This window comes from Achromobacter sp. ACM02, from assembly GCF_014851605.1.
Lineage (GTDB): Bacteria > Pseudomonadota > Gammaproteobacteria > Burkholderiales > Burkholderiaceae_B > Achromobacter > Achromobacter aegrifaciens.
Window position 1 is genome coordinate 227,758 of the sequence record NZ_JACUZY010000006.1, and the last position, 57,146, is coordinate 284,903.

A 57,146-nucleotide genomic window follows, 5' to 3' on the forward strand; every position below is an offset into this window, starting at 1 on the left:
ATGATCAGCAGCAGGATGTCGGGCGCGCCCTGCCACAGGCGCCAGGGCAGCAGCGACACCAGCCACGCCACCAGCACCGTGGCCCAGACGAACAAGCCGTGCGCCGGGCCGGAGAGCCGGTCGGGCTGCACGTTGCTGGGGGTGCCGAGGCGGCGCGCGGCCTGCCCCGAGGATTGATTAGTCCGATCCACCGGAATCGACCTCCTGACGGTTGGACTCGGCGCGCTCCACATCGACCTGCAAGACCAGGAAGTGGCGGTAGCGTTCGGGATGGGCCAGCGGTTCGCATACGGCGCGCGCGAAGCCGGAGGCGGTGTCGCGTTCGACCGAGGTCACCTTGGCCACGGGCAGGCCTGCCGGGAACAGCCCGCCGACGCCGCTGGTGACGATGGTATCGCCTTCCTTGATGTCGGCGTTGGCGGCAAGGTAACGAACTTCCATCTTGCCGGGCGAGTTGCCGCCGAACGCAATCAGGCGCAGGCCGTTGCGCAGCAGCTGCACGGGGATGGAGACCTGTTCGTCGGTGACCAGCGCCGCCTCGGCGGTCATGGGCGTGACGCGCACGATCTGCCCGACCACGCCGCCTTCGTCGATCACCGGCATGCCCGGGGCCAGCCCCGCCTTGCTGCCCTTGTTGAACACCAGGCGCTGCGTGAATGCGTTGGTGGGTTCATACATGACCTCGACCACCACCGCGGATTGCGCCACGGTATCGGTCACCCCGAGCAGCCGGCGCAACTGCGAGTTCTCGGCAGCCAGCTGGGCGCCATGCGTGGTCACCTGGGCCAGCTCGATGCGCTGGCGCTGCAAGGCTTCGTTTTCGCTACGGATGAGATTGGCCGCGTTGACCCATTCGTTCACTTGCTGGACGAGGTCTCGCGGCGCCATGACGGCGCGTTGGAAGGGATACAGCGCGACGGACATTGCGCGGCGCGCCGGTTCCAGCATGCGCCATTGCGAATCCATGACGATCAGGGCCAACGCAAGGACGACCAGAACGACCAGCCGCACCTCCGCAGGTGGGCCGCGCCTGAATAGGGGAGGAGTCCCTTGTCGTTGCATGAATATCAGCCCGGACGCCCGCGTCCGTCGCTCCGGCAGCGGCCGGAGCCGTGAAAAAGCGGGGCTCCGGGCTGGCGGGCAAAATTAGTCGTTGATGAAGATGGCGCCCAGTTTCTCAAGGTGTTCCAGCGCCTCGCCGCAACCGCGCACGACGCAGGTCAGCGGATCGTCCGCGACCACGACGGGCAGGCCGGTCTCTTCCTGCAGCAGGCGGTCCAGGTCGCGCAGCAGCGCGCCGCCGCCGGTCAGGGCGATGCCCTTGTCGGTGATGTCGGCGCCCAGTTCGGGCGGGGTCTGTTCCAGCGCGATCTTCACGGCCGAGACGATCTGGTTCAGCGGGTCGGTCAGCGATTCCAGGATCTCGTTGGACGAGACCGTGAAGCTGCGCGGCACGCCTTCGGCCAGGTTGCGGCCCTTGACCTCGATCTCGCGGACTTCGGATCCCGGGAACGCCGAGCCGATTTCCTTCTTGATCAGTTCGGCGGTGGGTTCGCCGATCAGCATGCCGTAGTTGCGGCGGATGTAGTTGACGATGGCTTCGTCGAACTTGTCGCCGCCCACGCGCACGGAACCCTTGTAGACCATGCCGCCCAGCGAGATGACCGCCACTTCCGTGGTGCCGCCGCCGATGTCGACCACCATGGAGCCGCTGGCGTCGGACACGGCCAGGCCGGCGCCGATGGCCGCGGCCATGGGTTCTTCGATCAGGAAGACGTGGGACGCGCCCGCGCCCAGGGCCGATTCACGGATGGCGCGGCGTTCGACCTGGGTGGAGCCGCAGGGCACGCAAACGATGATGCGCGGGCTGGGCGCCAGCATGTTGCGGGGGTGCACCATGCGGATGAACTGCTTGAGCATCTGCTCGGTGACCGTGAAGTCGGCAATGACGCCGTCCTTCATGGGCCGGATGGCTTCTATATTGCCGGGAACGCGGCCAAGCATCTGCTTGGCTTCATGGCCGACGGCTTGAATGATCTTCTTGCCGTGGGGACCGCCTTCATGACGGATTGCGACCACGGACGGTTCATCGAGCACGATGCCCTTGCCGCGGACGTAGATCAGCGTGTTGGCGGTACCGAGGTCGATCGCCATATCGCTGGAAAAATAACTGCGCAGGAATCCGAACATGGGAGCTCAGCTAAATTCTGGGGGGAATGAGGTACATGCCGCGGGGCGTAGGGCCCGTAAAACAACGGGTCCGCCTGTCATCACGGCGATTAAACCGTGAATCATAACTTATAATTTCCCCGGAAATAGCGCATAAATGCAGGCTATTCAAGCTTTGTAACGGGTTCGGCGTATGCATACTGCCCTGTCCCGCCCCTCGGCCTTCGCTTATCGATTTGCAATCCCCCATGGCGCTCAATGACACAGATGTGGCCCGCATTGCCCGGCTGGCCAGAATCGAACTGACCCCCGGCCAGCGCACCGTCGCGCAGGCCGAACTCAACGGCATCCTCCACCTGATCGAACGGCTCCAGTCCGTCGATACCCAGGGGGTCGAACCCCTGGCTCACCCGCTGTCCGCCCATGAGGACATCGTGCTGCGCCTGCGTGAAGATGTCGTGACCGAACCCAGCTCGGAGGCCCGCCGCGAGGAGCTGCTGGCCAACGCCCCCGACGCCCAGGAAGGCCTGTTCCTGGTTCCCAAGGTCCTGGATTAAGTCATGACGAAACCCGCTCTGCACACCCAATTCAAGGGGATCGCCGCCCTGCGCGCGGCCCTTGCGCAACGCCAGATCAGCGCCGTCGAGCTCGCCCAAAGCGGCCTGGCGGCCGCCGAAGCGGCCAGCGGCCTGAATTGCTTTTTACATATTGACGCCGAATTGACGCTGGCCCAGGCCCGCGCCGCCGACGCCGCGCTGGCGTCCGGCTCGGCCGGCCCGCTGGCGGGCATCCCGATCGCCCACAAGGACGCCTTCGTCACCCGCGGCTGGCGCACCACCGCCGGCAGCAAGATGCTCGAAGGCTACGTCAGCCCGTTCGACGCCACTGTCGTCGAACGCCTGGGCGAAGCGGGCGCCGTGTCGCTCGGCAAGCTGAACTGCGACGAATTCGCCATGGGTTCCGGCAACGAGAACTCCGCCTACGGCGCGGTCAAGAACCCCTGGGACCACGCCGCCGTGCCCGGCGGCTCCTCGGGCGGCTCGGCCGCCGCCGTGGCCGCCCGCCTGGTGGCGGCCGCCACCGGCACCGACACCGGCGGCTCGGTGCGCCAGCCCGCCGCCCTGTGCGGCGTCAGCGGCATCAAGCCCACCTACGGCACCGTATCCCGCTTTGGCATGGTGGCCTTCGGCTCCAGCCTGGACCAGGCCGGCCCGCTGGCCGAAAGCGCCCGGGACCTGCTCGAACTGCTGGACGTCATCAGCGGCTTCGATCCGCGCGACGCCACCAGCCTGGAAAAATGCGACGCCGCCGCCAACGCGCCCGGCCGCGTCCGGCGCGACTTCGAGGCGGCCCAGGGCCGTTTCGACGCCGCCGGCAGCCAGCCGTTGAAAGGCCTGCGCATCGGCGTGCCCGCCGAGTACTTCGGCGCCGGCCTGGCGCCCGACGTGGCCGCCGCGGTCGAGGCCGCGCTGGTCCAGTTCGAAGCCCTGGGCGCCGTGCGCGTGCCGGTGTCGCTGCCGCGCACCGAACTCGCCATTCCCGCCTACTACGTCATCGCCCCCGCCGAAGCGTCCAGCAACCTCGCGCGCTACGACGGCGTGCGCTACGGCCACCGCGCCGCCCAGTACGGCGACCTGAACGAAATGATCAGCCGCTCGCGCGCCGAAGGCTTCGGCGACGAGGTCAAGCGCCGCATCCTGATCGGCACCTACGTGCTGTCCCACGGCTACTACGACGCCTACTACCTGCAGGCGCAGCGCCTGCGCCGCATGATCGCGCAAGACTTCCAGCGCGCCTACGCCGACCAGTGCGACGTGATCATGGGCCCGGTGACGCCCACGGTGGCCAAGAACATCGGCGACAACCGCGACGATCCCACGGCCGACTGGCTGGCCGACGTCTACACGCTGGGCGTGAGCCTGGCCGGCCTGCCTGCGATGTCGATCCCCTGCGGCTTCGGTGGCGCTGGCAACCAGCGCCCGGTGGGCCTCCAGATCATCGGCAACTATTTCGACGAAGGCCGCCTGCTGGCCATCGCCGACCGCTACCAACAAGTGACGGACTGGCACACGCGTGCCCCGGTCCAGCAAGGCTGAGAACATGAACTGGGAAATCGTCATCGGCCTGGAAACGCACACCCAGCTTTCCACGGACTCCAAGATTTTTTCGGGTAGCAGCACCGAATTCGGCGCCGCGCCCAACACCCACGCCAACGTGGTCGACCTGGCGCTGCCGGGCAGCCTGCCGGTCATGAACCGCGGCGCCGCCGAACGCGCCATCCGCTTCGGTCTGGCCGTGGGCGCCACCATCGCGCCGCGCTCGGTGTTCGCGCGCAAGAACTACTTCTACCCCGACCTGCCCAAGGGCTACCAGATCAGCCAATACGAGCTGCCGGTGGTGGTGGGCGGCTCGCTGTCCTTCTTCGTCGGCGAGGAAGAGAAAACCGTCAATCTGACGCGCGCCCACCTGGAAGAAGACGCGGGCAAGTCCCTGCACGACGACTTCAGCCTGGCCAACGGCGCCCCCGGCAGCGGCATCGACCTGAACCGCGCCGGCACGCCGCTCCTGGAAATCGTGACGGAACCCGAAATGCGCTCGGCCGCCGAGGCCGTGGCCTACGCCCGCGCCCTGCACAGCCTGGTCGTGTGGCTGGGCATTTGCGACGGCAACATGCAGGAAGGTTCGTTCCGCTGCGACGCCAACGTGTCCGTGCGTCCCGTGGGCCAGAAGGAATTCGGCACCCGCACCGAGATCAAGAACGTCAACTCGTTCCGCTTCCTGGAACGCGCCATCGTCTATGAAGCGCGGCGCCAGATCGAGCTGATCGAGGATGGCGGCACGGTGGTCCAGGAAACCCGTCTGTACGATGCCGACCGCGACGAAACGCGCAGCATGCGCAGCAAGGAAGACGCGCACGACTACCGCTACTTCCCCGACCCCGACCTGCCCACGCTGGTGATCTCCAGCGCCTGGGTCGACGAGGTCCGCGCCGCCATGCCCGAACTGCCGGCCGCCCAGCGCGCCCGTTTCGAATCCGAGTACGGCCTGCCCGCCTACGACGCCGCCCAGCTGACCGTCAGCCGCGACCTGGCCGCCTACTTCCAGGCGGTGGCGAACGCGCTGCCGGCCGGCCAGGCCAAGCTGGCCGCCAACTGGGTCATGGGCGAAGTCTCCGCCGCCCTGAACAAGGACGAAAAGAGCATCGCCGACTCTCCGGTCCAGGCGCCGGCGCTGGCCGCCCTGATCGGCCGCATCATCGACGGCACCATCTCCAACAAGATCGCCCGCGAAGTCTTCGGCGCCATGTGGGCCGGCGAGAACGGCGGTCAGCCTGACGCCATCATCGAGGCGCGCGGGCTCAAGCAGATCAGCGACACCGGCGCCATCGGCGCCATGATCGACGAGGTGCTGGCCGCCAACCCGGCCATCGTGGAAGAGTACCGGGCCGGCAAGCAGAAGGCGTTCAATTCGCTGGTGGGCCAGATCATGAAGGCCGCCCGCGGCAAGGCGAATCCGCAGCAGGTGAATGATCTGTTGAAGCAGAAGCTGGATAGCTGACCGCGCAGGACGCCCCGGCAACGGGCGCATTCCTGACGTATCAGACGAAACGAAGGGCCGCGGCATATTGCCGTGGCCCTTCGTTTATCCAAGAATGATCTGGTCGACTTTTGCCCGGAGGCTTGGACATGAACTACCTGGAAATCAGCACCAGCGAACTACTGCACAGCTTTTCCGACCACCTGCAGGCGGTCCGCGAAGGCCAGCATTTCATCATTTCACTGGACGGCGTGTTCTGCGCCAGGTTGACCCCGGTCCTACCCAGCACGTCGCTGGATGCCCATGATGCGCTTGAGGCAATGAAAAGCTTCAAGCCAGCACCGGCCGTCCCCCACGAAGTCATCCGTTCCTGGGTCGAAGAGGGCCGGGAATGAATCCGATCCACTTGATACCGGACGCCTCGCTTGCGCTGGCGTGGCTGGTCGACCGCGCGGACGCCCACGAAGCGCTGATGGCCCGGCATCTGCTGGAAACGGCCCACGAATCTGAAAACACGGTGCCCCTCATCTGGCACACGGAAGTCGAGAACGGCATGTTGCGCGCCGAACGTAGCCAACGGGCGTCGGCGGGTCAGCTGTTCTCGTTCAGACAGCTACTCGAACGCCTGCCCATACTTCCGGATCCGGCCGCCCCATCTTCCAGCGTGGCCCGCAGCTATCTGCTGGCTCGAACGCACGGCTTGACCGTCTACGATGCCAGCTATCTCGAACTGGCCCAAAGAACCAACGGCTATCTGGCCACCTTTGATCGCAAGCTGGCGGATGCCGCCCGGGCGAGCGGTGTTGCCGTCTTTGGCCAACCCCACGGCGTCGCCGAGCCAGCGGCAAGCTACGGTTAAAAAAAGGGCAGCACCTGGCCGCCCCTTTCTACTCGCCAAGGACGAGGTTTACTTCACCCCGTACTTCGTCCGATAAGCCAACACCGCCTCACGGTGTTCGGCGAACGACGCATCATCCTGCAGCAAGGCCAGAATGTCCGCCAGCGACGCAATCGACACCACCGGCATGCCGTAAGTCTTGGCCACGTCCTGCACGGCAGAATGCGCCGACAGCGCGTCGTCCGGACCCGCGCGTTCCATGCGGTCCATGGCGATCAGCACGGCGGCAGGCTCGGCGCCGGCCGCGCGGATGATCTCGACCGATTCGCGCACCGAGGTGCCCGCGGTGATCACGTCGTCAATGATGACGACCTTGCCCTTGAGCGGCGCGCCGACCAGGGTGCCGCCCTCGCCGTGGTCCTTGGCTTCCTTGCGGTTGTACGCGAAAGGCACGTCGCCGCCCTTCATGTCCGGGTGGCCGGCCAGCGCCACGGCGGTTGCCGTGGACAGCGGGATGCCCTTGTAGGCCGGACCGAACAGCATGTCGAATTCCACGCCCGAATCCAGCAGCGCCTGGGCGTAGAACTGCGCCAGCTTGCCGACCGAGCGTCCGCTATTGAACAGGCCCGCATTGAAGAAATAGGGACTGATCCGACCCGATTTGACCTTGAAGCTGCCGAAACGCAGCACGCCCTCGTTCAGGGCGAAGCGGACGAAATCCAGGGCGGTGGCGGAAGATTGGGCGGCGGGCATGCGTAAAGGTCCGGTAGATGGCAAACGCCAGCATTTTATCCGCTGTCGGGGCTATTCCCGGGCGGCGGCGCGGAGTCGGTTAAATTGCTGCCATTGCCCCGGCCCTGGCGGCCGCTCAACAGGAGTTTCGCTTTGCTGCGCATCACGTCGATCAATCTCAACGGTATCCGGTCCGCCTTCCGCAAGGGCCTGCAACCCTGGATGGAAAAGCACGCCGCCGACGTGCTGTGCCTTCAGGAAATCAAGATATCCGACGAAGACCTGACCGACGACCTGCGCCACCCGCCCGGCTATACCGGCCACTTCCACCATGCCGTGAAGAAGGGCTATAGCGGCGTGGGCATCTATCTGCGCGACGCGGCCGAGCGGGTGAACGCCGGCCTGGAATGCGAGGAATTCGATCCCGAAGGCCGCATCATCCGCGCTGACTGGAAGAACCTGTCGGTCATCAGCGCCTACCTGCCCTCGGGCTCCAGCGGCGACGAGCGCCAGCAGGCCAAGTACCGCTTCCTGGACCGCTTCGGCCCCTGGATCGACGCCCTGATGCACGAACACAAGACCACCGGCCGCGAGTTCATCATCTGCGGCGACTGGAACATCGCGCACAAGGAAATCGACCTGAAGAACTGGAAGGGCAACATGAAGAACTCGGGCTTCCTGCCCGAAGAGCGCGCCTGGCTGACCGACGTGTTCGACAAGCGCGGCTTCGTCGACGTGTTCCGCACCATCGATGACCGCCCGGACCAATACACCTGGTGGAGCAACCGCGGTCAGGCCTGGGCCAAGAACGTGGGGTGGCGCATCGACTACCAGATCGCCACGCCGGGCATCGCCGCCCGCGCCCGCAATGTGGCCATCTACAAGGACGAGCGTTTCTCGGACCACGCTCCCCTGACGATCGACTACGACGCCACGCTCTGACCCGCCGCTTCCCCTAGCGTTGCGGCGGCTTCCCGGCGCAACCATTCCAGAAACGCTGCCGCCCGCGGATCTTCTGAACAAGACCGCGGCGACAGCAGTACATAGGCCGAACCGTCACGGGCAAAGCCGCAAGGCGCCTGCAGCCGGCGGTCGCGCAAGGCGTCGCACGCCATCAGCGCCGAACCTATCGCCACCCCCAAACCGGCGGCGGCGGCCTGCAAACTCAGATAGAAATGCTCGTAGGCCGGTCCGGTCCGGCGCGGGGGTTTCATACCCGCTGCCCGCGACCATTGCCGCCAGGCTAGCGGACGCGTCGCGCTGCTGAGCGCTGGCGCCCCGCCCCAATCCGCTTCAGCCGGATCCGCGCCCGCGGCGCCGACCAATCCCGGCCGGCACACCGGTCCCGTCCACTCCTCGCAAACATGCTCGGCATACAGGGCCGGGTCCCCATCGAAGTCATTGCGGCGCAGGGCTACGTCCACACCCTGGGCGCCGAAATCGACCGGTCCGCCCGCAGCGTACAGATGCACCTGCACGCCGGGATGGGCGTGCTGGAAGTCCGGCAGCCGCGGGATCAACCACATCATGGCGATGGTGGGCTCGCAGGACAGCACCAGCGGCGCGTCCGCCGCCGGCTGGCGCAGCTTGGCCAGGCCAGTTGTCAGCTGCTCGAACAGCGCGCTCGTCACCTCGAACAGCTGCCTGCCGGCATCGGTCAGGAAAACAGCCCGATTGCGGCGCTCGAACAGCGCCACGCCCAGCGCATCCTCGAGCAGCCGGATCTGCCGGCTGACGGCGCCATGCGTCACGTGCAACGCTTCGGCCGCCTTGCCGAAAGCCTGATGACGGGCCGCGGCATCGAACACCCGCAACGTATTGAGCGGTGGCAGTTTCATGGCTAAAGGTGATTTTTTCTCACGGATAAGCGGCATTAGAAATCGTTTTTCCGGCGCGCGCCAGCGTCCCACAATGCCGGCTCCCTTTCCCAACCTGCCGCCCTATTGCCATGACCGAACTGATCGCCGTCGCCCTCATCACCATTCTTGCCGTCATCAGCCCCGGGCCGGACTTCGCCATGGTCACGCGCAACAGTTATCTGTTCGGCCGCCGCACCGGCCTGATCTGCGCGCTGGGCATCGCGCTGGGCGTGCAGGTGCACGTGTTCTATACGATGTTCGGTGTCAGCCTGCTGGCGCATTACGCGCAGCCCGTGCTGCAGGGCATCAAACTCGCGGGCGCCTGCTACCTGGTCTACATGGGCTGGAAGACTTTCTTCAACCGCACCCAGGTCAGCCGCGACTTGTCGGCCCGCCCGCCGATCTCGGACTGGCAGGCGCTATACAGCGGCTTTCTGACCAACGCGCTCAATCCCAAGACCACGCTGTTCGTGGTCAGCACCTATACCCAGGTCGTGTCGCCCGGCACGCCGCTGTCGTGGCAGTTCGGCTACGGCCTGTTCATGTCGCTGGCGCACTGGATCTGGTTCGGCGTGGTGGCGTGGTCGGTGTCCTCGCCTTTCCTGCGGCGGCTGCTGCTGGATCATCAGCTTGCGGCCGATCGGGTGGTGGGAGCGGTCTTGATGGCCTTGGGCGCGGGGCTGGCTGCCGCGCAGTTGTAATCCTGCCCCCGGGGAATGATTTCGCTCAAATAAATAACGGGGACGCATTAAGCAGGCAACGACCTTCGTGCCAGCCCAAACATGCCTCAGACCAGCGTTCCTTCCCTCTGCGGAAGTCGCAAGGGCGCAATACTTCTTGGGTTAAATAAACGGGGACATATTTATTTCCCTAGGGAATTCAAGCATTTCTGCCCAAATCTCCCTCATGAACACGTCATCCACCCGAATCCAGCCATCAATACGTCCCCATTAAAATAAAAGAAAAAGTGCTTTGATATCAAGGTGATGGCACTATTTTTCGGCTTTGCGCAGGGCAACATTTTGCCCCTACAATTCCCGCACCATACAGGTGCAGCCGTGCACCAAAAAGAATTTTCGCGCCCCAATCCGGCGCAGTCCGCACCTATTCGAAGCACCCCCAAGGAGATCATGTTGAAAGTGCAGAGTCTGGACGACTTCCTGCGTGGCGTCGCCGCGCGCGACCCGCAGCAGCCTGAGTTCATGCAAGCCGTCCAGGAGGTGATGCTGAGTCTCTGGCCTTTCATCGAGAAGCACCCCCACTACGCCGAGCATGCTGTACTCGAGCGTCTGGTGGAACCGGAACGCGTGATCCAGTTCCGCGTGTGCTGGACCGATGACCGCGGCCAGGCCCAGGTCAACCGCGCTTTCCGCATCCAGCACAGCTCGGCCATCGGCCCCTTCAAGGGCGGCATGCGCTTTCACCCCTCGGTGAACCTGTCCATCCTGAAGTTCCTGGCCTTCGAGCAGACCCTGAAGAACTCGCTCACCACGCTGCCCATGGGCGGCGGCAAGGGCGGCTCCGACTTCGATCCCAAGGGCAAGTCCGACGCCGAAGTCATGCGCTTCTGCCAGGCTCTGATGATCGAGCTGTACCGCCACCTGGGTCCGGATACCGACGTGCCGGCCGGCGACATCGGCGTGGGCGCGCGCGAAGTCGGCTTCATGGCCGGCATGATGAAAAAGCTGTCCAACTCGACCGCCAGCGTGTTCACCGGCAAGGGCCTGACCTTCGGCGGCAGCCTGATCCGCCCCGAAGCCACCGGCTACGGCACCGTGTACTTCGCTGAAGAAATGCTCAAGCGCGTGGGCAAGTCCTTCGACGGCCTGCGCGTGTCCGTGTCGGGCTCGGGCAACGTCGCCCAGTACGCAATCGAAAAAGCCATGGCGCTCGGCGCCAAGGTGGTGACCGTTTCCGACTCCAACGGCACCGTGGTGGACGAAGCCGGCTTCACGCACGAGAAGCTGGTGGCGCTGATGCACATCAAGAACGACTTGCGCGGCCGCCTGGACACCTATGCCCGCCAATTCGGCCTGACCTATGAGTCCGGCAAGCGTCCGTGGCACGTGCCGGTGGACGTGGCCCTGCCCTGCGCCACCCAGAACGAACTGGAATTGGCCGATGCGCAAACGCTGATCAAGAACGGCGTGCTGTGCGTCGCCGAAGGCGCCAACATGCCGGCCACGCTGGAAGCCGCCAAGGCCTTCATCGCCGCCCGCGTGCTGTACGCCCCGGGCAAGGCCAGCAACGCCGGCGGCGTGGCCGTGTCCGGCCTGGAAATGGCCCAGAATTCGGCCCGCCTGTCCTGGACGCGCGAGGAAGTCGACGCGCGCCTGCACGCCATCATGCGCGACATCCACGAGAACTGCGTGCGCCACGGCCATAGCGAGCGCGAATACGTGAACTACCTGGATGGCGCCAACATTGCCGGCTTCGTGAAGGTGGCTGACGCGATGCGTCAGCAAGGCTTGTATTAATCCCCCCCCCGAAGCGCTGCGCGCTTCCCCCCCAGGGGGGCGCCGCTGCGGACCGGCAGAGCCCGGCTCCGCGCGGCCCCGATTGGGGGAGACCGGCTTGATGCGGGCGGGTCTGCCTCTAGTCTGACGACGGACCTGCCCCAATAGCGAGGATCTGCCTGAGCCGGCCCCTGGGCCGGCTTAGTCTTTCATGCGACTACACCCGCGCCGTCAGGCGCGTGCAGCGCCTGGCGCTTAATGCTTCATCGTGCCGTGGTTCATGCTGCCGTGGTTCATGCCGGGGTTGTGCGAGGCCGGCTTGACCTTGAATTGCACGGCGACTTCGCCGGCTTTTTCGAACTTCAGCGTGGCCGGGACCGTGCCGCCTTCGGCGAACGGGGCCTTCAGCTTGATGAACATGACGTGGTAGCCGCCCGGGCTGAGCTTGACCTCGGTGTCCGCCGGCAACGCGATGCCGCCTTCCACCTGACGCATCTTCGAGACGCCGTTCTCGGTTTGCACCGTGTGCAGTTCGACGCGTTCCGCCGCGTCGGACGACACCGACAGCAGGCGGTCAGCAGCCTTGGCGTCGTTATCGATGTCCATATACCCCGCGCCATTGGACTGGCCAGGCGCCGACGCACGCACCCAGAGGTCGTCGACCTCGATCTGGCCAACCTTGTAGTCCTTCGCCCAGGCCGAGCCGGCCGTGCACAGGCCCAATGCGGCAATGACAGCGAACTTGCGGATGTTCATGGGTTGTTCTCCTAGTGGGTTAACGCCGCCTGACCAGGCTGCGGGCAGCTGACAGGACCGAATCCGTCAGGGCTTCCATCGCTTCGGAGTTTACCCGCCAATGCTGCCAATACAGCGGTACATCCTCCCAGGCGCGGCCTCGAAGCAGCATCAGCTGACCTGCATCAAGGTGTTCCTGCACCAAGGGCAGCGGATTCATGGTCCAGCCCAGGCCGCCCAGCGTGGCCTGCACGAACGCGCGTGTCGACGGCACCCACCAGACCGGCGGCTGCCAGGGTGCGGGATCGGCGATCTTGTGCGCGAAGCGCGCCTGCAGCGCGTCCTTGCGGTTGAACACCAGCACCGGCGCCTGCGCCAGCGTCTGGGCGTTGACGCCCTGCGAAAAGTAGCGCTTGTGGAATTCCGGCGTGCAGGTGGCCACGTAGCGCATGCTGCCCAGCGCATGGATGCGGCAGCCCTGGACCGGCTCGGCCAGGGCGGTCACCGCGCCCAGCACCGAACCGTTGCGCAGCAGCGCCGCGGTGTGGTCCTGGTCTTCGGACTGCATGTCCAGCGTGGCGCGGGTGCGCGCGGAGAACTGCACCGCCGCGTCGACGAACCAGGTCTCCAGGCTGTCATGATTGACCGCGACGGGGATGCTGGCATACGGCACATCGTCGTCCGCCACGCCCAGGCGGTCGAGCGCGTCATGCTCCAGCAACGCCGTCTGCTCGGCCAGCCGCACCAGCACCTGCCCGTCCGCCGTGGCTACCGCCGGCACGGTGCGCTGGACCAGCAGGCGGCCCATGCGGTCCTCCAGCGCCTTGATCCGTTGCGACACCGCGGATGGCGTGACGCTCAGCGACAGCGCCGCCCGCTCGAAACTGCCTTCCCGCACCACCGCGGCCAGGGCGCGCAGGTTGCCGTGATCGATTTTCATGAGATTAGATTTACTTAAGATAGTGAAGGAAAATTAGCTTTATTTCATATTCACCGCAAGCGAAAATGCCTTATTACCGGAGCGCCGATAGCGCCCCGCGTTGTCATCCAAACGCCGCCACAGGCGTAGCAGCACAGGTGCAGGTCATGTTCGCCACGTTGTCATCCCCCCTCTTCTTCACTGCCTGGGCCAGCGGTACAGCCACCGGGCTGGGCCTCTTCGCGGTCGTGGGCGCGCAAAGCGCGTTCATCCTGCGACAGGGACTGATGCGCGCCCACCTCTTGAGCGTGGTCGCCATCTGCGCGCTGATAGACGCCGTCTTCATCTTCGCCAGCGTGTCCGGCCTGCAGGCGCTCACCGCCTGGTTCCCCTGGCTGACAACCGCCGTGCTGTGGTTCGGCGTGGCCTTCCTGTCCTGGTACGCATTGCAATCGGCGCGCCGCGCCTGGACCGCCACCGGCGGCCTGGCCGCCGCCCGCGACGTGGTGCCATCGCGCCGCGCCGCCATGCTGGGCGCGCTGGGCTTTTCGTTGCTGAATCCGCACTTCTGGCTCGACATGGTGGTGGTCGGCTCGCTGGCGCACGGCTTCGAGGAAGCGCGCATGGCATTCGCCGCCGGCGCCTTCACCGCCAGCCTGCTGTGGCTCGCCGTGCTCGGCATAGGCTCCCGCCTGTTCGCCCCGTTCTTCGCCAGCGCGTCGGCCTGGCGCGTGCTGGACGGCATCATCGCCGTGGTCATGGCCGCGCTGGCGGTCAGCCTGGCGCTGAAGGGCGTGTAGACGCGTTTAAGCTACGTTTCCAGCAGTTCCCCCGATCGGCCGCCCGGACCTCCCGGCGGCCGGTTTTCCTGCTTGCCGCACCCGCCGCGTCCGGAGTCCCACATGTACAGCTCCACCTTCATCTTCGCCACCAAGCAGTTCGACGATGATTTTCACCGCCTGGATCAAGCCATCGCCGCTGCCGCGCGCGCCATTCCGGGCTATCTGGGCGAAGAGAGCTGGGCAGACACCGCGCGCGGCCTGATCTCCAACGTCTACTACTGGGAATCGCTGGAAGCGTTGGAACAACTCATCCGCCACCCTGCGCACCAGCAGGCCAAGGCCGCACAAGCGCGCTGGCTGGACGGCTATCGCGTGGAAATCTCCCAGGTGCTCCGGCGCTACGGCGCAGGGCTGGCGCCGCCGTCCTTATAATCGCCCGGTAGCCAATCTTTCGTCGGGCGCAACACCGGCCCGCCAGACGATCATGCGCGGTCCCAGCCCTTCCAAAGATGTGCGCCTGCCCCCCCTGGCAGCCATCCAGGCCTTCGAGGCAGCCGCCCGCCTGGGCTCCTTCGAACGCGCCAGCGAGGAACTCTTCGTCACTGCCAGCGCCATCGGCAAGCGCATCGCAGCGCTCGAGGCCATGCTGGACGTCACACTCTTCATCCGCAGCAGCCGCGGCGCCACGCTGAGCTCGGCCGGACGCGAGTACCTGGACCAGGTCCGCACCGCGCTGGACCTGCTGTCCGACGCCTCCCTGCACAAGCGCGGCGAACCCAAGCTCGAACCGCTGCGCGTCGTCTCCACCCCCACGTTCGCCCGCCAGGTGCTGATCCCCGCCCTGCCCGGCTTCACCGCCGCGCATCCCGAGGTGGAGCTGGAAATCATGCTGTCCATCCCCTACCTGGACATCATGCCGCCCAATGCCGACGTCTGGGTGCGCTTCGGCAGCGGAAAATATCCCGGCCTGAACGCGCACCAGTTGACGGCGGATCCGGTGTTCGCGGTCTGCGCGCCCGAATACCGCGACCGGCACGGCCCCTTCGAGCGGCCCGCCGACCTGGCCCGGGCGCAACTGCTGCGCTGCCCGATGGAACCGTGGCGGCCCTGGCTGGCCGCCGCCGGGCTGGACTGGCCCGAGCCCGCGCGCGGCGTGTGGCTGGTGGACCTGGGCATCATGTTGGCAGCCGCGCGCGCCGGCCAGGGCCTGGCGCTCACGCGGCGCGCGCTGGCGGCGGAATGGCTGGACGAGGGCAAGCTGGTGCGCGTCCTGGACATCGAAATTCCCGGCGAATGCCAGTATTACCTGTGCACCGAAACCTCGCGCCCGCCGGGCAGAGCGGTCCAAGCGTTTTCCCTATGGCTGGATGACGTGTGCAAACAGGTTTCTCAATGGCCGCAAGGCCTGCGGGCCGGTAAGGAATAAATTTCCAGGCCGGGGCGGAATGAAATTCCGCGCAGCCCGCCGCCGCGCTGGCTAGGATGCCGCCAATGCAATGTCCCGCCCATGCCCGCCACGGCACGCCGCCTTCCATTCCCTTCCCCACAGCAGGCAGCGCCATGGCGCATGACAGGAACCCTCGTGCGTCCGTACTAGGTATTTACGCGGAAAAACCCCGCCGGGTCAGTTTCGCGTAAGTGATTAGGCAGACAGTCACGACACGCCACACAGGAGAGCGCCGCAGCAACGATTTTCGCCGTCTGGCGCCGGCACACGGTTTTCCACGCAGTTCTACCAATTACAACGGAGACATCAATGGATTTTCGTTTGAAGCTGCTAGCAGGAACCCTTGCACTTGTCGCAACGGCCGCGTCCCACGCCGCCGACCCCATCAAGATCGGCGTGGCCGGCCCCTACACCGGCGGCTCGTCCTCCATGGGCGTAAGCATGCGCGACGGCGTGCGCCTGGCCATTGAAGAAATCAACAAGAACGGCGGCGTCATGGGACGCCAGCTGGTCGCCGTCGAACGCGACGACGAAGCCAAGAACGAGCGCGGCGTACAGATCGCCCAAGAGCTGATCAACAAGGAACAGGTCGCCGCCACCGTCGGCTACATCAACACGGGCGTGGCCCTGGCCTCCCAGCGCTTCTACCAGGACGCCAAGATCCCCGTGTTCAACAACGTGGCCACGGGCAGCGTGATCACGCACCAGTTCAAGGCGCCGGAATACCCGAACAACTACGTGTTCCGCAACGCGGCGCATGACAGCATCCAGGCCCCGATGATCGTCGAAGAGGCGGTGACCCGCCGCGGCTTCAAGAAGGTCGCGATCCTGGCCGACTCCACCAACTACGGCCAGCTCGGCCGCGAGGACCTGGAAAAGGCCCTGGACGCCAAGGGCATCAAGCCCGTGGCCGTGGAGAAGTTCAACATCAAGGACGTCGACATGACGGCTCAGCTGCTGAAGGCCAAGGCCGCCGGCGCCGAAGCCGTGCTGACCTACGGCATCGGCCCCGAACTGGCCCAGGTCGCCAACGGCATGACCAAGCTGGGCTGGAAGGTGCCGATCATCGGCAGCTGGACCCTGTCCATGGCCAACTACATCGACAACTCCGGCGCCAACGGCGAAGGCGCGCGCATGCCGCAGACCTTCATCCAGGACCCGGACACGCCCAAGCGCAAGGCCTTCATCGACGCCTACCTGGCCAAGTTCAAGCCCAAGAACAACCGCATCGATTCCCCGGTGTCGGCCGCCCAGGGCTATGACTCCATCTATCTGCTGGCCGCGGCCTTCAAGCAGGCCAACTCCACCGACGGCCCGAAGGTCCGCGAGGCCCTCGAAAACCTGCAGACGCCCGTCGAGGGCGTGGTCATGACCTACAACAAGCCCTTCAGCGCAGACAACCACGACGCGATCACCGTCAAGGAAGTGGTCATCGGCGAGGTCAAGGGCGGCCGCGTCGTCAAGGCCAACTAAGGTCCCGCAGCGCATCCCGGCGGCGGCTGCCCGGCCGCCGCCAGCCGCGCCCTGTCGCCCAGGGCGCGGGCTTGCCGCCGCCTGAAAACCGCGTTCTGCCCAAGGGGGTTGGGACGGAACCACAGCGCTACACGACACACACCATGATTCTTCTACAGCTCATCTATAGCGGTATCGCGCTGGGCATGATCTATGCCGTCATCGCGTTCGGATACCAGCTCACGTTCGCCACGTCGGGCACCCTGAACTTCGGCCAGGGCGAAGCCCTGATGCTGGGCGCGCTGGTCGGCCTGACACTGGTCGGCCTGGGCGTGAACTACTGGGTGATGATACCCATCGTCTGCATCTTCGGATTCGCGCAAGGCGCGCTGGTCGAGCGCGTGGGCGTCAGGCCCGCCATCAAGACCCGCTCGGAGTTCGGCTGGATCATGGCCACCATCGCGCTGGGCATCATCTTCAAGAACGTCGCCGAGAACATCTGGGGCCGCGACGACCTGCGCTTCCCCTCGCCGCTGCCGGAAGCGCCCATCCAGGTGCTGGGCGCCAACGTGCTGCCCATGGAGCTGCTGGTGGTGTTCGGCGCCCTGGCGATGATGCTGCTGGTGGAAGTCTTCAACCGCAAATCCATCTACGGCAAGGCCTTCGTCGCCACGTCCAACGACCGCGACGCCGCCGGCCTGATGGGAATCAACACGGGCATGGTGATCACGTTTTCCTACGCGCTGTCCTCGCTGACTGCCGCGTTCGCGGGCGTGCTGGTCGCGCCCCTGACCCTGACCGGCGCCACCATGGGCGCGGTGCTGGGCCTCAAAGCCTTCGCCGTCGCCATCATCGGCGGCCTGTCCAGCGGCATGGGCGTGGTGGTGGGCGGGCTGATCCTGGGGATCGCCGAAACGACCACCGGTTTCTATCTTTCGACGGGGTACAAAGACGTGCCGGGATTGGTGTTGCTGCTGCTCGTACTGACCTTCAAGCCCGCCGGCCTGTTCGGCAAGACCGCGATCAAGAAGGTGTAAGCGATGAAACCCTTGCACCTTTTGCTATCCATCGTGGCCGTGGCCTGCCTGGCCGCCGTGCCGCTGGGCGTGACCAACACGTACTACCTGCACCTCATCGAAACCATCATGATCTATTCGATCCTGCTGTTCGGGCTCGATATCGTGGTGGGCTATACCGGCCAGGTGTCGCTGGGCCACGCCGGCCTGTTCGGCATCGGCTCGTATGTGGCGGGCGTGCTGTTCTTCCATCTGCAGATGCCCATCTGGGTGATCCTGCCCGCGGCCATCCTGATCGCGGCCGCCTTCGGCGCGGTGCTGGCGCTGCCGGCGCTGCGCGTCACGGGGCCGTACCTGGCCATGGTGACGCTGGCGTTTGGCACCATCATCCAGATCCTGATCAACGAGATGACCTTCCTCACCGAAGGCCCCCTGGGCATCAAGATCTCCAAGCCCGCCATCGCCGGACATGTGCTGACCAAGAGCGAGTACTTCTGGCTGGTCGCGGCGCTGCTGGTGCTGTCGCTGATCGTGGTGCACCGCATCCTGAAGTCGCACCTGGGCCGCTCGTTCGAGGCCCTGCGGGACAGCCCCATCGCGTCCGACTGCATGGGCGTGTCGGTCTACCGGCACAAGGTGTTCGCCTTCGTCATCAGCGCCGGCTTCGCCGGCCTGGCCGGCGCGCTGTACTCGTATTCCGAACAGTACATCTCGCCCAACACCTACAACTTCGAACTGACCATCCTGTTCCTGCTGGCCATCATCATGGGCGGGCGCAAGAGCCGCACGGGCGCGCTGCTGGGCGCGTCCATCATCGTGCTGCTGCCCAAGATGCTGGATGACATCTCGACCTTCAGGCTGATCGCGCTGGCCGTGGCCATCCTGGTCACCGTCGGCAGCGCCATCGCAATATCCAAGGGCCGCACCGAACCGCGCCGCGTCGTCGTGCCGGTCGTCGGCACCATCCTGCTGGCGGTGTTCTCGTACTGGCTGGAAGCGGTCACCGACTGGCGCCTGACGATCTTCGGCGCCATGATCCTGTTCGTCGTGTACTACCTGCCCGACGGCATCGTGGGCTTCGTGCGCAACCTGTTCTTCTCCAATCGCCGCGCCGCGCTCTCGGTCAAGTCGGACTTGGTGAAAGCCCAGGACGCCGTGCCCGATGCGGCCAAGGGCAAGGGCGACACGCTGCTGGCAGCCAAGGGCGTGCTGATGCAGTTCGGCGGCCTGAAGGCGCTGAACCAGGTCGACCTGACCGTCAAGCGCGGCACCATCCATGGCCTGATCGGTCCCAACGGCTCCGGCAAGAGCACCATGATGAACGTGCTGACGGGCATCTACGTGCCGACTTCCGGCGCCGTGGAATTCTCGGGCAAGTCGCTGGTCGGCATGACGCCGGCCGACATCGCTGAAACCGGCATTGCGCGCACCTTCCAGAACGTGCAGCTCTTCGGCGAAATGACCGCGCTGGAAAACGTGCTGGTCGGCCTGCACCACACCTTCACCACTGGGCTGGCCGGCATCGCGCTGCGCACGTCCAAGTGGAAAGGCGAGGAACAGGGCGCCCGCGCCCGCGCCATGGCGCTGCTGGAATTCGTGGGCCTGGAATCCCTGGCCAGCGAGGAAGCGCGCAACCTGCCCTACGGCAAGCAACGCCTGCTGGAAATCGCCCGCGCGCTGGCCCTGGATCCGCAACTCTTGCTGCTGGACGAACCCGCGGCCGGCCTGACCGCGCCCGACATCGTCGAACTGCTGGCCATCATCCGCAAGGTGCGCGACCACGGCATCACGCTGATCCTCATCGAACACCACATGGACGTGGTGATGGGGGTGTGCGACACCGTGTCGGTGCTGGACTTCGGCCAGAAGATCGCCGAGGGCCTGCCCAACGAAGTGCAAAGCAACGCCAAGGTCATCGAGGCGTATCTGGGCGGCGCGCCCGCCTGACGCCAAGGGGACAACAAGATGCTATCGATCAAGAATCTGGAAGCGGGCTACGGCAAGGTGAAGGTGCTGCACGGCATCAGCATGGAAGTGCCTAAGGCCAAGGTGGTGACGCTGATCGGCTCCAACGGCGCCGGCAAGACCACCACGATGCGGGCGCTGTCCGGCATGATCCGCCCCACCGCGGGCGAGGTCACGCTGAGCGGCAAGCGCATCGACGGCCTGGAGTCTCACCGCATCGCGCGGCTGGGCCTGGCGCATTCGCCCGAGGGCCGGCGCGTATTTCCAACGCTGTCGGTCACCGACAACCTGCTGCTGGGCGCTTTCCCGCGCCTGACAGGCAGCCGTCCCAAGGGCGACGTGCAGTCCGACCTGGGCCGGGCCATGGATCTGTTTCCGCGCCTGAAGGAACGGCGCGATCAGCTGGCCGGCACCTTGTCGGGCGGCGAACAGCAGATGCTGGCCATGGCTAGAGCGGTGATGCTGAATCCGGAACTGGTGCTGCTGGACGAGCCTTCAATGGGGCTGGCGCCGATCCTGGTGGAAGAAGTGTTCCGGATCATTGCGCGGCTCAAGGATGAAGGGGTGACGATGCTGCTGGTGGAGCAGTTTGCTGCTGCTGCATTGAATGTGGCGGATTATGGGTATGTGTTGGAGAACGGGCGGATCTCGGTGCATGGGAGTGCGGATAAGTTGAAGCATGATCCGGCTGTTGTGGCGGCTTACTTGGGTGGGTCGCATTAGAGGGATGGCGTTGTTGGCGTTCTTTTGACGCCTGCCACGTCGGGGACTCGCGCTGCGCGGGGCAACGATTGCGGCCCGGAGCCTTCGCTCCGGACCGCAATCGTGGGCGCGAGCCGCCACGCCGCACGCGACGACGGGCGGCCTAAGAACAAGGCCGCCCGCCAACAGAACATCAACAACCCATCAACGATCAAACAATCGTCAACGTCACATCAATATTGCCACGCGTAGCATTCGAGTAAGGGCAAACGATATGCGCCGCAGCCACCAGCTTCTCCGCCTCAGCCCGCTCCATCCCCGGCAACGAAATCTTCAGTTCGACTTCAATCCCAAACCCCGTAGGAATAGGACCGATGCCGACAGCACCGTCGATCGTCGCATTCGCCGGCATGGCGATCTTGTCGCGGCCGGCGACGAATTTCATGGCGCCCATGAAGCAGGCCGAGTAGCCCACGGCGAACAGTTGTTCCGGATTGGTGCCGGCCGCGCCCGCGCCGCCCAGTTCCTTCGGCGTGGTCAGCTTGACGTTCAGGTTGCCGTCGTCCGTGGCGCCCGTGCCTTCACGGCCGCCGGTGACGTGCGCATGGGCGCGGTACAGCACTTTTTCGATAGACATGATGCGTTTCCTTGTAGGGAAGTGGAGGTTGGACTGCCAGGCCTGGCGGGAACATCCCGCCGCGACCCTTACTATTTAAATAGTGCAATATTAAATAGCGCACTATTTATTTGATCTAACGATAGCGGGCCTGGCCCGCCGCTTCAAAGACTTGCGCTGAGCTTCTCCCGCAGCGCATGCAGCGTTTTCATCATACCTTGCGCCTCTTCCAGCGAACACTGCGCGGCGCCCGCGATCGAGTGCGGCACGGCCTCGGCTTGCGCGCGCAGTTCGCGGCCCTGGCGGGTCAGTCCGACGATCACCTGGCGCTCGTCTTCCACGGCGCGCTTGCGCGTTACCAGGCCTGCCGCTTCCAGGCGCTTCAGCAGCGGCGTCAGCGTGGCCGAATCCAGGAACAGGCGCTCGCCGATATCCGTCACCGTAATCTCGTCGCCTTCCCACAGCACCAGCATCACCAGGTACTGCGGATAGGTCAGGTCCAGACCGCGCAGCAGCTTGCGGTACACCTTGTTCATCGCCAGCGAGGTCGAGTACAGGGCGAAGCACAGCTGGCTGTCCAGCAGCAGCGGGTTGAATGCGGCCTTGGCTTTGGATCTGGATTTCATTGCGCAATATTAAATAGCGCGCGATCTATCGTCAACAACTATTTTGAACAGGAGCGGCCAGCGCTAGGCCGGCTCGCCCTCGGCCGCGGCGCGGTCCGACCCGTATTGTTTCAAGCCGTCCAGGTCCAGCACCCTGACCGCGCCGTATTCCACATTCAGCAAGCCCGCCTCTTCCAGCTTGCGCAGCGCCTGGTTGGCGCGCTGGCGCGACACCCGGGCCAGATAGCCGACTTCTTCCTGGGTAATCGCCAGGCGCATGCCCATGCCGGGATACAGCAAAGGGTTGAAGAGTTCGGCAAGGCAGCGGGCCACGCGCGCATCCGGATCCAGCAAACGGTCGTACTCCGCCTTGCCGATGAACTGCGCCACGCGCTCGTTCAATTGGTGGAGCAGATAGCGGTTGAACGGGATGCTGTTATCCAGCAGCCAATCGAAGGTAGCGGCCGGCAGGCGCGCGACCACCGAATCCCGCAGAGCAACGATGTCGTACTTGCGGATCTCGCGCTTGAGCAGCGAGCCCTCGCCGATCCAGCCGCCGGCAGGCACGCCGGTCAGCGACGCCACCTTGCCTTCGGCGTTGCCCACCGAAACCTTCACCAGCCCCGCCAGCACCCCTATCCAAGCCTGGGCGAGTTCACCTTTGCGCTCTATGATCGACCCGGCAACCACCTGCTGCACGGTAAGGTCCCTCTCGACGCGCTCTTGCTGATCGCGGCTGAGCACGCGAAACCAGGCGGCGGCGAGTTGCAGGGAGTCGGATAGCTGCATCGGGAATACCCTAAAAGTTCCTTGAATGTCGCGATGGTGACAGTTGGTAGCAACCCAACCTTATACCTTAACTCCTGCCGTAAATCTAAAACCAACTGGTCAAGCGCCTCATCGCCGCCACCGCTCTCGCGGACTCCCGGCCCGATGCGCCCAAACCGGAGGAGACATCGTGGCACATACACCGCCCGCATCTGCACAGATGCCGGCGGCGCTGGATACCTTTCCGGCGCTGCTGTTCACGCATGCCAGCGTTCGCGGGTCGCGGCCCGCCATACGCGAAAAAGATCTGGGGATCTGGCAAACCCTAACGTGGTCCGACGTGGCGGAGCATGTCCGGCATGTTGCGCATGGCTTGGCTGCATTGGGCATCAAGCCCGGCATGCACGTGGCCGTGATCGGTGAAAACCGTCCGCGCCTGTACATGGCCATGATGGCTGCGCAGTCGCTGGGCGCGATACCGGTGCCGCTCTACCAGGATGCCGTGGCGCAGGAAATGGTCTACGTGCTGCAGGACGCCGAGATCAGCGTGGCCATCGTCGAAGACCAGGAACAGGTCGACAAGATGCTCGAAGTCCACGAGCAATGTCCCGCGCTCAAGCATGTGGTGTACGACGATCCGCGCGGCCTGCGGCATTACACCGACCCGATGCTGCGCTCGTATGAACAGCTGGAAGAGCTGGGCCGCGAATACGCCAAGCAGCATCCCGGCTTCTTCGAGCAGGCCGTCGCCGCCGTGCAGCCGCATGACCCGGCCGCCATGTTCTATACCTCCGGCACCACGGGCAAGCCCAAGGGCGTGGTGCTCACGCACCATGCGCTGATCGACCGTGCGCGCGCCGTGTCCGATATGGAAAAGCTGACCGACCAGGAAGACGTGCTGGCCTATCTGCCGCCCGCCTGGATCGGCCAGAACATGTTCTCGTACACGCAACTGCTGGTCACGGGCTTTACCGTGAACCATCCTGAATCGCCCGACACCGTGTCAATCGACATGCGCGACATCGGCCCCACCTATTACTTCGCGCCGCCGCGCGTGCTGGAAGGCCTGCTGACGCATGTGATGATCCGCATGGAAGACGCGGGGCTGATCAAGCGCAAGCTGTTCGCGGCCTGCATGAAGCTCGCCCGCCGCGTGGGCGCCAAGATCCTGGACGGCGAGCAGGTCGGCGCCTGGGACCGCCTGCGCTACGCGCTGGGCAACATGATGATCTACGGTCCGCTGCGCAATGCGCTGGGCATGAGCCGCGTGCGCGTGGCCTACACCGCGGGCGAGGCCATCGGCCCCGACCTGTTCGTGTTCTACCGCTCCATCGGCATCAACCTCAAGCAGCTCTACGGCTCCACCGAAACCTCGGTCTTCGTCTGCGTGCAGCCCGACGGCCAGGTGCGCGACGACACGGTAGGCCCGCCCGTCGAGGGCGTGGAGATCCGCGTGGCCGACAACGGCGAGATCCTGGTCAAGAGCCCCGGGCTCTTCAAGGAGTACTACCGCAACCCCGAAGCCACCGCCGAAGCGCGCAGCGCCGACGGCTGGTTCCATACGGGCGACGCGGGCTATCTGGACACCGACGGCCAGCTGAAGATCATCGACCGCGCCAAGGACGTGGGCAAGCTTGCCAATGGCGCCCTGTTCGCGCCCAAGTACATCGAGAACAAGCTCAAGTTCTTCCAGCACATCAAGGAAGCGGTCGCCTTCGGCGCCAACCGCGACGACGTGTGCGCCTTCATCAACATCGACCTGGAAGCCGTGGGCAACTGGGCCGAGCGCCGCGGCATGCCCTATGCCGGCTACACCGACCTGGCTTCCAAGGACGAGGTCTACCAGCTGATCGCCGAATGCGTGGAGCAGGTCAACGCCGACCTGGCCACCGATCCCAAGCTGTCGGCCTCGCAGATCAGCCGTTTCCTCATCCTGCACAAGGAACTGGATCCGGACGACGACGAACTGACCCGCACGCGCAAGGTGCGCCGCGCCTTCATCGCGCAGAAGTATGGCGTGCTGATTGACGCGCTCTTTGGCGGCAAGCAATCGCAGTTCATCGAGACCGAAGTGAAATTCGAAGACGGACGCACCGGCAAGATCTCGGCGGACCTGAAGATCCGCCCGGTCAAGACCTTCCCCGCCATCACCGCCAAGGCCGCGTAGAGATCATGAGCAACAACGACCGCGACCAGCGTATCGGCGACGTCATGCTGGACATGCAGAACATCTCGCTGTCCTTCGGCGGCGTGAAGGCGCTGACGGACATTTCGTTCAACGTGCGCGAACACGAGATCCGCGCCATCATCGGCCCCAACGGCGCCGGCAAGAGCTCGATGCTCAACGTCATCAACGGCGTCTATACACCGCAGCAAGGCGGCATCGAATTCCGCGGCGAGCGCTTCTCGCGCATGAATCCGCGCCGCGCCGCTGAAATGGGCATCGCGCGCACGTTCCAGAACCTGGCCCTGTTCAAGGGCATGAGCGTGCTGGACAACATCATGACCGGCCGCAACCTGCGCATGAAGTGCGGACTGCTGGCCCAGGCCTTCCGCCTGGGCCCGGCCGAGCGCGAAGAAATCAAGCACCGCGAGTTCGTCGAAAACATCGTCGACTTCCTGGAAATCCAGGCCTACCGCAAGACGCCCGTGGGCCGCCTGCCCTACGGCCTGCAAAAGCGCGTGGACCTGGGCCGCGCGCTGGCAATGGAGCCGCGCCTGCTGCTGTTGGACGAACCCATGGCCGGCATGAACATCGAAGAGAAGCAGGACATGAGCCGCTTCATCCTGGATGTGAACGACGAGTTCGGCACCACCATCGTGCTGATCGAGCACGACATGGGCGTGGTCATGGATATTTCGGACCGCGTCGTGGTGCTGGACTATGGCAAGAAGATCGGCGACGGCAAGCCGGACGAGGTCCGTGCCAACGAAGACGTGATCCGAGCTTACCTCGGCGTATCGCACTAAGGCGGACAGACATGGGATTTTTTCTAGAGACCTTACTCGGCGGCCTGATGAGCGGCATGCTGTACGCGCTGATCGGCCTGGGCTTCGTGCTGATCTTCAAGGCATCCGGCGTCTTCAACTTCGCGCAGGGCGCGATGGTGCTGGTCGCCGCGCTGTCCATGGCCCGCTTCTCGGAGTGGCTGCCGCGCTGGTTCGGCTTTGACAACATGATCCTGGCCAACGTGCTGGCCTTCATCGTCAGCGCCATCGTGATGTTCCTGCTGGCGGTCGCCATCGAACGCTTCGTGCTGCGCCACCTGGTCAACCAGGAGGCCACCACCTTGCTGATGGCCACGCTGGGCATCAGCTACTTCCTGGACGGCCTGGGCCAGATCACCTTCGGCAGCTCGGTGTACTCCATCAACGTCGGCATGCCCAAGGATCCCCTGATGATCCTGGACTCGGTCTTCGAGGGAGGGTTGCTGATCAACCTGGAAGACCTGACGGCAGCGGTGATCGCCGCCCTGCTGGTGGCCGCGCTGGCCCTGTTCTTCCAGTACACCTCGACCGGCCGCGCCCTGCGCGCGGTGGCCGACGACCACCAGGCCGCGCAGTCCATCGGCATTCCGCTGAACCGCATCTGGGTGATCGTCTGGAGCGTGGCGGGGCTGGTGGCGCTGGTGGCCGGGATCATCTGGGGCTCGAAATTCGGCGTGCAGTTCACGCTGTCCACCGCGGCGCTGCGGGCGCTGCCGGTGGTGATCCTGGGCGGCCTGACTTCGGTGCCGGGCGCCATCCTGGGCGGCCTGATCATCGGCGTGGGCGAAAAGCTGTCCGAGGTCTATCTGGGGTCGCTGGTAGGCGGCGGTATCGAAATCTGGTTCGCCTATGTGCTGGCGCTGGTGTTCCTGCTGTTCCGTCCGCAAGGGCTGTTCGGCGAGAAGATCATCGACCGTGTCTGAGCCCACAGGCCCTCTAGGATAAAAACATGTTCTATCGCGAAAACGGCCAATTCAAGACCAGCTATCGCGCTGACCAGCAGATCTTTCCGATCCGCCAGGACCGCATCTTCATCTGGCTGCTGCTGGCGGTGGCGTTCATCGCCATCCCGGCCATGGCCAGCGACTACCTGCTGCGCGCCATCCTGATCCCGTTCCTGATCCTGGCGCTGGCCGCCGTGGGCTTGAACATCCTGGTGGGCTATTGCGGCCAGATCTCGCTGGGCACGGGCGCCTTCATGGCGGTGGGCGCCTATGCAGCCTGGAACTTCGGCGTGCGCTTTCCCGGCATGCCGCTGGTCATCCAGATCCTGCTGGGCGGCTTCTTCGCCACCATCGTGGGCGTGATCTTCGGCATACCCAGCCTGCGCATCCGCGGCCTGTACCTGGCGGTGGCGACGCTGGCCGCGCAATTCTTCGTGGACTGGGCGTTCCTGCGCATCCCCTTCTTCACCAACTACTCGTCGTCCGGCAACGTCTCGGTGCCGCCGCTGACCGCCTTCGGCCTGCCGGTGCAGAGCGCGCTGGAGAAGTACCTGTTCGTGCTGATCCTGGTCGTCATCTTCAGCCTGCTTGCCAAGAACCTGGTACGCGGCGCCATCGGCCGGCAGTGGATGGCGATCCGCGACATGGACGTGGCGGCCTCCGTCATCGGCATCCGCCCGATGTACGCCAAGCTGACGGCCTTCGCGGTCAGCTCGTTCATCGTCGGCGTGGCCGGGGCCTTGTGGGGCTACATCCACCTGGGGTCCTGGGAACCGCTGGCGTTCGACCTGACGCGTTCGTTCCAGCTGCTGTTCATGGTCATCATCGGCGGGCTGGGTTCGATCATCGGCAGCTTCTTCGGCGCGGCCTTCATCGTGCTGGTGCCGGTGGCGCTGTCCAACATCCCGCATGCGCTGGGCATCCCGCTGTCGGTGGACACGGCCGCGCACATCGAACACATGGTGTTCGGCGCGCTGATCGTGTTCTTCCTGATCGCCGAACCGCACGGGCTGGCCAGGCTGTGGAGCATCGGCAAGGAGAAGTTGCGCATCTGGCCCTTCCCGCATTAAGGATAAGACCCACCCCCGAAGCGCCTTCGGCGCTTCCCCCTCAAGGGGGCGCCGCTGGGGACCGGCAAAGCCGGATCCGCCGCGGCCCGGATGGAGTGGCCTAAGTTTTGATCACCGTCGGCAGTAGCGGCATGAGCGCTGCAACCGGCATCCTGAATACCCGGCTCAAGACCGGGCCAATCCCGGTGTCCCAGGGTTTACTGACCCAAACACCACGCAGGAGGTAAATGGAGATGAAGCGTCTTAACCTGAAGTTGGCGGCAGCTTTGATGGCCGCAGCCGGCGCCGCAGGCGCCGTGGCCACGCCGGCAATGGCGGCGGAAGAGCAGTTCGTTCCGTTGCTGGTGTATCGCACCGGGTCCTTCGCGCCCCTGGGCATTCCCTGGGCCGACGGCAAGCTGGACTATCTGAAGCTGGTCAACGAACGCGATGGCGGCGTCAACGGCGTCAAGATCACGTACGAGGAATGCGAAACCGCCTATGCCACCGACCGCGGCGTGGAATGCTACGAGCGCCTGAAGGGCAAGGGCACCGGCGCATCGGGCTTCGACACCCAGTCCACCGGCATCACCTTCGCCGTCAGCGACAAGGCCATGGTCGACAAGGTCCCGGTCGAAACGATGGGCTACGGCCTGTCGCAGTCGGTCGATGGCAGCGTGTTCGAGTGGAACTTCCCGCTGCTGGGCACCTACTGGACCGCGGCCGACGTGATGATCCAGGACATCGCCAAGAAAGAAGGCGGCATGGACAAGCTCAAGGGCAAGAAGATCGCCCTGGTCTACCACGACTCGCCATATGGCAAGGAACCTATCCCCCTGCTGCAGAAGCGCGCGGCCAAGGAAGGCTTCGAGCTGGTGCTCTATCCCGTGACCGCTCCCGGCGTGGAACAGAAGTCCACCTGGCTGCAGATCCGCCAGGCGCGCCCCAACTACGTGCTGCTGTGGAGCGCCGGCATCATGACGCCGACCGCCATCCGCGAAGCCCAGGCCAGCGGCTATCCGCGCGACAAGATGTACGCCATCTGGTGGGCCGGCTCTGAAGGCGACGTGAAGGACCTGGGCGATGTCGCCAAGGGCTACAACGCCATCACCATCCACAACAGCGGCGCCGAGCACGACAAGGTCTACGACGACCTGAAGAAGTTCGTCTACGACAAGGGTCAGGGTTCGGACAAGACCGGCAAGACCACGCTGGGCACCATCGCCCACACCCGCGGCATGATGATCTCGATGCTGCAGGTGGAAGCGATCCGCACCGCGCAGGAAAAGTTCGGCAAGGGCAAGGCGCTGACGCCAGAGCAGGTCCGCTGGGGCTTCGAGAACCTGAACCTGACGCAAGAAAAGCTGGACAAGCTGGGCTTCGGCCAGATCATGCGTCCGGTCAAGACCTCGTGCAGCAACCACAAGGGCGACGACTGGGCCCGCATCGTGCAGTGGGACGGCGCGAAGTTCAAGGTGGTCTCCGACTGGTATCAGTCGGACAAGACCATCCTGGACCCCATGGTGAAGGAAGGCGCCGCCAAGTACGCGAAGGAAAAGAACATCACGCCCCGCACTTGCGAGAACTGATGTGAACCGGCCGCCGGTCCCGCATAAGGGGCCGGCGGCCACCAAGCCGCAGGAACAGCCATGACCGCTGCAACGACTTCCGCAGTACCCGCAGACACCCCCAAGGTGCTGCTCGACGTGAACGGCATCGAGGTGATCTACAACCACGTGATCCTGGTGCTCAAGGGCGTTTCCCTGCAAGTGCCGGAAGGCAAGATCGTGGCCTTGCTGGGCGCTAACGGCGCGGGCAAGACCACCACCTTGCGCGCCATTTCGAACCTGCTCAAGGGCGAGCGCGGCGACGTCACCAAGGGCCATATCCAGTACCGCAACCAGCGCATCGAAAAGCTGTCGCCGGCGGAATTGGTCAAGCGCGGAGTGGTGCAGGTGATGGAAGGCCGGCATTGCTTTGCCCACCTGACCATCGAGGAAAACCTGCTGACCGGCGCCTACACGCGCAGCATGAGCCGCGCCGATACCGCGGCGGCGCTGGACCGCGTCTACCAGTATTTCCCCCGCCTGAAGCAGCGCCGCGCCAGCCAGTCCGGCTACACCTCGGGCGGCGAACAGCAGATGACTGCCATCGGCCGCGCGCTGATGGCCAACCCCAACATGATCTTGCTGGACGAGCCCTCCATGGGGCTGGCGCCGCAGATCGTCGAAGAAATTTTCGAGATCGTGCGCGACCTGAACCAGCGCGAGCGCGTCAGCTTCCTCTTGGCCGAGCAGAACACCAACATTGCACTGCGCTACGCCGACTACGGCTACATCCTGGAAAACGGCCGCGTGATGATGGATGGCGCGGCGGCCGACCTGGCCCAGAACGAGGACGTGAAAGAGTTCTATCTGGGCATCTCCAGCGGCGAACGCAAGAGTTTCCGCGACAACAAGTTCTACCGCCGGCGCAAGCGCTGGCTGGCGTGATTCCTGGCATACGAGAGGGTGTGATCCCATGTCCCAGTTTTTCGATGTTCTCGAAACCAGAGCGCCCGAGCAACGCGAGCGCGAGCTGATGGCCGCCCTGCCCGGCGCGATCGCGCGGGCCATTGCGCGTGCGCCCGCCATCGCCGAGCAGCTGCGCGGCATCGACCCCGCCACCATCACGTCGCGCGCAGCGCTGGCGACCCTGCCGGTGCTGCGCAAGCACGAACTGCTGGAACGCCAGCAGCACAGCCGCGCCGACGCGGCCGCGCCTGCCGGACCGCAGAAAGCCTTCGGCGGCTTCTCCGCCATCGGTTGGGGCGAGGCGATGCGGGTGTTCGCGTCTCCCGGCCCCATCTATGAGCCGGAGAGCGCGCGCAGCGATTATTGGCGCTTTGCCCGCGCCCTGCACGCGGCCGGGTTTCGCGCCGGCGAGCTGGCCTACAACTGCTTTTCCTATCACTTCACACCCGCGGGCTCCATGATGGAAACCGCGGCGCATGCCGTGGGCTGCACCGTGTTTCCCGGCGGCACCGGCCAGACGGAACAGCAGGTGCGCGCGATCCAGGATCTGGCGCCCACCGGCTATACCGGCACGCCCAGCTTCCTCAAGATCATCCTTGAAAAGGCCGACGAACTGGGTGTGAAGCTGGATTCGCTACGCCGCGCGCTGGTGTCCGGCGAAGCATTCCCGCCATCCCTGCGCGACTGGCTGGCCGCGCGCGGCATCGACGGCTACCAGGCCTACGGCAGCGCCGACCTGGGTATGGTCGCGTTTGAAACGCCGGCGCGTGAAGGCCTGGTGCTGGGCGAGGACATCATCGTCGAGATCGTGCGCCCCGGCACCGGCGAACCCGTGCCCGACGGCGAAGTCGGCGAGGTCGTGGTCACCACCTTGAACCCGGACTATCCGCTGGTGCGCTTCGGCACCGGCGACCTGTCCGCCGTCATGCCCGGCATCTCGCCCTGCGGACGCACCAACACCCGCATCAAAGGCTGGATGGGACGCGCGGACCAGACCACCAAGGTGCGCGGCATGTTCGTGCATCCGTCGCAGGTAGCCGACGTGGCGCGCCGCCATCCCGAGATCCTGCGCGCGCGGCTGGTGATCAGCGGCAGCACGGGTTCCGACCGCATGGTGCTCAAAGTGGAATCGCGGGTGCGCAGCGAAGAGCTCGGCAAGCGCATCGCCGAATCGGTGCGCGACGTGACCAAGCTGCGCAGCGACGTGGAGTGGGTGGATGCGGATGGCCTGCCGAACGACGGCAAGGTCATCGACGATATCCGCACCTACGAGTAAACCGCGCTGCTCACGGCCTCATGCGGCCGCGAGCAGCGCCAGCACACCCTTCATCAGCATCGCCACGGCCACCAGGCCCGCGAACAGCGCGAAACTCTGCTGCAGACGGCGCGGGGGAAACCGGTCGGCCACCTTGCGCCCTCCCAGCATGCCCAGCACCGCCGCCGCGGTAAAAGGCGCGGCGATGCGCCAGTCCAGATGCCCGCCCGCCGCCGCGGCCACGACGCCGCTGGCCGACACCAACGCGATCACTGCCAGCGAGGTGCCGACGATGGCCTGCATGCTGAGGTCCGTGGCGCGCCGCAGCGCGGGCACGATGACGAAGCCGCCCCCCACGCCCAAGAGGCCGGACAGGAAGCCGGCGATCAGCCCCGCCCCCGTCAAGGCGCGCGCGCAGGGCGCGGTCCAGCGCAGTCGGCCGGTGCTGGCGTTGAGCTGGCAGGGCGGCGTGCGCGGCGCGGCCTGCGCCGCCGGCTTGTTGCCTTGGTTCCACATGCGCCAGGCCACCATGCCCAGCACGCCGGCGAAGATGATGGCCAACGGCGCATTGGGCAGACGCCGCGCCGCCCACAAGCCCAACGGCGACACCAGGATGCCGGTGGCCGCCATGAAGCCCGCTGCGCGATAGCGCACCTGCCCTTGGCGCAAGCCCAGCACCGCGCCCAACGCGGCCGACAACCCGACCGCCAGCAAGGCGATGGGCGCAGCCTGCGACACCTGCAAATGCAGGCCAAAGACCAGCAGAGGCACCGCCATGATGGCCCCGCCCGCGCCGGTCAGCCCGAGTATCAGGCCGACGCACGCCCCCAGCGCCGCACTGACGGCCAATACCGTATCGATCATGAGACGCTCAGTTGCCCAACGGGCGGGCCAGCCATTCGCGGCCCTTTAGCATGCCGTTCCAGTAGATCCAGGGCAGCAGCGTCGCCTTGAGGAACCAGGCGCTCTTGCGCGGCACAGTCGGGTCCAGCGGGAAGGTGGGCAGGAGTTTGCCGCCGTAGCCGAACTCGGCCAGCACGATGCGTCCGCGCTCCACCGTCAGCGGGCAGGAGCCATAGCCGTCGTACTTGACGGGCATGGCATGGCCTTCGCGCAGCGCCAGCAGATTTTCCGCCACCGTGACGATCTGTTTGCGCGCAGCCGCGGCGGTCTTGGCGTTGCTGGTGCAGATGCCGTCGCCCAGCCCGAACACGTTGCCATGGCGCACGTGCAACAGCGTGGACGGGTCCACTTCGCACCAGCCGGCGGCGTCCGCCAGCGGGCTGTTCTTCAGGAAGTCATGCGGCACCTGCGGCGGGACCGCGTGCAGCATGTCGAAGGATTTCTCCACGCGCGTCACCGCGCCGTCGGCGTTCTTGAGATCGAACCAGGCCTTGCGCGCCGCGCCGTCCACCGCCACCAGCGCAGAGTTGAAGGCCAGCGCGATGCCATAGCTTTCGACATAGCGCATCAGCGGCGGAACGAACGTCGGCACGCCGAACAGCGCCGCGCCCGCCAGGTCGAACTCCACGTCGATGCGGTCCAGCACGCCGGTGCGCTTCCAGTGGTCGCAGGCCAGGTACATGGCCTTTTGCGGCGCGCCGGCGCATTTGATGGGCATGGCCGGCTGCGTGAACAGCGCCCGCCCGCCCTTCAACCCGCGCACCAGTTCCCAGGTATAGGGCGCCAGGTCATAGCGGTAGTTGGAGCTGACGCCGTTCTTGCCCAGCGTGTCGGCCAGGCCCTCGACCTTGTCCCACGCCAGGCGCAGGCCGGGGCAGACGATCAGTTGCTGGTAGCTCACCGCCCGGCCGTCGGACAGCAGCACGCGGTTGGCCTCGGGTTCGAAGCCCGCCGCTGCCGCCTGCAGCCAAGTGGCGCGCCTGGGCATGACGTCGCGGGTCGGGCGCACGGTCTTGGCGATGTCGAAAGCGCCGCCGCCCACCAGCGTCCAGGCCGGCTGGTAGTAGTGCTTGTCGCTGGGTTCGATGACGCCGATGCGCAGGTCCGGGCGGCGACGCAGCAGACTGGCGGTGACGCCTATGCCCGCCGATCCGCCGCCCACCACCACCACATCGAAATCGCACTGCGCCTCTGCTGTCGGCATGCTTGTCTCCTCGCCGGTCTACCGGCTTTTGAATTTTTCCAGGACTGAAAATATCGCCATGCCGGCAACCATGGCGGCCACGAAAATCAGCGCTTCGGACACGCCGGCGGATGCCGCCACCAGCGCGGGCCCTGGGCAGAAGCCCGCCAGGCCCCAGCCCGCGCCGAACGCCAGGCTGCCCACGGCCAGTCGCACGTCCACGCGCGTAGCCGTGGGCCAGCGCAGCGGCTCGCCCGACAAGCTGGCACGACGCCGCCGCAAGAGCGCGAAGCCCGCCGCCGTGACCAGCACGGCGCCACCCATCACGAAGGCCAGTGACGGATCCCAGGCGCCGGCCAGGTCCAGAAAACCCAGCACCTTGGCCGGATTGGCCATGCCGGAAATGATGAGGCCCAGCCCGAACACCAGGCCCGACCCGAATGCGATCAATGCCACCATGTCAAAGTCCCCCCAGATGGCGGGTGACGTAGACCACGGCAAAACCCGCGGCCATGAACAAGGCGGTGGCGGTGAGCGACCGGCGCGATCCGCGCGACACGCCGCAGACGCCGTGGCCGCTGGTGCAACCCGAGGCATAGCGGGTGCCGATCCCCACCAGCAGACCCGCCACGATCAGGCGCGTCGTGCCGGCTTCGACCACGATGGGCGGCAAGGCGCTGCCCAGGCGATACAGCCAGGGCGCAGCGAACACGCCCAACAGAAAGGCCAGCCGCCACATGCCGCCGCGCTCGGGCGGCAGCAGGCCGCCCAGGATGCCGCTGATGCCCGCGATCCGCCCCGCCCCGGCCATCAGCAGCACGGCTGCGGCGCCGATGAGCAGGCCGCCCGCACCAGCGGACCAAGGCGTGAAGGCGGACCAGTCCATGTTCATTTGAGCGACTCCAGTGACTCCATGGTCCGGCCGCAGTACAAACTGGAAAGCGTCTTCATCACCTGGCTGACCTCGAAACTGGCCATCTGGTAGTAGACGTACTTGCCCTCGCGCCGGGTCGCGACCAGGCCTTCGTCGCGCAGCACGCCCAGTTGCTGGGACAAGGTGGGCTGGCGGATGCCGGTGAGCGATTCGAGTTCGCTCACATTGCGTTCGTTCTGGACCAGCTGGCACAGCAGCAGCAGGCGGTCTTCGTTGGCCAGCGCCTTGAGGAGCGCGCAGGCCTGGGAGGCGGATTCGCGCAAGGCGGCGACCTCGCACTCGGTCAGGGCGTCATTCATTTGATGCGTATCAATCGGCTAGATGGAGTTTGATCATTATATTGACCAATATAATATCCAACAATATTATTGAAATATATATAGTGTTTCATCGTGCAGCGACTCGCTGCGATGCGAGCGTCCATGTCTCCCCAGATCCAGGCCTTTTTCGATCCCGTCACCGCCACCGTCACCTACGTCGTGCATGAGCCCGCGCCGGGCGGCGCCTGCGCCATCATCGACTCGGTGCTGGACTACGACCCCAAGTCCGGCCGCAGCAGCACCGCCAGCGCCGACCGGGTGGCGGATTACGTACGCCAGCATGGCCTGAAGACCGAATGGCTGCTGGAAACCCATGCCCATGCCGACCATCTGTCGGCCGCGCCCTACTTGCAGCGACAGCTTGGCGGCGTCATTGCCATCGGCCAAAGCATCCAGACCGTGCAGGGCGTGTTCAAAAAGATCTTCAACCTGGAGCCGGAGTTCCAGCTGGACGGCTCGCAATTCGGCCATCTGTTCAAGGACGGCGAAACCTTCCGCATCGGCGCGCTGACGGCGCAGGCCATCCACGTGCCTGGCCATACGCCGGCTGACATGGCCTACCTGATCGGCGACGCGGCCTTCGTCGGCGACACGCTGTTCATGCCGGACGTGGGCACAGCGCGCTGTGACTTCCCGGGCGGCGACGCCCATCAGCTGTACCGTTCCATCCAGCGCCTGCTGGGCCTGCCCGCCGAGACTCGGCTGTACATGTGCCACGACTACCCGCCCGCCGGGCGCGAAGCCTCCTGGCAGACCACGGTGGCCGAACAGCGCCGCGCCAATATCCACGTGCGCGACGGCGTCGCCGAAGAGGACTTCGTCGCCATGCGCACGCGGCGCGACGCCACGCTCTCCATGCCCACCCTGATCCTGCCCGCCATCCAGGTGAACATCCGCGCCGGCCATTTCCCGCCGCCCGAGGACAACGGCGTGCGCTACCTGAAGATCCCCGTCGACGCGCTCTGACCGAGCCGCGCGCCGGGCTTGCGCGCCCGGGGCTTATCCCGCAAGATCGTCCGATCGCAGAATTGCCGATCAGACGGATCCCCCATGTTTGCAGAAGCCGAAGCCGACCCCAGCCTGTCCAAGGAAGAGTTCAAGCCATTGGAGGCGAAGCTGCGCGTCGCGTTGCTGAACGCGCAGTATCAGCGCCTGCAGAAAGCGGACAAGACGCTGCTGGTGGTCATCGCGGGCATAGACGGCGCCGGCAAGGGCGCCACCGTCAACCTGCTGAACGAATGGATGGATCCGCGCCACATCAAGACGCTGGCCTACGGCCCGCGCGAAGGCGCCGCGCTGGAGCGTCCGCCGTTCTGGCGCTACTGGAACGACCTGCCGCCCAAGGGCAGCACCGGCATCGTGTTTGGCTCCTGGTACGCATCGCTGCTGTATGAGGCCACGCGCAAGAAGCCCGACCAGAACAGCATCGAGGCGCAGGCCGCCGCGATCCGCCACTTCGAGGCCATGCTCGCCGCCGAGGGAGTGCAGATCGTCAAGCTCTGGTTCCATTTGTCGGCCAAGGCACAGAAAGAGCGGGCCGAGCGCCTGCTGGCCAGCCCGGAAACCTCCTGGCAGGTCAGCCCGATAGACCTGAAGGTCTACAAAAAGTACGACCGCATCCGCAACGCCGGCCAGTTGGTGCTGAACCGCACGGACTGCGGCCACGCCCCCTGGGTCGTGATCCCCAGCGCGGACGAAGACATGCGCGCCGCGCGCACCGCCGAAGCCGTGTTGGCCGCCATGCGCCAGCGCGGCGTGCCGCGCATTCCGGCCGCCTTCGTGGCGCATGCCAGGACCACGCGCGTCGTCGACCGCCTGGGCGAACTGGACTACGACGCCAAGACCGACAAGGACGACTACGAATCCGAACTGGGCCTGCTGCAAGGCCGGCTGGCGCGCGCCGCGCGTTCAAAGAAATTCCAGGAGCGTTCGCTGGTGCTGGTGTTCGAAGGCCAGGACGCGGCCGGCAAGGGCGGCGCGATCCGGCGCGTCACGCATGCGCTGGATGCGCGCCAGTTCGACATCACGCCCATATCCGCCCCCACCAGCGAAGAGCTGGCCCGGCCCTATCTGTGGCGCTTCTGGCGCCACGTCCCGCGCCATGGCCGCATCGCCATCTTCGACCGCTCCTGGTACGGCCGCGTGCTGGTCGAGCGCGTCGAAAAGCTGACCGCGCCCGCCAATTGGCGCCGCGCCTACGCCGAGATCAACGACTTCGAGGGGCAGTTGGCCGCCAGCGGCGCGCTGGTGCTGAAGTTCTGGCTGGCGGTGACGCCCGAAGTGCAGCTGGAACGCTTCAAGGAACGCGAGAACTCGCCCTTCAAGAACTTCAAGATCACGGCCGACGACTGGCGCAACCGCGACAAATGGAAGGACTACGCGGATGCCGCCAACGAGATGCTGGCGCGCACCGACCTCCCCAACGCGCCGTGGCATCTGGTGTCGGCCAACGACAAGCGCTACGCTCGATTGCAAGTGCTGCGACACATCGTCGAAGCCATGGAAGACCAACTCTGAATCCCGCCTGGAGGCCGCAAGCCATGAGTACCGCAGAAATCCGTCCCATCGTCGCCGCCGACTTCGAAGCCTGGCTGCCGCTATGGAAGGGCTACCAGGAGTTCTATCGCGTCAACATCGACGACGCCGTCACGCGCAACACCTGGGCGCGCTTCCTGGACCCCGCCGAACCCATGCACGCGGCGCTGGCGTACGAAAGCGGCCGGGCCGTCGGCATGGTGCACTGGATCTTCCACCGCTCCACCTGGACCGCGGGCGACTACTGCTATCTGCAAGACCTGTACGTGGATCCGGACGTGCGCGGCACCGGCGCCGGCCGCAAGCTGATCGAACACGTGTACGCGCAAGCCGCCGCCGCCAATTGCGCGCGCGTGTACTGGCTGACGCATGAAACCAACGCCACCGCCATCCAGCTCTACGACCGCATCGCCGACCGCTCGGGCTTCATCCAGTACCGCAAGGTGATGCCGTGAGCGCACGCGACCCCAACTGTCCGCTGTGCCAGGAAGACGGCGGCACGCTGCTGTGGCGCGGCCCGCATCTGCGCATCGTCGAGGTCGACGACGCCGACTATCCGGGCTTCACGCGGGTAATCTGGAACGGCCATCTGGCCGAGATGACCAGCCTGTCCACGCACGGCCGCGACCTGCTGATGCGCGCCGTGTACGTGGTCGAAGAAGCGCAGCAATCGGTCCTGGGACCGGACAAGATCAACCTGGCCTCGCTGGGCAACATGGTGCCGCACCTGCACTGGCACGTGATCCCGCGCTGGCGCGGCGACCGCCATTTCCCCGACCCGATCTGGGCGCCGCCGCGCATCGCCGCCGGCGCGGAATCCGCCGAATGGAAGGAACGTCAGGCGCGCGTGCAGGCGCTGCTGCCGCGTTACCGCGACCGGCTGGTCGAGGCCATGAACGCCCTGCTCTGGCACTGAGCCGCCGCCCGCCTCAGGCAGCGCGCGCAGGCCCTCGCAGTTCCGCCAGCCAGCCGGCGTAAGCCTGTTCAACCAGGCCGGCTGTGCGCTCGGCGGAAAACAGGCCTTGCCCGCGGATCAGCTCGCGGCCCGCATCGCCCATGCGGCGGCGCAGCGCCGGATCGGCCAGCAGGCTTTCCAGCGCTCCCGCCAGCGCCGCAGGATCGCCGGGCGGCACCAACAGGCCGGTCACGCCCGCCTGCATGGTTTCCGGCACGCCGCCCACGTCGGTGCCTATGACCGGCACCCCCATGGCCGCGGCCTCGATGAAGACAGTGCCCAGCGCCTCGCGCAGCGTCGGCAGCGCAAACACGTCGAAGGCTGTCAGGACATTGCCGATGTCGTCGCGCCGGCCGGTGAAATGCACGCGGTGCGCCAGGCCCAATGCCTCCACCTGCGCCTGCAACTGCCTCGCCATGGGCTGGCCCTCGCCCACCAGCACCAGATGCGCCTGCGGAAACGTGGCGGCGATACGGCGAAAAGCGTCGATCAGGTCGCAATGCCCTTTGTCCGCCCTCATGACGGCCACGCAGCCGACCACCAGCGCATCCTCCGGCAGGCCAAGCTCGCGCCTGACGCAGACGCCGCCGTGCACCTGAGGCAGCACCACGGGTGAATGGATGGTGGCGATGGCCTCCGGCCGCGCGCCGCCGTCCAGCAACTGGCCACGCACGTAACGGCTGACGGCGATGACGCGATGCGCCAGCCACGTATAGGCGTAGAGGGAATTGATGGGCTTGGCCAGATGGCGCGTGCGCACGATGAGAGGCGTGCCCGCCAGGCGCGCCGCAAACGCACCCAGGACCGTATCGCGGCGGCTATGCGTATTGACCACGTCAAAGCGCCCGCGGCGCAGCAGCCGGCGCACGAACGCGACGCCGCGCACGAAGTTGAGCGGGCCATCCATGGGAATGAGGTGCACGGTGAAGCCGGCCTCGCGCAAGCGCGTGCCGAGTTCCGCCTCCGGCTGGCAGACCGCTTCCAGATGGTGGCCACGCTCGCGCATGGCTATCATTTCCTTGTAGATGCAGAACTCCTGGCCGCCGAACGAGGTGGCCGCTTCCGTGTGCAGGATGCGCAGGCGCGCTTCGGGGTCCGGCCGGCCCTGGAGGGATTCGATGGAATTCGGCATGATCAGGACTGGCCGCCTTGCGAGGCGTCCGCGTCGCTCCAGCAACGGCCCTGCGATAGCAGGTAGGCTTCCAGGTAGGCGATGTCTTCCTGCTCCAGGGCCGCCGCGCCCGCGCTGGCGCAGTCGCGCGGGCATTCGGCGGCGTGCAGCCGGCCATCGGACCAGACGCGCACGGAACCGGTGCGGGACAGATCGAAGCGCGCACCGGCCCGCGCCCAGCCCAACAGGCGTGTGCTGGGAATCAGTTGCCGGGTCTGATAGACGCCATGGGGACTCTGGGCCGCAGGCGCCGTGAGCGCTTCGCCAACATCCACCAGGCGGCTCGCGGCGCCGGGCTTGGCGGGCGTGTAGGTCAATACCGTAAGAGGGCGTAATGGCATTTGGCTAGCAAGAGTCGCCAGGCGGCGTTGCTGGCCACGGACTGGTCGGGATTCGAGGGAAAGGGTTTGGTCGCCGGACAAGCAACGCCAACAATTCGACGCTGATAAGCTGTTTTTTCGAATAATTGAAAGATGTTCGACGACGTAGAAGAATCCCGAAAGATGAATTCAGGTAAAATTCAGGAATGAAACGCGCATCTTATCAAAACGTAAGCAAGGGCGGTACTGCATGAGTTTCCAGGCCGTCCCTCCCCAAAAGCCGGTCTCGTTCCTGCAATCGTTCCTCCGTTCCGAGGCGCTGGGCGGCTATGTCCTGATGCTGGCCGCGCTGGTCGCGCTGGTGGTCGCCAACAGCCCGGCCGCCCCCGTCTATTTCAGCGTGCTGGAGACCAAGCTCGGCTTCCAGGCGGGGCCTGTCGTGCTCAAGGAAACCGTACTGCACTGGATCAACGACGGCCTGATGGCGGTGTTCTTCCTGCTGGTCGGGCTTGAGATCAAGCGTGAAGTCCTGGACGGCCAACTGCGCGGCGCCGCTCGCATCGTGCTGCCCGGCATAGCCGCCCTGGGCGGCATGGCCTTGCCCGCCCTGATCTATGTGCTGATCAACTTTGGCAGCCCCGACACTCTGCGCGGGTGGGCCATTCCGGCCGCGACCGACATCGCCTTTGCGCTGGGCATCCTGGCGCTGCTGGGCAGCCGCGTGCCGACCTCGTTGAAGATCTTCCTGACGGCGCTGGCCATCCTGGACGACCTAGGCGCCATCGTCATCATCGCCTTGTTCTATACCGCCGAACTCAATGTATTCGCGCTGAGCATGGCGGGCGCCCTGCTGGTCTGCCTGTTCTGTCTGAACCGCGCCGGCGTGCTGCGCCTGACTCCCTACCTGCTAATCGGCGCCGTGCTCTGGTACTTCGTCCTGAAGTCCGGCGTGCATGCCACGCTGGCCGGCGTGGCGCTGGCGCTGACCATTCCGCTGCGCCCGCAGAACCAGGGCCATCCCGGCGCGCACTCGCCCCTGCATGCGCTGGAACATGCGCTGCACAAACCGGTCGCCCTACTGATCGTGCCCATCTTCGGCTTCGCCAATGCCGGCGTGTCTTTCGCCGGCATGGGCCTGGGCAGCCTGGCGGCGCCCGTGCCCCTGGGCGTGGCGCTGGGCCTGTTCCTGGGCAAACAGCTGGGCGTGTTCGGCTTTGCCTGGCTGGCCATCAAGAGCGGCATAGCCACCCTGCCGCGCCACGCCAGCTACGCGCAGCTGTACGGCGTGTCGCTGCTTTGCGGCATCGGCTTCACCATGAGCCTGTTCATCGGCGCCCTGGCATTCAGCGATCCGGCCACCATCGACGCCACCAAGATCGGCGTGCTGACGGGCTCGCTGGCGTCCGCCGTGGTCGGCTTCCTGGTGCTGCGCGCCTGCGGCACGCGCGCCGGCGCCGCGGAAAATCCTTGAGCGCCGGTTGAATAGGGACGGCGGGCGCTAAAGTAGCGAGGTCCGCCACCCTTCCCTGGAGCCGCCATGAAACCATCCGCCATCGCCGTGCAACGCGTCTATGAAGGCTTGGGTCCGGAAGGCAGCTACCGGGCGCTGGTGGACCGCATGTGGCCGCGCGGCCTGCGCAAGGCGGACCTGCACCTGGACGAATGGGCCCGCGACATCGCGCCCACCCTGGAGCTGTGCAAATGGTTCAGCCACATCGAAGAACGCTGGGAAGAATTCCGCCAACGCTACCAGGCCGAACTGGCCGAACCTGAACAGCAGGCGCGCATGGCCGCCCTGCTGGACGCGGCGGGCGACCGTCCGCTGACCCTGCTCTATGGCGCCCGCAACACCGAACACAACCAGGCCATCGTGCTGCGCGAGGTCCTGCAGGACTACGTCCGGCATCACCGCAAGCGCAAGGCCTGACGCCCCGCATGCTTTGATACCCTAGCCCGCTTTTATCGACCGGCGCGCAACCGCGCGCCGACAGTCTGTCTTGAGGAATCCCATGTCTTTCAGCTCCGACGCCTGGGCGCGCAACGCCGCACTCTATGAAACCACGCGCGACATGCCGTTCAACCGCGAACTGGCCAGCGGCCAGCTCGACGAGAACGCGTTCAAGCACTACATGATCCAGGACGCGCACTACCTGGTCGCATTCGGGCGCGCGCTGGCCATCGCTTCGGCCAAGGCCGACGACGCCGACGGCGTGGTGCAGTTCGCCGACGCCGCCAAGGGCGCGGTGGTGGCCGAACGCACCCTGCACGCGGGCTTCCTGAAGCAGTTCGGCATCGATGACGCCACCTTCGAAGCCACACCGCTCACGCCTGCCTGCCACCACTACACCAGCTACCTGATCGCCACCGCCTGGAGCGCGCCGTACCCGGTAGCGCTGGCGGCCCTGCTGCCGTGCTTCTGGATCTACGCCGAAATCGGCCGCGAGATCCATGCGCGGGCCGCCCAACCCAATCCTTACTCGGCCTGGATCGAGGCCTATGCCTGCGAGGACTTCCACGCCCTGGTGCGCCGGGTCATCACCACGGTCGACCGCGTCGCCGAAAAGGCGTCCGCCGAAACGTTGGAGCAGATGCACGCGGCGTATACGCGTGCCGCGCAGCTGGAATGGATGTTCTGGGATTCGGCTTATCGGCAGGATGGGTGGCCGGTTTGAATCGACGGTAGCGATTTCGGAGTCGCCGCCGCCAGGTGTTGGCGGCACACTTGAGCGCCAGGCTATTGATGCCTGGCGTTTTTGTTTCAGCGGGTTGGATGCATCCGCCATCGCCCAATTGCTGCTGGAGAGTTGGATCCGGCCGATGAAGTCTTACAGCAGTGGGTAATACGCCAGCTCTCACTGTTTAAAACACCCTCACCCTATCGTCCGGATTACGCCCAGTTTCATGACGGGTGGCGCGGCATCTTTCTTGTGTCGTTTCAGATGGACTGTTTAATTTTCTGAAATCCACTTCCCCAACATTTCAGAAAACTGCGCAACCGAGGCAGTATCAACGCTCCACTGAGAAATCTTCATCCCATCCTCACTGATTTCCTCCCTCGGATAAATATGTAGATTTATATCTTCCGGAACAAATGGAACAGACAACTCATTCAAAAATATCACATGATTTTGAATGTAGGCCTGCTCACTTTCAATATAAATTACCCAGCAAAATACGAAATTGGATGAATTCGGATCATACATAGAGGTTGCCAGAGCCGCATGCCCATGACTTTGCAACCCCTGGTCCAGTGATTTCTTCCAACTCTTCAGATAATCCATGCGAGACCAGAATCTCACTGGAGAAAAGAAATTTTCCTTGTACCCATTGATTTCTATCTCTCCGAGCAACCCCTCCTCGTCAAACCTCGTCAGTACCTCATGGGACAAATCCATGCTGAAGCTCATTCTTTTATCCAACTCAGATTTCTAGATTTTTTTTTCGGTGGCATCGACGAAGGATGCCTTCATGCGATTGGCGATACTCTGACTCTTGCTCTTTCAATCGCGCTCTTTTAAGGAGCAACTTCAAACAGGGATATGTTCCAGAGAATCCCAACCTATACGAATCACCAAAACCGCTTTCATCTTCGCTTTCCAGAAAGACTAGATTTTCCCCCCACCCTGGCCCCTGCCTCTGGCCGAAACTTGATTGAAAAATCGGACTGACACCTGGCCTCCCTCACAGATACCTTTCGCCAAAAGGCATGCCTATGCCTGGAAAAATTAACGAGGCCACCTGGGCACTAAAGAATAACGCAACACTCTATTTTCAAATTTTTTTGTAGTGATTTACGGCATCAGATATTATCTTTTCAACCTCACTCTTATTTATATACACATCCCAATATTTAATATTAGGAACTGCCGACCAGTAGCCTCTTCCTGTCGCATCTCTCAAAAATTGGCTTATTTTCGCGCCTATAATTCGCACCTCATCGCCATAAGCAACGCAAAAAACATGACATCCTGCATCGTAGATGTTTTGGGTAGCTGCTTGATATAAATAGGACGAATTAAAATCATCCGGAACATCGGCGTCCTCGTCTACTAGCTCTGGGGAAATCAATCCCAGCATATGATTGAAAGCAACCTTTGCGTCTGCCTCAAATAATTCGCGATTTTCAGGAAAAGAGACCAGTGCGTTTTTAGCGTCTAACATACACACATCCACGTCTAAAGTGGCTGTATGCATTTCTTCAGGAAACATCTCTCCGCCGATAAAAAAATAAAACAGTCCATTCCGATAGTTCGAACCCCAAACAGGTATATGCTCCATAAGGATCGCAAATTTGTATGTATCACCAAAAATCACATTCACCCCCACTTTCCGGATAAACCAAGTTTTCGTTTCACATCGATAGGAATAGCGCTCTTGTTCAACGAGTTATCTCTATCTGCGGTACTCCCCGTCCAGTGCCATTTTCCATCATTGCCGTCCGAAAACCGATGCACATTTCCGTTTTCATCCTTGGCATATCTATGCTTCCCACCCTCTTCAGGGGAAACGGAAGATTCAAACAAACCCAGCGAGTTTCTCGGCTCTAATCCGGCATTCGGCCTGTTCCCAAACACCCCACGAGTGTGCTTGTCATTCGATTTGTAAACCAACCCATTCGACGCAAGCACAGGCTCCGGCACAGGCAGCGGGCTTCCTTTACCGCCCCCCTTGCCCGACTCAGTAGTAGAACCATCCTTTCCTCCCTTCGCCGCTCTCCCGCCTATCGCTCCAGCACCGGCCGCCGCACCCTGTATCCCTTCCTCGGCCAGGCTTTCCCAAAACAGCTGCTTCGCTTCCTCACTTCCACGCTCCATGCCTCTTTTGATGGCGGTAAAGCGATCAGCCACGAGCAAGGGCATCCCGAAACGGAGGATTTCGAGCTCTTCTAATTCGGCAGTGCTTAGACCCTGAGCGCTTCTAGATTTCTCTACCAGCTCTCCTTGACGCTGGGTGGATTCGGCCAGACGTTGCGTGAGCTCATGCGCTATCTCAACGCAGTCGACCCCGCATTCCTGGAGTTCGCGACCCCGCTGCGTCGATATCTCTCTGTACTTTGCCGTTACCTCGTCCCGGCACTTCGTGGTTCCGCACGCCTCCATCTCGGCCAAGCGAGACTGATGTTCATCGACAGCAAGACGGTTATTCGTCGTCTCGTTGTTCGCCGCGAACACCGCTTCCGCGCCGTCGACGCCAGCCACCTTGGACATGCCGGCCACCAGCGACTGGATCAGGTTGCTACGTTGCTCCTTCTCTTCAGGATTGAGCTTTGACGTCTCGCCCAGCAGAGCATTCAACACCGACCCGGCTCCAGCCCCCAACGCTCCCGCGCCGCAGTCGCTGCCTTTAGCCGCCGCCCCGGCGCAGCCCACGATCGCATGCAGCGCGGCGCGCGCCGCTTCCGCTTGCGGTCCATCGCCCAGATTGGATATGAACTTTTTGACTTCGGTGGCCGCCAACCCTTGCAGATAGTTGACCGCTACCGCCTGCACCATTTCGGTGACAGCGCCCGTAACGTTGCCGCTCACCGCGCCGGCTATTGCAGTGAACCAACGACGATTGTCGCCACCCGCTTCCCATTTCTTGGCGTCTTCGTATTGCGCTTTCAGCTCATCCCTGCGCGGACCCTCGGGTTCATTCTTCAAGGCCTCTTCAAGCGCCTTCGCCTTTGCCGCTCGATTCTCGAAGAACTGCCCCGCCTGTTTCCCCATTTCCTCCACGATGTCGAAACCCGCCTCGATCTGATCTTTATCGAAGATCGGATTCAACGAATTCAACGTGTCGCTCGTATCGCGGTTCAACAACGCGATGGTCTCGACCGCCGTCTTGCCCGTCAGCGCCTGCTGCCCCGCGACGTCCCGGATCTCCACCGTGCCGCCGCTGATGCCGCTGAGCGTTTTGGAGTCGTTTTCGCCGAAGGCTCCAAGCGCCACCGGCGTCCCCGCCCCGCCGCTGCCGCCGCTCAGGGAGATCCGGTCGGCCTTGTAGCGCGCCACGTTCTTCACGTCTTCGGCCACCAGCGTGCCTGTCTTCAGCAGGTTCAAACCATCCGCCACGGCCTGGTCGCTGCTGGAGATGACGCCGCCTATCAGCGTGGTGTTGCGCTTGACGTCCACCACGAAGCCGCCGTCGCCCGCCATCAGCCCGGACTGCTCCTCCACCGACTTGTAGTCGCTCTTCATCCGGGTCTGCGAGACGTTGCCCGACACCGAACTCTTGCAATAGCCGTAGCACAGGCTGCCCTGCACCCCGCCGCCCTGCTGCTTGGAGTCGTAGGTGCTGACGTCCTGCAGACTCTCGATGCGCAGGTCCCGTCCGACGTCGGCGATGATCTGATCGGCGCGGCCCGTCGCGCCGATCAAGGAGGTGTCGCCGCCCGATTGCAGCGCCAGCACATTGCCCGCGGTCAGCTCGGTGTGGGTCCAGGTGGTGTCCTTGCCATCGCTGCGGCCGCGCGAGGCGTTGGCCCCGGCAGTCGCCACGAAGCCGACGCCGTTGCTGCCCGCCGTCACGCCCACGCCTACGCTGGCGCCCGAACTCTTGTTCTGGGTGTGCTGTTCGTAGGTGTCGCGCGCGGCTTGCAGCAGGATGTCGCCGTCCGCCTTGAGCAAGGCGTTGTTCCCGGCGGACAGCCGCGAACCCGTGACCGTGATGTCCGAATCGGCGCCTGCGCCCTTGGCGATGACTGTGAGGTCGTTGCCTGCCGCGATGTTGGAGCCGACCGAGGACGTCGTGTTGCGGGTGGTGGTGGTCTGGCTCTTGCTGCTGCCGATGTCCAGGCTCAGCGTCACGCCGCCCGCGCTCTGTGGGTCCTTCATCACTTCGTCGTAGGTGTTGACCGCCGCCACGCCCGTGGTCACCAAGGCCAGGGCCTTCATGATCTTGTTGTCGGTCTTGCCGGCGGCGTTGCCCATGCGGTTCGCGGTTTGCATGGCATCAAGCAAGGGGTTCTTGGCGTTGATACTGAGGCCGCTTTGCTTGACCTCGTGGAACTCTCTTTCACGGGCGGTGTCCTGGGCGGCGGCGATGTTGACCTGCTGGCCGATCAGGGTCACGTCGCCCTTGGGCGCGACCACGTTGCTGCCCACGATATTCAAGGTCTTGCCGGCGTTGATGAGCACGTCGCCTTCGACGCTGCCCACGGTGCTGGCCGTGTGGAAGACTTTCTTGCCCTCGAGCGAGTCTGTCTGCTGGCGTTTGCCGTAGCTCAGGCCGCCGGTCGCGCCGAGGCCGGACTTGGTGACTTTCTTGTAGTCGTAGCTGTCCGTGGTGTTGACGCCGGGAAGGATGTTCACCTCGCGCTCGGCGTTCATGACCAGGTTCTTCTGCGCGCCGACGTTGGAGCCGATGACGTTCAAATCCCTTCCGGCCATCAGCACGGCGGTATCGCCGGTGAAGGTCGAGCCCTGCGCCTGCGTCCAGTCGCCCGACTTGATCGTGTGGGTGGTCTTGGAGGACAGGAAGCCCTTGGTCTTGTAGTGGACCTCGTCGCGCGCAGAGCCCGTCTCCACGCCCGCGGTCAGGTTGATGTCGCGCCCCGCGGCGACCGCCAACTGCTTGCCGGCGGTGACATCGGCCGCACGAGCGTTGACATCCTGGCCTGCGATCAGGGTCAGGTTGCGGCCGGCGTCGATGACGGAGCCGATTTCCTTGCTGGTGCTCAGGTCATGACGATTGCGCCGGTTGAGCGCCATGCTTTCGCCATGGCTTTCCGTCAGCGTGGCCAGCGTGATGTCGCGACCGGCTTGCAGACGCGCGTCGTCCTTGACCATGACCTGCGCGGCGGTCAGCGTCAGGTCGCGGCCGGCCTGCATGTCGAGGGTGCCCGCCTCTACCCGCGCCACGCCGGTGAGGTGCGTGCCCCAGGTGCTGCCGTGGTTCTCGGAACCGGCGGTCGAGGTCAGCGCGATGTCGCGCCCGGCGGTCAGGGCGACCTTGTCGCCTTTGATCAGGGACGCGATGTTGGCCAGGTCTTCCCGCGCGGCGAGATTGACGCTGCCGCCCTGAATGGTGCCGCCAGCTTGGTTGACGATGTTGCCGGCGGTGACGACGGTGGCTTGCCGCGAACCGATGGTGCCGCTATTGGTGACTTTGCCTTCGGCGGCGATTTTCACATCGCGCCCGGCCATGAGCGTGCCGTCGCCCTTGAGGTCGCCTTCGCGCACCACCAGGTAGACCTGCGGCACCAGCACGGTCTCGGTGCTGCCGTCGGGCAAGGTGACGGTCTGTTCCACCAGCCAGACCAGGTCGGTGGTGAGCTGACGCTGCTGGGCCTCGGTCAGCGCGGAGCCAAGCTTGACGCCGTTGTCTAGCGCGAACTTGGCGCCCGCTGCGAGCAGGGCCTTGTACTGCGCGTCGTTGTCGCTGTAGTTCTCCAGGAAGCGCTGGCCGGTGGTGGCCAGGATCTGATCGGACACCGCCTTCTGTTCATAGAAGCCGTCGCCCAGGCGCCGAGGTTGGCCCGAGGGCGTGAGGAACTTGGCGCCCGGCGGAATCAGCGCGGCCCAACCGCCCAGCCGGGACCCGGTCAGCGCGCCGCCGGCGGCAACCCCGGTCCCCGAGGAACCGCCGGACACATGGCCATCGGCGCCTGTATTGGCGTTGACGCCGCCAGACGGGTTGTCCCCCTGCTTGCGATCTCCCGTCAGGCCAGCGCCCGCGCCTGCCGTGTTGTCGATCGAGGTTCCCGGCAACGCGCCGGGCTGGCGCAGCAGGTCGAACAGATAGTCGCTGGAGACGTAGGGGCGTTGGCCCGTGAAACGCGGATCGGTGGACACGATGTACTGCGCGTCCGGCCGGCCGTTGATGGTGAACAGTTGGCTGTCGGGAATGCTGGCCGGATTGGATACGGTGCGGACGGCCTTGCCGCCCGGGAGGTCGAGGCTGGCGACCTGAACCGCGCCCGGCTTGCCGATCGCCGTAGAACCGGGCGTCTTGCCGCTCAGGCCGACCTGCACATTGCCGCCCGCTGTGGCGATGGGCAATTCGATGGGCTGGGCGGCCAGCGTGACGGTATAGGGAGTGGAGTATTCCTTGCGGTCCCGGCGGCGCTCCTGCGTCACGGTTGCCGTGCCGTTGCGGGTGATGGTGCGCGTGCCGCCGGCGCCGATGTTGTTGATTTCCGGTCCGGATATCGACAACGCGCCGCCCGCCGCGATCTGACTCTTGTCGTTGGTGACGGCGCCGGTCAGCGTCATATTGCCGCCCGACAGGATGCGGGCGGGATCGGTGGAGGTCGTGCGCGATTCGGTGACGGTTTCGGTCACCTGGTAGTAGGTGAAATTGCCCACCAACCGATTGGCGTGGTCGGCGTTGAACTCGTGGATGCGCGCGTCCAGTTCCAAATGCCGGGCCTTGTAGGCGGCATAGGCCTCGTCGTGAGCCTTGCGGCGTTCGCTTTCCGCCGTGCATTCGGCGCGCGTCATGCAGGGACGATCCGGTTCTCGCCAAACGGGCATATCGCCCGCGGGTGGCGTCACCCCGAAGACCGCCCATACACGCGCGTCCTTGGCATACTTGAACTGCTCAGGCACGGTCGTACAATCGCCGCCGTTATCGCCGCCGGAGCAGACGTCGTAGGCCTTGGCATAGGCCGGCGGAATGGGCACATCCCGGCCCGCCTTGCCTTTGGTTTGCGGCACATAATCGAACGGAGGGCCGTAGCGATCCGCCGGGTACTTGGTCGACGGCAACAACAGCTTGCGTTCGGGATCGTCATTCAGCCACGCCGGATCCTTGCTGCACATGGGCGTGACTTCGTCGCACAGCCAGTTGGTTTCGGCGTCGTACATGTCCGTCGTGCCTTCTGGCGTGAAGTACACCTTGGGCTTGGACGACACCACCACGGTTTCGTTGGCGTAGTGATCGTTCCGGTTGATCAGCGATGCGGCCGAAATGCGGGCATCGCCGGCGGCTTCGATGGTGGCCGATGCGTTGATCAACGACACGACCTGGCCGACGGCGCGGCCAATGGCGTCCAGCGCGCCGCCGATGCGCAGGTCTTTCGCCGCGTAGATCAGCGCATGCTCGCGGTTCACGAGGTTGGTGGCGCCCAGATCCAGATCGCCGCGCGAGGCGATCACGGCCCCGCCGCCCGCCCCCACGTCGTTGACCAGCGTACCCGCGCCGATGGAAATGGCGTCGCCGAATATGCGGCCCAGGTTGTTCAGGCTGCCGGCCCTGATGTTGGTGACGCCGCCGTCTATCAAGCCCTCGTTGGTCAGACCATTGGTGACGTTGAGGTTGTTGTTGCGCCCCGCCAGCAGTTCGCCCGTGGCCTGGTTGTGCAACGAGTCGGCCTTGATGTTCAGGTCGCGGCCGGCGCTGAGCCGGGCGCTGTTGTCCATGGCGCCACCCACCGCCAGGTTCAGGTCGCGGCCCGCGATGATGTCGCCGCTCTGGTTCAGCGCGCCGGCATATTCGAAGGAAAGATCGCCGGCGGACTCCACCACCCCCAGACCTTCCAGGGTTTTGACGATGACGGCCAGGCTCTTGCCCGCCAACACCTTGCCCTGCACGTTTTTCAGCGTGTCGGTCTCGATGCGCGCGTCGCCCTGCGAGACCACTTCGCCGGCGGTGTTGTCGACCTCCCTGGTCTTGATGGCGAGGCTCTCGCCCGCGTTGACGGCGCCGCCCCGGTTGTCCACCCCGTCGGCCACGATGCTCACGATCTTGCCCAACACGCCGCGCGCGGACGTGCCGGTGCCATTCAGCGTGTCGCGGTTATCCAGGCGGGACGCCAACAGCGTCAGCGTCCGATCGGCCTGGATCAGTCCGCGCTGGTTGTTGAGCGTGTCCGCGACGGTGACGTTCAGGTCGCCGCCCGCCACCGTGCCATCGCGGTTGTCCAGCGTACCCGCATTGATGCGCGCGTTGCCCGCGGCCGCGATCAGGCCGCCGGTGTTGTCCAGCGTCCCGCCCGCACCCAGATCGATGCGGGCATCGCCGGCGGAGGTGATCTTGCCGCCTGCGTTGCGCAAGTTGGCGGCGGACAAGTCCAGGCCGCCGCCATGAAGGGTTGCGCCGGCGGTGTCGATATCGCCCTTGGCCGACAGCGTCATCAGATTGTTGGCCGACAGCGTACCGCCCGCGAGCGACATATCGCCCGCCGCCGCGCCCGAGTCCGTGGCCGTCAGCGTCATGTCCTTGCCGGCGAGACTGGCGCCGGCATGCTGAATGGAGCCTGCCGTCAAACGCAAGCTGCCTGGCTGATTGAGCACGCCATCCGCGCCCACGCCCGCAGCCAGCCTGCCGGCATTGTCCAGCAGGCCTTGGGTGCGAACGTCGAGATCGCCGCCGGCCAGCACCGCGCCGGTGTTGGCGAGCGAGAAACCTGCGGTCAGGGTGGCATTCGTGGCCGCCACGGCCACGCCCGCATTGGCGAGCTTCCCGCCTGCGTCCAGGATCAGTGCGGCCGCGGATTGCAGGCGGCCGTCGGCGGCGATCCGCAAGTCGCCCGCCGCACTGGCGGACAGCGCGCCCGCCTGCGTGGCGATGATGCCGCCGAGCAGCGCGTCCTTGGCCGCGCGCAGCGTCAGACCGCGGCCGGCGGAAGCCGACCCCAACGTCTGCAACGTGCCGCCCGCAGCGGCAACCAGGACGCCGCCCGCCTGCACCTGCGAACCGGCGCCGAGCGTCAGATCGCCGCGCGCGGCCTGCAGCGACAGGTCGCCTTGCAGCGCCGCGACTGTGCCATCAATCTTGACGCGGTCACCCGCGGTCAGGGCCTGTTCGCGGCCGGCCAGCATGCGGCCCGCCACGTCCAGGAGTTCGTCCGCCGTCGCGGCGAGCTTGTTTGCGGCCTGCACCAGACCGTTCGCGCCCACTACGATATTCCGGCCCGTCATGGTCAGATTGGCATCGCTGGCAACGGACCCTTCCACTCGCGCATCGCGTGCAGCCGCCAAGGCCAGGTCGCGCACCGACGCCAAAGCGCCAGCGACAAAGAGGTCGCGGCCCGCGAGCGCATTCAAGGCGCCTGCTGCCTGCACCTGGGCGCCCTGTTTGACGATCAGGTCACGCCCCGCCAACACGGACATGTCGCCAGCCTTGGACGTGGCGGTTTCGCCCAACGCGGCCACCACGCCGCCCAGCCTGGCGTCGCCGCCGGCTTGCAGCATCAGCGCGCCGCCGGCCGCCAACGTACCGTCGGCCTCGACATCTCCCGCTGCGAGCAGGGACAGATCCGTAGCGGCCTGCATGCGGCCGCCGGCAGCGACTTCCAGATCGCCTCCGGCGTCGGCGGTCAATCCGCCAGACAGCGCGGTGACGGTGCCATCGATGCCGATATGCCTGCGCGCCGCGAGGCTGGCCGGCGTGCCGCCGGTCACCACGCCGGTCACAAAGAGATCCCGGCCCGCTTGTGCACGCAGCGTGCCGCCGCTGCCCGCGCCGTCTGCCGTGCCGGCGGTGCCGGCGATATGCAGATCCTGTCCCGCGTCGAGCATCAGGCTGCGGCTGCCTTGCGCCAGCCCGTCCTTGCCCACGCGCAGATCTCCGCCAGCCGTGACGTTCAACAGGCCGTTGGCGATCGTCTTGCCGTTCAGCAACGCATCCGTCGTGGCCGTCAGGCGGATGTCCTTCTCGCCGGAGAGGGTCCCGTCAAGAATCAGCTTGGCGCCGGACCGCGCCTCCAGCAGCCCGCCTGCCTGCAACGCGCCCGCCGCGCCCAGCGCGAGATCGCCGCCGCTGACAGCAGAGAGCGCGCCGTCGCGCGCCAGGACGGAACCGTCGACCTTCAAGTCCCCGCGGGTGCGCAGATCTGCGCTGCGGCCGGCGATCCACTGGCCGGCAAGCGCGGCCGTGGCCGCGTCCGCGACCACCGAGCCGTCGGCCTGTATGCGCGCGTCCGAGGTCGAAGCCAGCGTCCCGTCCGTACGCAATCGCAGATCGCCCACAGCCAAGGTCTGGCCCTTGAGCGTCAGGTCCGCGGCCGCGTCCAGCGCCACATCGGCCAGCGATGACAGGATGCCGGCAGCCGTCAGGGAGGCGCCCGCCAGTGCGCTCAATGCGCCGCCAGCCAGCGCCTGGCTGCCGGCGCCCAAAGCCATATCCCGCCCGGCGCGCAATGCGAGTTCGCCCTGGGCCGAGGCGGCCACGCCATCCAGTTTCAGGTCGCCTGCGGCTTGCAGGCTCGCGCCTTGATTGCCGCGCAGCTCGCCCGTCATGATTACGTCGCCGCCGGCGCTCAAACGCGCGACATCAGCCGACTCGATCCGACCCGTCGCGGCGATTTGCGCCGTCCCGCCAGCGGTAAGGTCCAACCTGCCGTCTGCGCTGATCGTGCCTTGGGCCGCGACATCGCCGCCGGCCGTCAGCGCCGCATCGGCCGTGGACACCAGCGTGCCGTCGGCCCGCGCGTCGCGGGCCGCGTCCAGGCTCACGCCTTTGCCCTGCAATCTGCTGGCAGCGCCCAGCGACAAGTCCCGCCCGGCGGATGCGCGCAAGCGATCGCCGAAAGCCAACGCATCACCAGTCACGCGCAAATCGCGCACGGCTTCCAGCGTCATGCCGCCATCGGTCAACGTCGTGCCGGCCAATGTGAGGTCCTGGCCTGCGTTCAGGCGCAGCGTCCGGTCGCTCTGCACATGCCCGCCTTGGCTGAGGGCGAGATCGGCGCGCGCACGCAGATCCAGCGGACCCGCGGCATACAGCTTGCCGCTCACCGTGGCATTGCGCACCGCCTGCGCGGACAATTCATCCAGGGAACTCAAAGCGCCGGAGACCAGCAGATCGCCGCCCGCCAGGGCTTCCACACGCCCCTTGGCCGCCACGCGGCCTTGCGCGCCGATCGCCAGGTCGCTCCCTGCTGCCAAGCGCAAAGCGCCCGTGGCGGCGGTCAACGTGCCATCCACGGTTGCGTGGCGCGCGGCGATCAATTCAATGCCGCCATTGCTTTGCAATGCGCCCGCGAGCGCCAGATCCTGACCGGCTTGCGCCGCCACGCCGCCCTCGACTTCCCACTGCGCCTGCGTATTGCCTCGCAAGTCGCGCGCGGCCCGCAGATCCAGGTTCCCGGCCGTCGAACCTTTGCCGGCGAGCGATATGTCGCGGCCGGCGGTCAATGCGATGTCTGCGCGTGAACCCATGGCGCCGGCTGCGGTCAGGTCGCCGTCGGCTCGTGCTGCGATGCCTACGCCCTGGGTACGGCTGGCAGCCCCCAGCAACAGATCGCCGCCGGCGGCAAGCGACAAGGTGCCGCCATACGCCAGGGCGTTGCCGTCGATGCGCATGCCCTGACCCGCCTGAAGCGCCAATCCCGCATTGGTTTCAGCAGCCCCGGCGAGCGTCAGTTCGCGTCCCGCCCGCAACTGCATCGCGCCTTCGGATTGCAGGATGGAGCCCGCGCCCGCGACGAGCTTGCCGATGCTATCCACCGACAGCGGACCTCCGGCAAGCAGCTTGCCATCGACGGCGGCATCGCCTGCGGCCACCACCGTCAACGCCTGCACCGATGACACCTCGCCCGCCGACCGGAACGCAGCGCCCGTGCGCAGGTCCGCCAGGCTGCCCGCCTGCGCCACGCCGCCCGCGCCGATGCTCAGGTCGCCGGCCGATGCCAGCCTCAGCGCGCCAGCCGTGGCGCCGGCCGTACCATCTAGCGACAGCTTGCCGTCCGCCCGGACGTCGAGGTCGCCATTGCTGCGCACGCCGCCCGTCAGCGCCGCGTCGCCGCCTGCTTGCAGCCGCGCCTTGCCGGTGCTGGCCAGTTGCCCGCTCACCTGCATGCCGCCCCGCGCTTCCAGCGTCAGGTCGCCATCGGCGCCGATGGCCGCGGAGACAGCCGTATCGCGGCCGGCTTGCAGGCGGACGTCGCCTGCCGCCGCCATGGTTCCGCCGGCCCGCAAGTCGCGTGACGCCACGGCGTCGACGACGCGTCCCTGCGTCTTGCTGGCGGCGCCCAGTTGGATATCGCCGCCACTGCGCATCTGCAGCGCGCCGCCGTAGGCCAGCGCGCTGCCGTCTACCTTCAGGCCGCGCGCGCTGTCGATGGACAACGCGCCATCCGTCAACGCCGACCCTGCCAGGCTCACGTCTTCGCCCGCGCGCAGGCTCATCGTCTTGCCCGACTGCAACTTCGCGCCCGCAGCGGATGAAAGCTCGCCGCCGGCCTGTAACTGCAACTCGCGCGAGGCGACGACGCGGCCCGGCAATTGGATGTCTCGCCCGGCCTGTAGCGTCACCGTTCCCTTGGCCGACACCAGGCCCGCGGAGCCATCGCCCGCTGCCGTCTCGCCAGATTTCGCGGGCGGCGGATTGCCATCCTGACCTGATCCCGAACCTGTACCTGAACCGGCGTCCGTTGCCGTGCCGCCGCCCGAATCCGAACCGCCGGTAACGGGCGGCATCGGATCCGGCACCACGGTCGTGATGCCGGCGCGCACATGACGGCCAGCCTGCGCACTCAAATCCTGATCGCCCATCAGCAGAGAGCCCGATAAGGCCAGGTCTCGCCCTGCGACCACACGCAGCGCGTCCTGGGTCTGCAGGCTGCCCTGCGCCCCCACGGTCACGTCGCCCAGGGCGTTGACCGCCAGTTCCCCGCCCGCGCTCACCGCCCCGCGAACCGCGGCTTGCCCGCCTGCGCGCAAAGCCACCGTGCCCGACGCCTGCGCCGCGCCTGCGACTTCAAGATCGCGGCCCGCCGCCATCTGCAAGTTCTTCGCGGCCTGCACCGTGCCGCTGGGAGTGATGCGCAGGTCCCCGGCGGCGCTCACCTCCAGATCACCCGTAAGCGCCACGAGATTGCCGCCCACGTTCACGCCCACGCCGGCTTCCGTGCCGATCAGCCGTATGCTGTTGGCGTACATGCCGCCCAGTGCCGCCGTGTCCAGCGCCACCGCAGGCGCGGCGCCCTCGCCTTCGCGAGCCGACACCGCGCCAGAGCCGTAATCCACCCGCGATGCACCCGCCGTTACGTTCAGGCGCTGCGCCCAGATGCCCGCGTTGATCTCCAATGTGCGCGCCATCAGGTCCACCTGGCCGACGTTCCCGCCGAGCAGGCCGTCGCCTTCGACCCGGATCTTGCCGCTCGCGACGTCCAGACCGATGCTGCCGTCCGGCCCGACAGCGGGCTTGCCGGTGGTGAGCGTGGCGCGGTCCGCGTTCAGGAAGCCGCAGCCGTTGCAGGTGATGCCGGCCGGGTTGGCGACGATGACATTGGCCCGGTTGCCCGCCACTTCAAGCGCGCCGGCCAGCTGCGACGGATTGGGGGCTGTGACCTGATTCAGGATGGTCGTCGCGCGCTGGTTGCCCAGCATGGGGTTGCCCGCGACCTGGCCCGCCAGTTGCGTCTGGCTGGCCCCGCCGCTGTTGTTCAACACCACGCCGGAGCGGCCGACGTTGAAGTCCGTGAACTTGTTGTTCGACACCCCGCCCGCGGAAGGCGGCGCGATGTTCACTACCGGCACCCCGTTGGTCACGCCCACCACTGGCCGTTGGCCCGGAGCATTCCGGTCCACTGAGATAGGTAGCGTCTGCGCCAGGACCGGCGTCCAGACCTGGGTGTACAGCACGAGCCACACGATGGCGGAACGGAATTTGGACATGAGGCACACTCGGTAGTCGGTTCTTGTGGCGCGCTGCGGGACTCGCGGCGCAAGGAGCGAAGCGCGGGCGTGGCCCGGCCGCGCTTGACGCTAAAACTCGAACATCAGTGACGCAGCCAGTACGGTGCTCTGGGTCTTCAGGCTTTCTGGTTTCTTCAAGGGCCAACCCGCCGACAGGTCGTAACTCGCGCTCAGGCCGGGCAGGGCGATCCGGCCGCGCATGCCCGTCACCGCGCCGATCAGCGTGCGGCCGGACAGGTACTCCGCCGACGGGCCTCCGACCCGTCCGACGTCAAACCCGGTGTAGAGCTGCTGACCCAGATCGCCGAGGTTCAGCGACAGGTCTTGGCGCAACGTCCAGCCGTCTTCGGCGGCCAGCGTCATCTCGCCATCGAAGCCGCGCACGGCGTAGCGATTGCCGATGGTGAAGTAGTCCGCCGGCACCACCGCGGTCTTGGCGTGCTGGATCTGCCAATTGGCCTGATACGCCACTTGCTGGCCCGCCACCTTGAACGGCAGATGCAGTCCGGCGTTGGCCGTGAGCAGGGTGCTGCGCCCGTTCCAGTCGGGGTCGCCGTAGATGTAGCCGGGACGGTCGGAGAACTGCGGCAGCGTTCCGCGCACGCCGCCACCCACGTCCAGCGCGGCGGAGCCGATGTACTGGCGATGCCCATAACCGAACTCATAGCCAGCGATGTCGCGTCGCTGCACGTCGATATCGACGTCGTTGATCGTGCTGTTGACGCGCTTGCGCAGGAATTTCAGCGTCACCGTGCCCTTGTAGGCGCCAGCCCGATAAGGCACCACGGACACGCCCGCCTCGATCTGCTTGGTGGTGCCGCCGTAGATGACCGGCTCGTCCAGACCCGCCACGGTCTGGCGATAGCGCGAACGGCTGGCGCCGGCGAACAGCGTCCAGTACCCGAAGGGAATG

At 65.5% G+C, this 57,146-nt stretch carries 50 protein-coding genes (2 of these 50 only partly in view); 29 read left to right on the plus strand and 21 right to left on the minus strand.

Translation table 11 applies throughout. The annotated features are described in order from the left end of the window. From mreD to IB258_RS20320, 3 genes are all read right to left on the minus strand, one after another. Positions 1–191: the 5' end (the start) of a rod shape-determining protein MreD gene (gene mreD / locus IB258_RS20310; RefSeq protein ID WP_054456889.1), read on the minus strand. 376 nt of this gene lie to the left of the window's left edge; 191 of the gene's 567 nt are visible here — the first part of the coding sequence; the start codon lies at positions 189–191; the stop codon falls past the left edge of the window. Beyond that, on the minus strand, positions 178–1,062 hold the full coding sequence (gene mreC / locus IB258_RS20315) for a rod shape-determining protein MreC (RefSeq protein WP_042796087.1): 885 nt from the start codon (positions 1,060–1,062) through the stop codon (positions 178–180). The genes mreD and mreC overlap by 14 nt, the downstream gene beginning before the upstream one ends. A gap of 84 nt (positions 1,063–1,146) precedes the next feature. Beyond that, positions 1,147–2,190: a rod shape-determining protein gene (locus IB258_RS20320; protein WP_006216320.1), complete on the minus strand. Its 1,044-nt coding sequence runs from the start codon at positions 2,188–2,190 to the stop codon at positions 1,147–1,149. Positions 2,191–2,417: 227 nt separating this feature from the next. Here IB258_RS20320 and gatC point away from each other — a divergent pair, with 227 nt between their 5' ends. The 5 genes from gatC to IB258_RS20345 all read left to right on the plus strand — a co-directional run bounded on the left by gatC (position 2,418) and on the right by IB258_RS20345 (position 6,565). Then, the gene (gatC, locus tag IB258_RS20325) at positions 2,418–2,726 is read left to right on the plus strand and encodes an Asp-tRNA(Asn)/Glu-tRNA(Gln) amidotransferase subunit GatC (protein WP_192353177.1); all 309 of its coding nucleotides are present in this window, start codon (positions 2,418–2,420) and stop codon (positions 2,724–2,726) included. Positions 2,727–2,729: 3 nt separating this feature from the next. Beyond that, positions 2,730–4,265, plus strand: a complete 1,536-nt coding sequence (gene gatA, locus IB258_RS20330; protein WP_175162430.1) for an Asp-tRNA(Asn)/Glu-tRNA(Gln) amidotransferase subunit GatA — start codon at positions 2,730–2,732, stop codon at positions 4,263–4,265. 4 nt (positions 4,266–4,269) lie between these two features. Next, the gene (gene gatB / locus IB258_RS20335; protein WP_054456895.1) at positions 4,270–5,727 is read left to right on the plus strand and encodes an Asp-tRNA(Asn)/Glu-tRNA(Gln) amidotransferase subunit GatB; all 1,458 of its coding nucleotides are present in this window, start codon (positions 4,270–4,272) and stop codon (positions 5,725–5,727) included. A gap of 128 nt (positions 5,728–5,855) precedes the next feature. Continuing rightward, the gene (locus IB258_RS20340) at positions 5,856–6,101 is read left to right on the plus strand and encodes a type II toxin-antitoxin system Phd/YefM family antitoxin (RefSeq protein WP_054456897.1); all 246 of its coding nucleotides are present in this window, start codon (positions 5,856–5,858) and stop codon (positions 6,099–6,101) included. Next, positions 6,098–6,565, plus strand: a complete 468-nt coding sequence (locus tag IB258_RS20345) for a type II toxin-antitoxin system VapC family toxin (protein ID WP_192353116.1) — start codon at positions 6,098–6,100, stop codon at positions 6,563–6,565. Before IB258_RS20340 ends, IB258_RS20345 begins: the two co-directional genes overlap by 4 nt. Before the next feature lie 48 nt (positions 6,566–6,613). Here the strand turns inward: IB258_RS20345 and pyrE are convergent, their stop codons facing one another. Next, the gene (gene pyrE / locus IB258_RS20350; protein ID WP_054456901.1) at positions 6,614–7,297 is read right to left on the minus strand and encodes an orotate phosphoribosyltransferase; all 684 of its coding nucleotides are present in this window, start codon (positions 7,295–7,297) and stop codon (positions 6,614–6,616) included. Positions 7,298–7,429: 132 nt separating this feature from the next. On the opposite strand from pyrE, the gene IB258_RS20355 reads away from it, so the two are divergent. After that, the gene (locus IB258_RS20355) at positions 7,430–8,218 is read left to right on the plus strand and encodes an exodeoxyribonuclease III (RefSeq protein WP_054456902.1); all 789 of its coding nucleotides are present in this window, start codon (positions 7,430–7,432) and stop codon (positions 8,216–8,218) included. Here IB258_RS20355 and IB258_RS20360 read toward each other — a convergent pair. Then, positions 8,200–9,114, minus strand: a complete 915-nt coding sequence (locus IB258_RS20360; RefSeq protein WP_192353117.1) for a LysR substrate-binding domain-containing protein — start codon at positions 9,112–9,114, stop codon at positions 8,200–8,202. The two genes, IB258_RS20355 and IB258_RS20360, sit on opposite strands and share 19 nt — an antisense overlap. Before the next feature lie 110 nt (positions 9,115–9,224). Here IB258_RS20360 and IB258_RS20365 point away from each other — a divergent pair, with 110 nt between their 5' ends. Both IB258_RS20365 and gdhA read left to right on the plus strand, forming a co-directional pair. Further along, complete coding sequence (locus IB258_RS20365) at positions 9,225–9,836, plus strand: LysE family translocator (RefSeq protein ID WP_125471797.1); 612 nt, start codon at positions 9,225–9,227, stop codon at positions 9,834–9,836. A gap of 429 nt (positions 9,837–10,265) precedes the next feature. Then, positions 10,266–11,612, plus strand: coding sequence for an NADP-specific glutamate dehydrogenase (gene gdhA, locus IB258_RS20370; protein ID WP_054456908.1), 1,347 nt, complete (start codon positions 10,266–10,268; stop codon positions 11,610–11,612). A gap of 234 nt (positions 11,613–11,846) precedes the next feature. On the opposite strand, the gene IB258_RS20375 is transcribed toward gdhA, so the two are convergent. Together IB258_RS20375 and IB258_RS20380 are read right to left on the minus strand one after the other, a co-directional pair. Beyond that, positions 11,847–12,347 carry a copper chaperone PCu(A)C gene (locus tag IB258_RS20375; protein WP_119450180.1) on the minus strand — a complete coding sequence of 167 codons (501 nt, stop codon included), beginning with the start codon at positions 12,345–12,347 and terminating at the stop codon, positions 11,847–11,849. Between the two features lie 19 nt (positions 12,348–12,366). Continuing rightward, positions 12,367–13,266, minus strand: coding sequence for a LysR family transcriptional regulator ArgP (locus tag IB258_RS20380; protein ID WP_059379996.1), 900 nt, complete (start codon positions 13,264–13,266; stop codon positions 12,367–12,369). 146 nt (positions 13,267–13,412) lie between these two features. Here IB258_RS20380 and IB258_RS20385 point away from each other — a divergent pair, with 146 nt between their 5' ends. The 7 genes from IB258_RS20385 to IB258_RS20415 all read left to right on the plus strand — a co-directional run bounded on the left by IB258_RS20385 (position 13,413) and on the right by IB258_RS20415 (position 20,630). Then, positions 13,413–14,045, plus strand: coding sequence for a LysE/ArgO family amino acid transporter (locus IB258_RS20385; RefSeq protein WP_054457287.1), 633 nt, complete (start codon positions 13,413–13,415; stop codon positions 14,043–14,045). Positions 14,046–14,147: 102 nt separating this feature from the next. Then, entirely contained in the window at positions 14,148–14,459 is a 312-nt protein-coding gene (locus IB258_RS20390) for an antibiotic biosynthesis monooxygenase (RefSeq protein ID WP_054456914.1), read from the plus strand. A gap of 52 nt (positions 14,460–14,511) precedes the next feature. Beyond that, the gene (locus tag IB258_RS20395) at positions 14,512–15,453 is read left to right on the plus strand and encodes a LysR substrate-binding domain-containing protein (RefSeq protein WP_054456916.1); all 942 of its coding nucleotides are present in this window, start codon (positions 14,512–14,514) and stop codon (positions 15,451–15,453) included. Between the two features lie 330 nt (positions 15,454–15,783). Further along, complete coding sequence (locus IB258_RS20400) at positions 15,784–16,947, plus strand: ABC transporter substrate-binding protein (protein WP_192353118.1); 1,164 nt, start codon at positions 15,784–15,786, stop codon at positions 16,945–16,947. Between the two features lie 143 nt (positions 16,948–17,090). Continuing rightward, positions 17,091–17,963 (plus strand): branched-chain amino acid ABC transporter permease, encoded by an 873-nt coding sequence (locus IB258_RS20405; protein ID WP_054456919.1) that lies wholly within the window; start codon positions 17,091–17,093, stop codon positions 17,961–17,963. 3 nt (positions 17,964–17,966) lie between these two features. Further along, positions 17,967–19,889, plus strand: a complete 1,923-nt coding sequence (locus tag IB258_RS20410; RefSeq protein ID WP_119450178.1) for an ATP-binding cassette domain-containing protein — start codon at positions 17,967–17,969, stop codon at positions 19,887–19,889. Positions 19,890–19,907: 18 nt separating this feature from the next. Then, positions 19,908–20,630, plus strand: a complete 723-nt coding sequence (locus IB258_RS20415) for an ABC transporter ATP-binding protein (protein ID WP_013396767.1) — start codon at positions 19,908–19,910, stop codon at positions 20,628–20,630. Positions 20,631–20,820: 190 nt separating this feature from the next. Here the strand turns inward: IB258_RS20415 and IB258_RS20420 are convergent, their stop codons facing one another. The 3 genes from IB258_RS20420 to IB258_RS20430 all read right to left on the minus strand — a co-directional run bounded on the left by IB258_RS20420 (position 20,821) and on the right by IB258_RS20430 (position 22,619). Continuing rightward, on the minus strand, positions 20,821–21,246 hold the full coding sequence (locus IB258_RS20420) for an organic hydroperoxide resistance protein (protein ID WP_175162424.1): 426 nt from the start codon (positions 21,244–21,246) through the stop codon (positions 20,821–20,823). Between the two features lie 143 nt (positions 21,247–21,389). Then, on the minus strand, positions 21,390–21,851 hold the full coding sequence (locus IB258_RS20425) for a MarR family winged helix-turn-helix transcriptional regulator (RefSeq protein WP_054456924.1): 462 nt from the start codon (positions 21,849–21,851) through the stop codon (positions 21,390–21,392). Between the two features lie 63 nt (positions 21,852–21,914). Then, the gene (locus IB258_RS20430; RefSeq protein WP_054456926.1) at positions 21,915–22,619 is read right to left on the minus strand and encodes a Crp/Fnr family transcriptional regulator; all 705 of its coding nucleotides are present in this window, start codon (positions 22,617–22,619) and stop codon (positions 21,915–21,917) included. Positions 22,620–22,788: 169 nt separating this feature from the next. Here IB258_RS20430 and IB258_RS20435 point away from each other — a divergent pair, with 169 nt between their 5' ends. From IB258_RS20435 to IB258_RS20465, 7 genes are all read left to right on the plus strand, one after another. Then, positions 22,789–24,765, plus strand: coding sequence for a long-chain fatty acid--CoA ligase (locus IB258_RS20435; protein WP_119450176.1), 1,977 nt, complete (start codon positions 22,789–22,791; stop codon positions 24,763–24,765). 5 nt (positions 24,766–24,770) lie between these two features. Continuing rightward, entirely contained in the window at positions 24,771–25,568 is a 798-nt protein-coding gene (locus tag IB258_RS20440) for an ABC transporter ATP-binding protein (protein ID WP_054456930.1), read from the plus strand. Between the two features lie 11 nt (positions 25,569–25,579). After that, positions 25,580–26,509, plus strand: a complete 930-nt coding sequence (locus tag IB258_RS20445) for a branched-chain amino acid ABC transporter permease (RefSeq protein ID WP_042796065.1) — start codon at positions 25,580–25,582, stop codon at positions 26,507–26,509. A 26-nt stretch (positions 26,510–26,535) separates the two neighbouring features. After that, positions 26,536–27,600 (plus strand): branched-chain amino acid ABC transporter permease, encoded by a 1,065-nt coding sequence (locus tag IB258_RS20450; protein ID WP_054456932.1) that lies wholly within the window; start codon positions 26,536–26,538, stop codon positions 27,598–27,600. Positions 27,601–27,827: 227 nt separating this feature from the next. After that, positions 27,828–29,168 carry an ABC transporter substrate-binding protein gene (locus IB258_RS20455; RefSeq protein WP_192353119.1) on the plus strand — a complete coding sequence of 447 codons (1,341 nt, stop codon included), beginning with the start codon at positions 27,828–27,830 and terminating at the stop codon, positions 29,166–29,168. A gap of 60 nt (positions 29,169–29,228) precedes the next feature. Then, positions 29,229–30,071 (plus strand): ABC transporter ATP-binding protein, encoded by an 843-nt coding sequence (locus IB258_RS20460; protein WP_175162418.1) that lies wholly within the window; start codon positions 29,229–29,231, stop codon positions 30,069–30,071. A gap of 28 nt (positions 30,072–30,099) precedes the next feature. Continuing rightward, positions 30,100–31,368, plus strand: a complete 1,269-nt coding sequence (locus IB258_RS20465) for a phenylacetate--CoA ligase family protein (protein ID WP_054456936.1) — start codon at positions 30,100–30,102, stop codon at positions 31,366–31,368. A gap of 18 nt (positions 31,369–31,386) precedes the next feature. Here the strand turns inward: IB258_RS20465 and IB258_RS20470 are convergent, their stop codons facing one another. Genes IB258_RS20470 through IB258_RS20490 form a run of 5 tightly spaced genes read right to left on the minus strand, consistent with a single transcriptional unit; the run spans position 31,387 to position 34,666 of the window. Continuing rightward, the gene (locus IB258_RS20470; protein WP_192353120.1) at positions 31,387–32,211 is read right to left on the minus strand and encodes a sulfite exporter TauE/SafE family protein; all 825 of its coding nucleotides are present in this window, start codon (positions 32,209–32,211) and stop codon (positions 31,387–31,389) included. Between the two features lie 7 nt (positions 32,212–32,218). Further along, positions 32,219–33,454: an FAD/NAD(P)-binding oxidoreductase gene (locus IB258_RS20475; protein ID WP_192353121.1), complete on the minus strand. Its 1,236-nt coding sequence runs from the start codon at positions 33,452–33,454 to the stop codon at positions 32,219–32,221. An 18-nt stretch (positions 33,455–33,472) separates the two neighbouring features. Then, positions 33,473–33,892 (minus strand): DUF6691 family protein, encoded by a 420-nt coding sequence (locus IB258_RS20480; protein WP_054456941.1) that lies wholly within the window; start codon positions 33,890–33,892, stop codon positions 33,473–33,475. Between the two features lies 1 nt (position 33,893). Next, the gene (locus tag IB258_RS20485) at positions 33,894–34,325 is read right to left on the minus strand and encodes a YeeE/YedE family protein (RefSeq protein ID WP_054456943.1); all 432 of its coding nucleotides are present in this window, start codon (positions 34,323–34,325) and stop codon (positions 33,894–33,896) included. Continuing rightward, positions 34,322–34,666, minus strand: coding sequence for a helix-turn-helix transcriptional regulator (locus IB258_RS20490; protein WP_054456945.1), 345 nt, complete (start codon positions 34,664–34,666; stop codon positions 34,322–34,324). Before IB258_RS20490 ends, IB258_RS20485 begins: the two co-directional genes overlap by 4 nt. Before the next feature lie 123 nt (positions 34,667–34,789). On the opposite strand from IB258_RS20490, the gene IB258_RS20495 reads away from it, so the two are divergent. The 4 genes from IB258_RS20495 to IB258_RS20510 all read left to right on the plus strand — a co-directional run bounded on the left by IB258_RS20495 (position 34,790) and on the right by IB258_RS20510 (position 38,138). Continuing rightward, on the plus strand, positions 34,790–35,653 hold the full coding sequence (locus tag IB258_RS20495; RefSeq protein ID WP_192353122.1) for an MBL fold metallo-hydrolase: 864 nt from the start codon (positions 34,790–34,792) through the stop codon (positions 35,651–35,653). An 84-nt stretch (positions 35,654–35,737) separates the two neighbouring features. After that, positions 35,738–37,204, plus strand: coding sequence for a polyphosphate:AMP phosphotransferase (gene pap, locus IB258_RS20500; protein WP_192353123.1), 1,467 nt, complete (start codon positions 35,738–35,740; stop codon positions 37,202–37,204). A gap of 23 nt (positions 37,205–37,227) precedes the next feature. Further along, positions 37,228–37,677, plus strand: a complete 450-nt coding sequence (locus IB258_RS20505) for a GNAT family N-acetyltransferase (RefSeq protein WP_059374149.1) — start codon at positions 37,228–37,230, stop codon at positions 37,675–37,677. Next, positions 37,674–38,138, plus strand: coding sequence for an HIT family protein (locus IB258_RS20510; protein WP_119450171.1), 465 nt, complete (start codon positions 37,674–37,676; stop codon positions 38,136–38,138). Before IB258_RS20505 ends, IB258_RS20510 begins: the two co-directional genes overlap by 4 nt. 13 nt (positions 38,139–38,151) lie before the next feature. Here IB258_RS20510 and IB258_RS20515 read toward each other — a convergent pair whose 3' ends face one another. Beyond that, entirely contained in the window at positions 38,152–39,309 is a 1,158-nt protein-coding gene (locus IB258_RS20515; protein WP_175213015.1) for a glycosyltransferase family 4 protein, read from the minus strand. 2 nt (positions 39,310–39,311) lie between these two features. After that, entirely contained in the window at positions 39,312–39,689 is a 378-nt protein-coding gene (locus IB258_RS20520) for a hypothetical protein (RefSeq protein ID WP_054456956.1), read from the minus strand. Positions 39,690–39,918: 229 nt separating this feature from the next. Here IB258_RS20520 and nhaA point away from each other — a divergent pair, with 229 nt between their 5' ends. The 3 genes from nhaA to tenA all read left to right on the plus strand — a co-directional run bounded on the left by nhaA (position 39,919) and on the right by tenA (position 42,340). Continuing rightward, entirely contained in the window at positions 39,919–41,139 is a 1,221-nt protein-coding gene (gene nhaA, locus IB258_RS20525) for a Na+/H+ antiporter NhaA (RefSeq protein WP_192353124.1), read from the plus strand. A gap of 66 nt (positions 41,140–41,205) precedes the next feature. Continuing rightward, entirely contained in the window at positions 41,206–41,595 is a 390-nt protein-coding gene (locus tag IB258_RS20530) for a DUF488 domain-containing protein (RefSeq protein ID WP_125471134.1), read from the plus strand. 82 nt (positions 41,596–41,677) lie between these two features. After that, on the plus strand, positions 41,678–42,340 hold the full coding sequence (tenA, locus tag IB258_RS20535) for a thiaminase II (RefSeq protein ID WP_054456962.1): 663 nt from the start codon (positions 41,678–41,680) through the stop codon (positions 42,338–42,340). Between the two features lie 276 nt (positions 42,341–42,616). On the opposite strand, the gene IB258_RS20540 is transcribed toward tenA, so the two are convergent. The 4 genes from IB258_RS20540 to IB258_RS20555 form a co-directional block, all read right to left on the minus strand. Beyond that, positions 42,617–43,075: a hypothetical protein gene (locus IB258_RS20540; RefSeq protein WP_175181516.1), complete on the minus strand. Its 459-nt coding sequence runs from the start codon at positions 43,073–43,075 to the stop codon at positions 42,617–42,619. A 364-nt stretch (positions 43,076–43,439) separates the two neighbouring features. Continuing rightward, the gene (locus IB258_RS20545; RefSeq protein WP_217481766.1) at positions 43,440–43,988 is read right to left on the minus strand and encodes an immunity 42 family protein; all 549 of its coding nucleotides are present in this window, start codon (positions 43,986–43,988) and stop codon (positions 43,440–43,442) included. Then, positions 43,985–56,212, minus strand: a complete 12,228-nt coding sequence (locus IB258_RS20550; protein WP_192353125.1) for a hemagglutinin repeat-containing protein — start codon at positions 56,210–56,212, stop codon at positions 43,985–43,987. The genes IB258_RS20545 and IB258_RS20550 overlap by 4 nt, the downstream gene beginning before the upstream one ends. A gap of 90 nt (positions 56,213–56,302) precedes the next feature. Then, positions 56,303–57,146, minus strand: the 3' portion of a protein-coding gene (locus IB258_RS20555; protein WP_192353126.1) for a ShlB/FhaC/HecB family hemolysin secretion/activation protein. 842 nt of this gene lie beyond the right edge of the window; only the last 844 of its 1,686 coding nucleotides appear in the window; the start codon falls outside the window, past its right edge; its stop codon occupies positions 56,303–56,305.

What these genes read in the sequence shown, in the direction of transcription:
- IB258_RS20465 (WP_054456936.1), top strand. Translation starts at nt 30,100, where the DNA reads ATGTCCCAGTTTTTCGATGTTCTCGAAACCAGAGCGCCCGAGCAACGC.
- IB258_RS20420 (WP_175162424.1), bottom strand. Translation starts at nt 21,246, where the DNA reads ATGTCTATCGAAAAAGTGCTGTACCGCGCCCATGCGCACGTCACCGGC.
- IB258_RS20450 (WP_054456932.1), top strand. Translation starts at nt 26,536, where the DNA reads ATGTTCTATCGCGAAAACGGCCAATTCAAGACCAGCTATCGCGCTGAC.
- IB258_RS20410 (WP_119450178.1), top strand. Translation starts at nt 17,967, where the DNA reads ATGAAACCCTTGCACCTTTTGCTATCCATCGTGGCCGTGGCCTGCCTG.
- IB258_RS20445 (WP_042796065.1), top strand. Translation starts at nt 25,580, where the DNA reads ATGGGATTTTTTCTAGAGACCTTACTCGGCGGCCTGATGAGCGGCATG.
- gatC (WP_192353177.1), top strand. Translation starts at nt 2,418, where the DNA reads ATGGCGCTCAATGACACAGATGTGGCCCGCATTGCCCGGCTGGCCAGA.
- IB258_RS20440 (WP_054456930.1), top strand. Translation starts at nt 24,771, where the DNA reads ATGAGCAACAACGACCGCGACCAGCGTATCGGCGACGTCATGCTGGAC.
- IB258_RS20415 (WP_013396767.1), top strand. Translation starts at nt 19,908, where the DNA reads ATGCTATCGATCAAGAATCTGGAAGCGGGCTACGGCAAGGTGAAGGTG.
- gatA (WP_175162430.1), top strand. Translation starts at nt 2,730, where the DNA reads ATGACGAAACCCGCTCTGCACACCCAATTCAAGGGGATCGCCGCCCTG.
- gdhA (WP_054456908.1), top strand. Translation starts at nt 10,266, where the DNA reads ATGTTGAAAGTGCAGAGTCTGGACGACTTCCTGCGTGGCGTCGCCGCG.
- IB258_RS20455 (WP_192353119.1), top strand. Translation starts at nt 27,828, where the DNA reads ATGGAGATGAAGCGTCTTAACCTGAAGTTGGCGGCAGCTTTGATGGCC.
- IB258_RS20375 (WP_119450180.1), bottom strand. Translation starts at nt 12,347, where the DNA reads ATGAACATCCGCAAGTTCGCTGTCATTGCCGCATTGGGCCTGTGCACG.
- mreC (WP_042796087.1), bottom strand. Translation starts at nt 1,062, where the DNA reads ATGCAACGACAAGGGACTCCTCCCCTATTCAGGCGCGGCCCACCTGCG.
- IB258_RS20530 (WP_125471134.1), top strand. Translation starts at nt 41,206, where the DNA reads ATGAAACCATCCGCCATCGCCGTGCAACGCGTCTATGAAGGCTTGGGT.
- IB258_RS20520 (WP_054456956.1), bottom strand. Translation starts at nt 39,689, where the DNA reads ATGCCATTACGCCCTCTTACGGTATTGACCTACACGCCCGCCAAGCCC.
- IB258_RS20470 (WP_192353120.1), bottom strand. Translation starts at nt 32,211, where the DNA reads ATGATCGATACGGTATTGGCCGTCAGTGCGGCGCTGGGGGCGTGCGTC.
- tenA (WP_054456962.1), top strand. Translation starts at nt 41,678, where the DNA reads ATGTCTTTCAGCTCCGACGCCTGGGCGCGCAACGCCGCACTCTATGAA.
- IB258_RS20395 (WP_054456916.1), top strand. Translation starts at nt 14,512, where the DNA reads ATGCGCGGTCCCAGCCCTTCCAAAGATGTGCGCCTGCCCCCCCTGGCA.
- IB258_RS20495 (WP_192353122.1), top strand. Translation starts at nt 34,790, where the DNA reads ATGTCTCCCCAGATCCAGGCCTTTTTCGATCCCGTCACCGCCACCGTC.
- IB258_RS20425 (WP_054456924.1), bottom strand. Translation starts at nt 21,851, where the DNA reads ATGAAATCCAGATCCAAAGCCAAGGCCGCATTCAACCCGCTGCTGCTG.
- IB258_RS20475 (WP_192353121.1), bottom strand. Translation starts at nt 33,454, where the DNA reads ATGCCGACAGCAGAGGCGCAGTGCGATTTCGATGTGGTGGTGGTGGGC.
- IB258_RS20460 (WP_175162418.1), top strand. Translation starts at nt 29,229, where the DNA reads ATGACCGCTGCAACGACTTCCGCAGTACCCGCAGACACCCCCAAGGTG.
- IB258_RS20430 (WP_054456926.1), bottom strand. Translation starts at nt 22,619, where the DNA reads ATGCAGCTATCCGACTCCCTGCAACTCGCCGCCGCCTGGTTTCGCGTG.
- nhaA (WP_192353124.1), top strand. Translation starts at nt 39,919, where the DNA reads ATGAGTTTCCAGGCCGTCCCTCCCCAAAAGCCGGTCTCGTTCCTGCAA.
- gatB (WP_054456895.1), top strand. Translation starts at nt 4,270, where the DNA reads ATGAACTGGGAAATCGTCATCGGCCTGGAAACGCACACCCAGCTTTCC.
- IB258_RS20485 (WP_054456943.1), bottom strand. Translation starts at nt 34,325, where the DNA reads ATGAACATGGACTGGTCCGCCTTCACGCCTTGGTCCGCTGGTGCGGGC.
- IB258_RS20405 (WP_054456919.1), top strand. Translation starts at nt 17,091, where the DNA reads ATGATTCTTCTACAGCTCATCTATAGCGGTATCGCGCTGGGCATGATC.
- IB258_RS20505 (WP_059374149.1), top strand. Translation starts at nt 37,228, where the DNA reads ATGAGTACCGCAGAAATCCGTCCCATCGTCGCCGCCGACTTCGAAGCC.
- IB258_RS20340 (WP_054456897.1), top strand. Translation starts at nt 5,856, where the DNA reads ATGAACTACCTGGAAATCAGCACCAGCGAACTACTGCACAGCTTTTCC.
- IB258_RS20385 (WP_054457287.1), top strand. Translation starts at nt 13,413, where the DNA reads ATGTTCGCCACGTTGTCATCCCCCCTCTTCTTCACTGCCTGGGCCAGC.
- IB258_RS20390 (WP_054456914.1), top strand. Translation starts at nt 14,148, where the DNA reads ATGTACAGCTCCACCTTCATCTTCGCCACCAAGCAGTTCGACGATGAT.
- IB258_RS20515 (WP_175213015.1), bottom strand. Translation starts at nt 39,309, where the DNA reads ATGCCGAATTCCATCGAATCCCTCCAGGGCCGGCCGGACCCCGAAGCG.
- IB258_RS20380 (WP_059379996.1), bottom strand. Translation starts at nt 13,266, where the DNA reads ATGAAAATCGATCACGGCAACCTGCGCGCCCTGGCCGCGGTGGTGCGG.
- IB258_RS20360 (WP_192353117.1), bottom strand. Translation starts at nt 9,114, where the DNA reads ATGAAACTGCCACCGCTCAATACGTTGCGGGTGTTCGATGCCGCGGCC.
- IB258_RS20550 (WP_192353125.1), bottom strand. Translation starts at nt 56,212, where the DNA reads ATGTCCAAATTCCGTTCCGCCATCGTGTGGCTCGTGCTGTACACCCAG.
- IB258_RS20490 (WP_054456945.1), bottom strand. Translation starts at nt 34,666, where the DNA reads ATGAATGACGCCCTGACCGAGTGCGAGGTCGCCGCCTTGCGCGAATCC.
- pyrE (WP_054456901.1), bottom strand. Translation starts at nt 7,297, where the DNA reads ATGCCCGCCGCCCAATCTTCCGCCACCGCCCTGGATTTCGTCCGCTTC.
- IB258_RS20365 (WP_125471797.1), top strand. Translation starts at nt 9,225, where the DNA reads ATGACCGAACTGATCGCCGTCGCCCTCATCACCATTCTTGCCGTCATC.
- IB258_RS20345 (WP_192353116.1), top strand. Translation starts at nt 6,098, where the DNA reads ATGAATCCGATCCACTTGATACCGGACGCCTCGCTTGCGCTGGCGTGG.
- IB258_RS20480 (WP_054456941.1), bottom strand. Translation starts at nt 33,892, where the DNA reads ATGGTGGCATTGATCGCATTCGGGTCGGGCCTGGTGTTCGGGCTGGGC.
- IB258_RS20400 (WP_192353118.1), top strand. Translation starts at nt 15,784, where the DNA reads ATGGATTTTCGTTTGAAGCTGCTAGCAGGAACCCTTGCACTTGTCGCA.
- IB258_RS20320 (WP_006216320.1), bottom strand. Translation starts at nt 2,190, where the DNA reads ATGTTCGGATTCCTGCGCAGTTATTTTTCCAGCGATATGGCGATCGAC.
- IB258_RS20540 (WP_175181516.1), bottom strand. Translation starts at nt 43,075, where the DNA reads ATGAGCTTCAGCATGGATTTGTCCCATGAGGTACTGACGAGGTTTGAC.
- pap (WP_192353123.1), top strand. Translation starts at nt 35,738, where the DNA reads ATGTTTGCAGAAGCCGAAGCCGACCCCAGCCTGTCCAAGGAAGAGTTC.